Source organism: Mycobacterium sp. IDUB_19 (genome assembly GCF_055419445.1).
In genome coordinates this window covers 98,404-156,074 of sequence record NZ_JBVAXR010000008.1, presented here as the reverse complement: position 1 = coordinate 156,074, position 57,671 = coordinate 98,404, and the positions used below count along the sequence as shown (strand labels likewise).

Below are 57,671 nucleotides of genomic sequence, written 5' to 3'. Positions count from 1 at the left end.
GTTCGTTGAGCTTCAACGCCGTAGCGCTCTTGTCCCGATGCAGGGTATTGACATCGAGCCGGTAGTCCAGCGCGGTCACTCGCGCCCGCGTGATTCGAGTGGTGTGCTTGATGACGTAATCACGACCCGGCTCAAGCGAAGCGCCGTCGGCCATCCAACACACGGTCGCGTCGAATTCCTGCGCGACCCTGGGCTGGTTGTTGGTGCGGGCGATCATGTCACCACGCGAAATATCGATATCGTCGGTCAAGCTCACCGACACGGCCATCGGCGGAAACGCCTCTTGCACAGGGCCATTCGGGCCTTCGATCGTGCTGATCTTGCTGGTCTTGCCGACCGGCAGCACCACCACCTCGTCGCCGGGGCGCATCACTCCACTGGCCACCGTTCCGGCGTAACTGCGGTGGTCTCGGTGCTCGTGGGTCTGCGGCCGGATCACGTACTGGACCGGGAACCGCACGTCGACCAGATTGCGGTCACCGGCGATGTACACCTCTTCGAGGTGTGAGAGCAACGCCGGGCCCTCATACCAGGGCGACCGGTCCGATTTGGTCACCACGTTGTCGCCGTGCAGCGCGGACATCGGGATGGTGGCCACGTCCTGCACGTCCAAACGTGCGGCGAAAGCGTGGAACTCATCCCGAATCGCTTCGAACTTCTCTCTGTCCCAGTCGATCAAGTCCATTTTGTTGACCGCCAGCACGATGTGCTGGATGCCCAACAGCGACGCCAGGAAGGCGTGCCGGCGTGACTGCTCGAGCAGGCCCTGTCGGGCGTCGACGAGCACGATCACCAGTTGGGCGGTCGAAGCGCCGGTAACCATATTGCGGGTGTACTGAATGTGGCCCGGGGTGTCGGCGATGATGAATTTCCGCTTGGGAGTGGCGAAGTAGCGGTAGGCGACATCGATGGTGATGCCTTGTTCACGTTCAGCCCGCAGGCCATCGGTGACCAGCGACAGGTCGGTGTACTCGTGGCCGCGCTCCTTGGACGTCCGCTCCACCGAGGCCCACTGGTCTTCCATCACGGCCTTGGAGTCGTAGAGCAGGCGCCCTATCAGCGTCGACTTGCCGTCGTCGACGGAGCCCGCGGTAGCCAGCCTCAGTAACGTTGCCATCAGAAGTAACCCTGCCGTTTCCGGTCTTCCATTCCAGCCTCTGAGATGCGGTCGTCCGCCCTGGTAGCGCCGCGCTCGGTCAGCCGCGACACCGCGGTCTCGGCAATGACTTCCGACACCGTGGCGGCTTCCGATTCGACACACCCGGTGCAGGTGACATCCCCGACGGTGCGGAACCGCACCATCTTCTCCACCACCGGCTCGTCGGCACGCGGCTGCAAGTGGCGGTCTACCGCCAGCAACATCCCATCGCGCTGAAAAACCTTGCGCCGGTGCGCGAAATAGATCGACGGCAACTTGATCTTCTCCGCCCCGATGTAGGACCAGATGTCGAACTCGGTCCAGTTCGACAGCGGGAAGACCCGGATGTGCTCGCCCTTGTGGTGCCGCCCGTTGTACAGGTTCCACAGCTCGGGCCGCTGGACCTTGGGGTCCCACTGGCCGAATTCGTCACGGAAGCTGAACACCCGCTCCTTGGCGCGCGCCTTCTCTTCGTCGCGCCGGGCCCCGCCGAACGCGGCGTCGAATTTGTTCTCCCGGATCGCGCGCAGCAGCGTCACGGTCTGTATCGGGTTGCGCGACGGGATGGTTTCGACGACCCGGCCGGCGTCGATGTCTTCCTGCACCGACGCCACCACCAAGCGCACCCCGAACTGCTCGACGAGTTCGTCGCGGGTCGAGATCACCTCGTCGAAGTTGTGGCCGGTGTCGACATGCATGACCGGGAACGGCAGCCGCCCGGGGCGGAACGCCTTCAGGGCCAGGTAGAGCATCACAATGGAGTCCTTGCCGCCGGAGAACAGCAGCACCGGCCGCTCAAACTCCGCGGCAACCTCCCGGATGATGTGGATGGCCTCCGCCTCCAACGAGCGCAGATGGCTCAATTCGTACTGGCCGGCGGAGGGGCCCGCCGTCACACCACTGGTCATGGTTTCCCTGTCCAATCCGTATATCCGGATAAACTTGGTAGAACTGACCATGTTTACGGTCATTGCCGTCTATAGAACCAGCCCACCCCAGCGGTGTCAATGGGCGGCGGCAGGTGGCGCGCGAGCCGAGCACCGGGCACATTGCGCCAGGTTGCGGCGACAGCCTGTTGCCCGGGCCGCTCGGTAGGAAAGCATGGACGGATGACCACTTCTTCCGCTCCCGCTCCCGCGAACGGGCGCGACGTGATCGCGCAGTTTCTCCCCCAATCACCGTTCGTAGCCAAGCTGGGAATCGTCGCCGACCAGCTCAACGACGACGAAGTACGGCTGCGGCTGCCGTGGGATCCCTCGAATGTCACCGTCGGCGACATGGTTCATGGCGGCGCCATTGCCACGCTCGCCGATCTCACCGTCATGGCGGCGGCATGGTGCGGCGTGGAAGCACCGCCCGGGCTGCGCGGCGTCACGGTGTCGATGGCGCTGGACTTCATGGCGCCGGCCCGGGCCACCGACGTGATCGGGGTGGGCCGAGTCCTGCGGCGGGGCCGATCGTTGACCAACTGCGAGGCCGAGATCATCGACCCGGACGGCACGCTGATCGCCAAAGCCCTCGCTACTTACAAAGTCGGCTGAACACCGTCGGCGCGTTGGTCCATTCGAGGCTTCCGAAGATGCGGCGGTCTGCCCGCCTCCCAGCGACAGGGAGTGCTAGAGGGTGATCTCTTCGAGCTTGCCGGTCGCGACATCGAAGACGAAGCCGCGCAACGACACATGCTTGGTCACAAACGGGCTGTTCTCGATGCGGCGCAGCGACTGCCGGACGTCCTCGGCGATATCCGGGAAGGCCTCGGCTGCCCACGGCGGCTTCACACCCGTCTCTTCCTGGATGGTGCGCTTGAAGTCGTCGTCGGTGAAGGTGAGCATCCCGCAGTCGGTGTGGTGGATCAGGATGACCTCTTGAGTCCCCAGCAGCCGTTGACTGATGGCCAGTGAACGAATGACGTCATCGGTCGCGACTCCACCCGCATTGCGGATGACGTGGGATTCACCTTCATTGAGACCGAGGACCCGGTAGACGTCGAGCCGGGCGTCCATACACGCGACGACCGCGACGTGTTTGCTCGGCGGCAAGGGCAGTGGGCCGTTGAACGTGCTTGCGTACTCGGCGTTGTTGGCCAGGTAGTCATCGGTAACCGTCACGGTGCCGCAGTGTATCCCCTTCGGCTGGCGCAGCGTCTAGTTTTGCTCGGCCAGTTCTTATGTGCCTGCGCTACAGGTCGTTACCCGCATAGGACTGGTTGAAGCTTTTGTTGGCCAGCGGGAAGTCGGGGACGATGGTGTCGGTCATCGCCACGGGCAGCGCGGGCCAGTTGAACCAGGACGGGTCAACGATTTTGGCGCGGGTGATGTGGTTAGTCGCGTCGATTTCGACACGGTGCACAATCGTGCCGCGCCAACCTTCGACGATGCCGATACCGCTGCTCGACGCACCCGGTCGGTCGACTCTGGCGATGTATTCGATTCCACCGCTGTGCGATTCGACAATATGCCGGGCGAGGATGGCGGACGCGGCGAACTCGTCGCGCCGCACGGTGTAGCGGGCGAGGACGTCTCCATCTGCCGCACCGATTTCGGCGATGGGCAGCTCGGCGGTGGGGTGCTCGACCCGGGCATCGGTGCGCAGGCCGCTGGCGCGGGCGACGTACCCCAGACAGCCCAGCGCGGAGGCGTCTTCGGAGCGGAGGATGGCGGTACCGGCGAATCGGTCGTAGGCAACCGCGTTGGCCAGTGTCAGCGAGGCGACCTCGGCCATGTCGGCGGCGAGCCGTTGAAGTTCTTCGGTGTCCGGAAGAGCTTGCAGCGCAATCCCGCCCGGGCGGATGGCGCCGCGTAGCAGCCGGTGGCCGGTAATGGCGGCATTGAGCCGCAGCAGTCTTTCCCGGATGCGCTGAGCGTGCGTGTTGGCGATGCCGTAGCCGATGTCGTTGGCCAAGGCGCCGAGATCGGCGGCGTGATTGTAGAGCCGCTCGAGTTCGACGATCAGGGCCCGCAGCCGGTGCACCTCATCGGGCAGCTCGATGCCGAGGGCGTCTTCGACGGCGAGGCTGTGGGCCAGGGCGTGCGCGGCCGACGTGTCGCCGCTGATGCGTTCGGCGAGATCGACAGCCCCGAAGGCGGTACGGCCATGGAACAGCTTCTCGATGCCACGGTGCACGAACCACAGCCGGGCCTTCAGCCGCACGACCGTCTCGCCCGCCACCGAGAAGCGGAAGTGGCCGGGTTCGATAAGGCCGGCGTGGACGGGGCCGACCGGGATTTCGTAGATCCCGGGTCCTTCGACGTTAAGGAAGGGGAATGCGCCGGTGTCGGCGAATTCGGGTGCGGGTCCCGCGTTCGTGCGCATGGGATGCCAGTCGGGCCAGTGTGCGTGGCGGACCAGGCGGCGGGGGTTGGGATGGCCGACGGGACGGATCCCGTACAGGTCCGCCATTTCGCGCTCGAATCGGCTAGCCGGAAACGATACATAGGCCAAGGATCGGATATGTGGATCACTGGCGGGTACAACACATTCCAGCTCGACACGGCGATCGGGCCAGCCCGCCAGGAACAGGTAGATCACCCGCAGACTGTCTCCGTCGTCATGCGCGGCAACCAGCGCCAGCCGGAACGAGTCGTCTAGCAGCTGTTCGGCCATTTCGGTGAGTCCGTGCTGGGAGACCCTGTGCCGCAACCAGCTTCGGTTCACCGCGGGACTCCGACGTTGCTGCTCGCGGCGGCGAACAGGTCGGTGAGAGGACCCGCAGTGATGCCCAGGGCTGCCGAGAGGACGATCCCCACGATCAGGGCCGCCGCGGCGGTGACGGGCACGGTAATCGGTGGCGCGCCCGCCGCGGGGGCACCAAGCAGTACCCGCCCCGAATTGCGCGCGAGGGCGGCGAAGGCGATCGCGATCAGCAGCATCGCGGCGCCCAGCACCCACGCCAGCCGCGCGTTGGCCAGCGAGCGCGCGATGGCCAGCTCGCTGGCGAACATCGCGAACGGGGGGAGGCCCAGCAGGACAATCAGGCCGGTGGCAAGTGACACGCTGATCAGCCGCGAGCGGCGCATGACGCCGGTGAGGTCGGCGATGGTGGTGGAGTTGTGCGCGGCCTGGAGCTGGCCGCCCGTCAGGAACAACACGGTCTTGGCGATCCCGTGGGCGAGCACATGCAACAGCAGAGCGGAGATCGCCAATGTGGTGCCGACGGCTTCCGCGATCGCGATCAGGCCCATGTTCTCCATCGACGAGTACGCCAGCATGCGCTTGATATCGCCGGTGACGGTCAGCATCATCGCCGCGACCAGCAGCGTCACCAACCCGACCACGAGCAACCCGCTGCGCAGGAAGGTGGGTCCGGCGGCCGCGTCGATGATGGGCCGCAGCCGGATGAGCACCGAGAATGCCACCGACAGCAGCACCCCGCTCATCAGCGCGGACACCGGCGCGGGGGCTTGGCTGTGGGCGTCGGCCAGCCAGGTATGGAAGGGGAAGAGCCCGGCCTTGGCGCCGTAACCGATGAGCAACAGTCCCCCGGCAAGCCTCGTGACCGCCGGATTCAGGCCGTGGGCATGCGCGGCCAGGACGTCAAGGTTCAGCGCGTGGGCAGCGGGTGCGTCCGTGTAGCGGGCCGCGAAGTACAGCAGCACAGTGCCCAAGAATGCGACAGCGATACCCACCGAGCAGATCACGACATACTTCCAGGTCGCTTCCAGCGCGGTGCGGGTGCGGCGATGTCCCACCAGGAAGGCGGTAATCACGGTGGTCGCCTCGATGGCTACCCATACCACCCCAATATTGTTGGCGCACACCGCGAGAACCATCGCCGCCAAAAACGCCGGCGTCAGCACGCCATAGAGACGGGCACCGCGCTCGTCGATGTGGGCATGCGCGAGCTCGGTATCGATGTAACTGACGCTCGCCCAGGTGGCCAGCGTGCCGACGATTCCGATGACGATAAGCATGGTCACCGCGAGCGCGTCGGCCCGCAGCAACCCGCCCAGCGCGAACTGGGTACCGGACCCGACCCGAAACCCTAACGCCGCAGCGCACACCAGCACGGTGACCGCGGACAGGACGGTCACCGTAGCCGTCACGTGCCGCCACCCGCCCACCAGGGCGGCGATAGACGCGGCGAGCGGCGCAAGGATCGCAGCGAGCAACAATACGGTCATCAGTCGTGTAGTTCCTGCAGCTTGTCCAGGTCGGCGTCGCCGAAGGTGTGTCGCAGCCGGCTGGTCAACACACCGATCACAATCACGGCCAACAGCACATCGAGTGAGGCGCCGAGTTCGACAATCAATGGCACCCCCGCGGTGAGCAGGAACGCGGTCGCGGCAATCCCGTTGTCTAGCATCAGGAATCCGGCGGCTTGCGAGATCGCATGCAACCGTGTGGTCAACACGAAGAGCGCAATCAGCACCACCGCGAACGCGGCAGGCACGGCGTTGGTGCTGGGGCCCGGTGCCAGGTCGACCACGGGTTGGGTGATCGCGAAGGCGGCGATGGTCAGCCCGCCGGTAATCAGCAGCGAGCTGGTGGTGTTCACCAGCGGGGTAGCCTCCCGCCGCGAGGCGACTTCGGCCCTCACCACCCGGGCCAGCAGCCACGGCAACATCGCCACGCGTAGCGCCAGTACCGCGACGGCCACTCCGACCAGGGCAAGATCGCGATCGTGGATGCCGCGCACCATCGGGATCGCTGTCAGTGCCAGACCCTGCCAAGCCAGCAGATGCACGATGGCGGGCAGTTCGCGGCGCCAGACGATCAATACCGCGGTGAGCATCAGCCCGCCTGCGGCGAAGTCGATAAGGATCGAAAAATTAGCGTCGTTCATCGCCGGGCCCTCACGTGCGGACCGTGAAGAAGTTGGCGGCGGTGACCGCGAGCAGGGCCAGCAGAAACGAACCCGCCAACAGTTCGGGCACTCGGAATAGTCGAAGTTTGGCGATGAACACCTCGAATGTCGCAAGCAGCGTCGCGAGGACCGCGACCTTGGCGGCTATTGCAACCACGCCGACCAACACCTCGAGCGCGGTGGGCTGGGCGCCCGCGATCCCCCACGGCAGGAACAGATTCGCCAACAGCGCCAGCAGGACCGTGAGCCGCATCCCCGACGCCCATTCGACCAGCGCCAATCGCGGGCCGCCATACTCGAGGACCATCGCTTCATGCACCATCGTCAATTCCAGGTGGGTGGCTGGGTTGTCCACCGGCAGCCGGCCGGTCTCGGCGACGATCACGATCACCAGCGCGACGAAGGCGAGCACAGCGGTCAAAGACATGACGTGGCCGGGGTGTGCGATCGTATTTGTCACCAGCGCACCAAGATTGGTCGATCCGGCCGGGATGGACAGCGCGAACACCGCCAACAGGATCGTCGGCTCCACGAGGGCGGCAATGGTGATCTCGCGGCTTGCGCCCATGCCACCGAACGAGGTGCCGGTGTCGATGCCGGCAAGAGCGAGCGCCACGGTGCCCAGAAATAGGAGGCCGACGACTGCGAACAAGTCGGCGCTGGTGTCCAGCGGCGACCCCGTGGCGACGATCGGTGCAATCGCGGCGATCAGGAGCGTAGTCCCGGCGACGATCGCGGGCGCGGCCGCGAATACGACCGTCGTTCCAGTCGGCGTGATCTGTTGCTTGCCAAGTTGTTTGAGCAGATCGCGCCATGGTTGCAACACGCCTCCGCCGGCTCGTCCCTCCCAGCGGGCTCGCACTTGCCGCGTCGCGCCGACCACCACCGGCGCGCCCACTGCGACCGCGCCAAGCTGGGCTGCCCCGGCGACGTAGGACATAGCGTTCACCTGGCGACCACCAGCACGATCAGCACGCCCAACGCCCCGTAGGCCAGGTAAAGGTGGACGCTGCCGGTGTGAGCGCGCCGGACCAGCCCGGCCACGGCGACTATCGCAGCGACCACCGGGGCATAGAGGCGCAGTTCGATCGTGTCGGTAATCGCGGTGCGGTAGGTGATCCTTTCGGCCATGAACCGTGATTCCGCCGCGTGGGTGACCTCGATGCCGGTATCGGGGCGCAGCACATCATCGAAGACCCGCTGCAGCGGCTCGGCGAACGATGTGGCCGTGTATTGCATACGCTCGGTGAGCTCGTCGGCGCCGCATGCCCATAGCGGCAATACGACCGGTGCGGGGCGCCGGCGGACACGCGACCTGGCCAGCCCGGTCGCCACCAGCGCCGCGGCCACCACACTGGCGGCGATCACGCCGGGTGCGATCGACCCGGACACCCCGGGGAGTCGCACCACGGCACCGAAATCGGTCAACTCGACCGCGCGTGCGAGTGGCAGCGTTGCAAGCGTCCGGCGCAGTGCCGGGGCGACGAGCATCGGCGCCACCGCCAGCACCAGGCAGCCGCCGGCCGCGATCGCCATGCCGACGCGCATGGTGGCCGGCGCCTCACAAGCGTCGGCGGCCTGCCTGGAACGCGGACGGGCGAGAAAGCCGATGCCGAACGCCTTGACCATCGCCGCCACGCTCAGACCGGTGGCAAGTGCGACCGCGCCGACCGCCAGGGGTGTCGTCAGCGCCACGATGGAATCGTGTCCGGGCGCGGCGTGGATCAGTGACTGCACCAGTAGCCACTCGCTGACAAAACCGGCACCGAGCGGCAGCCCACACGCCCCCAGCGCGGCCACTCCGAAAAACACGGTGGTCATCGGCATCCGGCGAGCCAGTCCGCCGAGCAGGTCAAGGTCGCGCAGCCCAGTCGAAGCCAGCACCGACCCCGCCGCGAGGAAACCCAGGCTCTTGAACGACGCGTGCGCCATCAGATGCAGTACCGCCGCGGCTGCCGCAATCGTCGCCGGACCGTAAGCGCCGGTATCCGCGAAAAGCGTTGCCGCACCGAGCGCCAACGTGACCAGGCCCATGTTCTCTGTCGTCGAATAGGCCAGCAGCCGTTTGATATCGGTGGCCACCGAGGCCTGCAGCACCCCGTATAACGCGGATATTGCGCCGACAGCCAAAAGCGTAAGCGCCCACCAGCGCGGGCCCGGCCCGAGCAACTGCAGATCGAAGCGAACAATGCCGTAAATCCCCAGGTTGACCATCGCCGCGCTCATCAGGGCCGACACCGGGCTGGGCGCCTCGGGGTGGGCACGCGGTAGCCAGGCGTGCAGTGGCACCAGTCCCGCCTTCGACCCGAAGCCGAGCAGCGTCAGCACAAACACGGCAGTGCGGGCCCCGTCAGACACCCCCGCGAGATCGGCGAACCGGTCCGCTCCGCCGGCCGCCGATAACACCATCAGCCCGACCAGGATCGCGACGAACCCGAGCTGGGTCATCACCGCGTACGACAGACCCGCCGAGCGGACCTGCGGGCGGGTGTGCTCGGACAGCACCAACATCAGCGACGCTATCGCCATCAACTCCCAGGCCAGCAGAAACGTCGTCACCGATCCCGCGGCCGGCACCAGCACCATCGCCGCGACAAACACCGGCAACACCGCCAGGGCGACCCAGCTCAGATGCTCACGTCGCGCGTACCCGATCGCATAGCAGCCGACCGGCACCGCTACCGCGCCCGTGAGCGCCATGAAAAATCCGCCCAGTGGATCGACCTCAATCCGTATGCCGGACAACGGAAGAAGCCAGTCGATGGCTACCGGACGCAACGATCCGAACATCCCCTGCAAGCCCAGCCACACCCCGGCGATGCCCACACCCGACGTGATGATCCCACCGACTGTCAGACCGAAAGCCTTTGGTGGCAATATATTTGGCGTCGACGTCGCGATGACCGTCGATGTGGTGGTCATTTCCCCGTCACGGATCGCAGAGCCGCAACGATTTCGGCGGGTGTGGGCGGGCATCCCGCGATCTCGACATCGACGGGCACCAGCTCACCCACCGCGCCGGCGACGGCATAGGCATCCTTGAACACCCCTCTGTTCAAGGCGCAATCTCCGCACGCGATCACCACCCGCGGACGTGGCGTCGCCTCGAGGGTGTTACGCAGCGGGCCGGCCATGTTGCGCGTCACCACCCCGGTTACCAGCAACGCATCGGCATGCCGGGGCGAGGCCACTAGCCGTGCTCCGAACCGTTCCGCGTCGTAAACCGGGCCGAACACGCCCGAAATCTCCACCTCACATCCGTTGCACGAACCCGCGTCGACATGCCGGATCTGCAGCGAACCTCGCACTCCCGCAAGCGGTTCTGTTGCCGGCGGCGGCGGCGCACCCACGGGCTCGACGATCCGGCCGACGCGAAGGATTTTGGCGAGCCAGCCCACGGTACTAATTCGCTGTTCCGTCGGCGCGCAGGTCTTCCAGCACCGCGACCCGGTCAGTGAGCACCCTGGCCAGGACCTTGCGAGCTACCGCGAGCAGCTCGGCGATGTCGGGCGAGGCGATCGAATAGGTCACGACATTGCCATCGCGGTCCGCGACGACAACTCCGGCCCGACGCAACACGGCCAGCTGCTGGGATAAGTTCGACGCCTCGAGCCCGACATCAGACATCAACAACTCTCCGACCGAGCGGTCCCGCTCCACCACCAGCTCGAGAATCCTGATTCGCGCCGGGTGCGCAAGCGTCTTGAACAGGTCGGCTTTGAGCTTGTAAAGGGGCTTCGATTCCACCCTTGCTCCTGAAGACTTCGCTATTCCGACAGTTGAACAATTGAAGAATTCATCATATCGCAGGAATCCCACCGCTGCGCAACGGTGGTCGCACGCGCTGCACTTGAGGGCAGAAGCTCGCCAGGTGCCGCAACTACCGGCAGACCGGTTCGGCGTGGCCGGCACACCGCGATCCAAGCCGGCTCGCGCTCCTCTCGCTAACCTGTCCCCATGCGATGCAGGCGGGCCGGCCGGCCATGATCCGGTACCTTGCCCGGCGGTTCCTCAACTACATCGTCCTGCTGGTGCTGGCGTCTTTCCTGACTTTCCTGCTGACCTCGCAGACGTTTCATCCGCTCGACAGTTTTGTGCAGCGCCACCCGACGCCGCCACCGGAGGTTATTCACGCCAAGGCCGTTCAGCTGGGCTTGGACAAACCGGTGCCCATCCGCTACGCGAGATGGATTTCCGGTGTGGTCCGCGGTGACTTCGGAGTGACGGTGAGCGGTCACCCGGTCTCCCAGGAGCTGTGGCGCCGGGTCGGGGTGAGCCTGCGACTGGTGGTGACCGGTTCGGTGCTCGGCACGCTGATCGGCGTCATCGTTGGCGCCTGGGGCGCGGTCCGCCAGTACAAGCTGAGCGATCGTGTGATCACGGTGCTGTCGCTGATCGTGTTGAGCATCCCGTCTTTCGTGCTGGCGAGTTTGCTCATTCTGGGCGCGCTGCGGGTCAACATGCTCGCCGGAGTGGGGATCTTCCAGTACACCGGTGAGACCTCGCCGCTCCCGCCCAGTGGAACCGTCGACGAGCTCATCGAACGCTTGCAACACATCGTGCTGCCCACTCTGACCCTCGCCCTGGGCGCGATCGCGGGTTTCAGCCGCTACCAACGCAATGCGATGCTCGATGTGCTCGGCGAGGATTTCATCCGGACCGCGCGCGCAAAGGGCCTGACCCGCCGGCGCGCGTTGTTCAAACACGGATTGCGCACCGCGCTGATTCCGATGGCCACGTTGTTCGCCTACGGCGTGAGCGGCCTGGTGGTGGGCGCGGTGTTCGTCGAGAAGATCTTCGGCTGGCACGGCATGGGTGAGTGGGTTGTGTCAGGAATCGCGACCCAGGACGCCAACGTCGTCGCGGCGATCACGCTTCTCTCCGGAGCGGCGGTTCTGCTGGCGGGACTGTTGTCCGACGTCATTTACGCGGCGCTGGATCCGAGGGTGCGGGTTTCATGACGCAAGAGGCTGCGCAAAGCACGCCGGTACGGTCTGGTATCGACCCGGCCGCCACGTTCACATCCCGCCGAAACCTGTTGATTCGCCGCTTCCTTCGCAATAAGCCCGCGACGGCGGCGCTGATTCTGCTGGCACTGGCATTCATCGGCTGCTACGCACTACCGCCGCTACTGCCTTACAGCTATACCGATTTGGACCTGCACGCGCTGCTACAGCCGCCGTCGGGAAAACACTGGTTCGGCACCAACGCCTTGGGCCAGGACCTACTGGCCCGGACCCTGTGCGGAATGCAGAAGTCACTACTGATCGGCTTTTGCGTGGCCTTGATATCGACCACCATCGCCGCCACCGTCGGGTCGATTGCCGGCTATTTCGGTGGCTGGCGCGACCGAACGCTGATGTGGCTGGTGGACCTGCTGCTGGTCGTGCCGAGTTTCCTGCTCATCGCGATCGTCACGCCACGCACCAAACAATCGAACAGCATTCTCTGGCTCATCGTGCTCCTCGCAGCATTCGGCTGGATGGTCAGCTCACGAATGGTGCGCGGGCTGACGATGAGCCTGCGAGAACGCGAATTCGTCCGCGCGGCAAGATATATGGGGGTGTCGAGCCGCCGGGTGATCACGCATCACATCGTGCCGAATGTCGCCTCGATCCTGATCATCGACGCAACACTGAACGTAGGATTCGCGATCCTGGCCGAAACCGGGTTGAGCTTCCTGGGTTTCGGCGTTCAGCCGCCGGACGTTTCGCTGGGCACGCTGATCGCGGAGGGCACTCCTTCGGTGACCACATTCCCCTGGGTCTTCCTGTTCCCGGGCGCGGCTTTGGTATTGATTGTGTTGTGCGCGAATCTCGCCGGTGACGGACTACGCGACGCCGTCGACCCGGGCGCCCGGCTGGCACGCCGGAAAAAGCGGCGACCAGTTTGGCGACCCCGGTGACGGCGCTGCTAGAGGTAACCGACCTCAGCGTTACCTTCGACACCGTGGACGTGCGGGTGCCCGCGGTGCGCGGCGCGACCTACCACATCGATCCGGGCGAAGTGCTCGCCATCGTCGGAGAATCGGGCTGCGGGAAAAGCACCGCCGCCATGGCCGTGGTCGGGCTGCTGCCCGAATACGGTGAGGTGTCGGGTTCGGTGCGGTTACACGGCCAGGAATTACTCGGGCTGTCCGACCAGGCGATGTCACAGATCCGCGGAAAGACGATCGGGACCGTGTTCCAGGACCCGATGTCGGCGCTCACTCCCGTCTACACCGTCGGTGACCAGATAGCCGAAGCCATCAGGGTTCACCACCATGACATCGGCCGGGCAGATGCCCGCAAGCGTGCCGCAGAGTTGCTCGAGCTGGTCGGCATCGCGCAGCCGGACCGCCGGGCAAAGGCGTTCCCCCACGAGCTGTCTGGCGGCGAGCGCCAGCGGGTGGTGATCGCGATCGCGATCGCCAACGATCCGGACCTGCTGATCTGTGACGAGCCCACCACCGCATTGGACGTCACCGTGCAGGCTCAGATTCTCGACGTGCTGCGGACTGCGCGCGACGTGACCGGCGCGGGCCTGTTGATCATCACCCACGACCTGGGCGTGGTCTCGGAATTCGCCGACCGGGCGATGGTCATGTACGCCGGGCGCGAGGTCGAGATCGCGACCGTTGACGATCTGTACCGCGACCGCCGCATGCCCTACACGGCCGGGTTGCTCGGTTCGGTGCCGCGGCTGGACGCGCCGCAGGGCACTCGACTGATTCCGATTCCGGGCGCGCCGCCCAACCTGTCGACGCTGGCACCCGATGCCTGCCCGTTCGCTGCACGCTGTCCACTGGTGATCGACGAATGTCGTTCGGCTGAGCCAGCTCTGATCACCGTCTCCGAAGGCCACCGGGCGGCCTGCATCCGTACCGACGACGTCGCGGGTCGCACGGCCGCTGACATCTTCGACGTGTCCACACAGCCGCCGGCGATCGACAGCGCGGCGGACGAACGCGCAACCGTGCTACGGGTCATGGACATCAGCAAGACCTACCCGCTTACCAAGGGCGTGGTCTTCCGCCGGCGGGTGGGTGAGGTGCGAGCGGTCGACGGCGTCAGCTTCACCCTGGAACAGGGCCGCACGCTGGCGATCGTCGGCGAATCCGGTTCTGGGAAATCGACTACCCTGCAACAGATCCTGGAACTGACCGCACCACAAGCGGGTTCCATCGAGGTTCTCGGCGAAGACGTCGCAACGTTGAGTCCGGAGACCCGGCGCGCACTGCGGCGCGACATCCAGGTGGTATTCCAAGACCCGGTCGCGTCCCTGGACCCTCGGCTACCCGTTTCCGACATCATCGTCGAACCGTTACAGGCGAGCGGCCTTCGCAAGGGTGACACCGACGCGCGAGTCGCGGAGCTGCTCGACATCGTTGGTTTGCGCCGTGCCGACGCAACTCGCTATCCGGCCGAGTTCTCCGGTGGGCAAAAGCAGCGCATCGGCATCGCGCGGGCGCTGGCGTTGCAGCCCAAGATCCTGGCGCTCGACGAGCCGGTGTCGGCACTGGACGTCTCAATCCAGGCCGGGATCATCAACCTGTTGCTCGACCTGCAAGCGCAGTTCGGCTTGTCGTATCTGTTTGTCTCACATGACCTTTCCGTGGTCAAACACCTGGCGCATCAGGTGGTGGTGTTGTACCGGGGCGGCATAGTCGAGCAGGGCGACGGCGAAGAGGTCTTCAAGAACCCACAGCACGAATACACCCGGCGGCTGCTGGACGCCGTTCCGCGAGCGCATCCCGATGTCACGGCCCGTTAGCATCGTCGGGGTGACGCACGCACCGAGAGCCCGCAAGCTCGCAGCCCTGCTGTTGGCGCTCGTGTTGGTGGTCACCGGATGCTCGAGTGGGTATCAGGACCTTCCGGAGGCGCGGGCCGCGCAGGTCGGAGCTAGCAGCGATATGAACCCGCAGGACCCTGCCACGCTGCGGGACGGCGGCAACCTGCGACTCCCGCTGACGGCCTTCCCGGACAACTTCAATGAGTTGAACATCGACGGCAATACCTCGGACACCAACGCGATTGTGGCACCCACGCTGCCAGGGGCATTCATGACTCAGGCCGACGGGACGCTGAATCTCAACACCGACTATTTCACCGGTGCCGAGCTGACCGGTACCAACCCCCAGACCGTCACTTACACAATCAATCCGAAAGCAACCTGGAGCGACGGCAAGCCGATCACGTGGGAAGACCTCAAGTCTGAGGTTGACGCGTGCAGCGGCCGCGACAAGAAGTACTTGATCGCCAGCCGCGCCGGGTTCGAACGCGTGAAATCGGTGACCAGAGGTGTGGACGACCGGCAAGCAGTGGTCACCTTCTCCGATCCGTACGCCGAATGGCGTGGGATGTTCGCCGGCGGGATACAACCTCGGAGCATGACCGCCAACCCGGAGGTCTTCAACAAGGGCCAGCTCGAAGGTCCTGGCCCGTCAGCGGGACCGTTCATCGTGTCCACGATTGACAGGACCGCACAGCGCATCGTGCTGACCCGCAATCCCCAATGGTGGGGTCGCAAGCCTCGGCTGGATTCGATCACCTTCCTGGTGCTCGACAGCTCCGCCGTCATCCCGGCGTTGCAGAACAAGGCAATCGATGCCGCCGGCGTGGGCTCGCTTGACGATATGGTCACCGCACAACGCACGCCAGGCATCGTGATCCGGCGCGCGCCTGCCCCCACCTGGTACCACTTCACCTTCAACGGCGCCGAGGGTTCCATCATGGCCGACGAGCGGCTGCGACTGGCGGTTTGCCAGGGTATCGATCGCCAGACCATTGTCGATGTCGTCCAGCACGGCCTGACCACCCATCCCACGCCACTGAACAACCACATCTACGTGGCCGGGCAGGTTGGCTACCAAAACAACAGCGCACCAGGCGATTACAACCCAGAACAGGCACGCAGAGCCTTGGATGCCATGGGATGGAGGCTCAACGGGTCGGTACGAGAGAAGGACGGCAAGCAGCTCGTGGTGCGCGACGTACTTTTCGACGCGCCGTCCAACCGGCAGATCGCCATGGTTGCGCAGAACAGCTTGGCGCAGATCGGCGTGAAGTTGGTGCTCGACCTTAAACCTGGAAACGGCTTCTTCAGCCAATACATCGCCGTCGGCGATTTCGATATCGCTCAATTCGGTTGGGAAGGAAACGCTTTCCCGTTGTCTGCGCTTTCTCAGATTTACACCTCGGATGGCGACAGCAATTTCGGCAGGATCGGCAATGCCGCGATCGACGCGAAGATCGCCGAGACGCTGTCGGAGCTGGATCAGGACAAGGCGCGTGTTCTCGCCAACCAGGTTGACTGGATGATCTGGCAGGAAGGCTTCAACCTGCCGCTGTTCCAGTCGCCCGGCAACCGGGCGGTACGACATGATTTGGCCAATTACGGTGCAGCCGGACTAGCAGATGTGGACTACACCGCGATCGGGTTCATGCGGACCTGAGCCGCCGCCACAGCGGTGTCACGGTGGGTAGCGCACCCTCCGCGATAGCGGCCATCCCCACCGCCTTCCACAGCAGGCGTATTGCGGGACGGGCGGGCAGCGCGTCCAGCGCCGGTCCCCGACCGGCAAGCCTGTCGGTTTCCCCGCGGCACACCGCCTCTGCGATGGTCAGCGCGGCGGGCTCTCGAAAATCCACCGCGCTGTGCGCGGTCGTCGGCAACGCCAAGAGCAGCGCGTTCGGCACCAGCGACGCCACCCGCTCGGCCACTGCCCGCGGTGTCACCAGATCGCGGCCGCCGGAAATGACGACCGTGGGCCAATTGAATTTGGGCATCTCGGCTACCAAATCGTACGGCTCGGCCTCGAAAGCAGCTGTCTGACTCATGATTTCGCGCATTGCCACAGCGGGATCCAGTGGCAAACCGTCGGGCTCGGCGGCATAGTCAAGTTCGCGGAACGCGATGCGGCTGACCAGATCGATTTCGTGACGGTATGCCACATTGAGGCTGACGACGACAGACATACGGGACAGCGCCCGCCACAACGCCTTTCGGCCGCTGAGCAATAAGTCCAATTCGCGATCCAGCAACGGAGCCCCGCCGTATGCGTAAATGGTCGTCGCGATCTCCCCCGCCGACCCGGACATCAGCCCTCTGTCGATCAGCTTGCGGACTTTGGGGGCCAACGCGGCGGTCTCCGGAGTATCGCCGTCGACCAGCAACCCTCGAACGGTGTCGCGAACGACCGCGATGTCGTGCCGTGACAGCAGCGGAGAATCGAGAATCATCGCCCGCACCCGGCCGGGATGACGGACGCCGAGGCCGGCGGCGATATAGCTGCCGTACGACGTGCCATAGATGACGGCGGAGTCCACATGGGCGTCGTCGAGCACCGCGGCGATGTCGTCGACCACCTGATCGACGGTGATCGCTTCGGGCGGCAGGTCGGCGCCGGAGTCGTCGTGACGCGACATTCCGACCCCACGGTGCTCGATCATGATGACGTCCAGACCGGCGATGGCGGCGCGGCGCCGCAACCCCTTATAGACCTGCAACGACGCCACACCCGGGCCTCCCGGGATGATGACCAGCGGGTGGGCGGACTTGCGGCCGGTGCGCACGTAGTAGAGATCGAACTCGTCGCCGCTGCCTGGGGATATCGGCCTGCGCACCGGCCGGACGCCAGGCTTTCCCGCAATCTTTTCCTGCACCCGGCGCCGTTTCGAGTTCATCGTCATCGGTGCCCATTCTGCCTAGCTCGCTCATGATCAGCAGCGCGGCAGTGCGCCGAAGGTGTTGACACCCGCCGACTCAGTCGCTGATCAGGTCGGCGGCCTTCTCCCCGATCAGCACCGACGGCGCGTGGGTGTGGCCGCGAACCGTGCTGGGCATCACCGAGGCGTCCGCGACCCGAAGCCCGTCGACGCCCCGCACCCGCAGCTGCGGATCCACCACGCTGGACTCGTCGCTGCCCATCCGGCAGGTGCCCAGTGGGTGATACAAGCTCTGCGTACCGGTGGTGAGCGTCAATTCCAGGGTGGCCTCGTCCAGCTCGGTGCAATCGGGGGGTTGCGCGATGGGGCCGAGCAGATCCTTCAATGCGGGCGCCGCAGCGATCCGGGTGCATAGTCGCAGCCCTTCCATCATCGCGGCGCGGTCGACGCCGCCCGGATCGGACAGGTACCGCGGTTCGATCACCGGCTTGTCATGCGGGTCGGCGGACCGCAGCGTGATCTGGCCACGGCTTTCCGGTGCGACCAGGACGGGCCCGAACACCACCCCATGCCCCTCGGGCGGGGCGAGCCCGTCGCCGTAGAAAGGCGCCGGCGCGAAGAGGATTTCGAGATCGGGCAGCTCCAGCTCGGCCCGGCTGCGGACAAACCCGTACGCCTCCGCGATGCTGGACGTCAGCATGCCGCGGCGCCGCAGCAGATATTTCATCCGCTCTATCGCCTTGTGGCCGGCGAACAAGCTGTCGCCGGCGACGTGGAAGCCCAGCCGTGCCGCCAGGTGGTCGATCAGGTTCTGCCCCACCTGTGGTGCGTGGTGGACGAGGTCGATGCCGTGCTCGGCGAGATGATCACGGTCGCCGATGCCGGACAGCATCAACAGCTGGGGGCTGTTGACGGCGCCACCGCAGAGCACCACCTCGCGGCGCGCGTGTGCGACGCAAAGCTGGCCCTCGCGCTCGAATTCCGCACCGACTGCCCGGGTTCCGTCGATCAGGATCCGCGTCACGGTGGCCCCGGCGAGCACGGTGAGGTTTTCGCGGCCCATCGCCGGCTTCAGATAGGCGTCGGCACTGCTGCACCGAACGCCCCGGCGCTGCGTGACGACGCTCTCGCAAAAGCCCTCCGGCCGTGCAGAATTCGGTTGCGCGGCGGGAAAACCGCAATCGCGCGCCGCGGCCAGCCAGGCCGCAGTCAACGGCCGAGGGCTACGCTGCCGGGATATGTGCACCGGGCCGGTCACCCCGCTGTCGTCACCGCTGACGAAGTGCCATGCCTCGGTGACGTTCTCGATGCGACGGAAGTATCCGAGCATCTCGGCGAAACACCATTGCGGCCCGGCTCGCACGGCCCACTCGTCGTAGTCGGCGTCGAATCCACGCACCCACATCCCCGCGTTGATCGACGAGCACCCACCCAGCACCTTGCCTCTGGGCCAATAGATTTCGCGTCCGCCCAGTTCGTCCTGCGGTTCGGTCAGGTAGTCCCAGTCGATCTCGGTGCGGAACAACTTGGCGTAGGCCGCCGGGATGCGGATCAACTTATTCTTGTCGAGCGGGCCCGCCTCGAGCGCGAGTACCGAATTCGACGAGCCGGTGCTGAGCCGACCCGCCACGACCGCGCCGGCCGAGCCGGTGCCGACCACTAGGTAGTCGCACTGGATGTCCATATTGCACCCCGTTTCGGGGTGAGTGTAAGACGTGACGCCCCTCGGGTCCTACACATTGAGATCGATACGGTGCGCACCCTTCACGCCGTCGTAGCGATCGGGACTGCAGGTCAAGACAATCACTTGACCGTGAGCACCGACGGTGTCGAACACCTCGCCCATCTTGGCCAGCCGGTCCGGGTCGGTGAATCCCAGTGCATCGTCGACCACGACCGGAACGGCGTCCTCCTTGGCGACCAAGGCAGCACCGGCCAACCGCGCCAGGATTCCGAGTTGCTCCTTGGCCCCGCCCGACAGCGAGTCGTAGGGCACCGTGACGCCGTCCAGGGTTCGGCTGCGGATACACAGGTCGGTGTCGACGTCGACCTCGAAACTCGGCCCGAACACCGGACGACCCAGTCGCTGCAGCTCCGTACGGTAGGGCTCGACATAGCCGAGCCGGGTGGTGTCGCGATGGCGGGACATCACCGACCGCAGCAGCTCGGCCGCGCGGGCCCGGCTGCCGATCCGGGTGTGCTGGCTGGCGGCATGCTCGCGCTCGGTCTCCGCGGCGTCGAGCTTGCCCTGGCGACCCTCGCTGCCAAAGACCGAGAGTTCGATGGTGAGCTCGCGCAACGTGCGGGCGGCGTCTTCGTAGCGGGCGCCCAGGGTCTCGGCCGCCTGGCTAGCCGCGGCCAATTCGGCGGTTACCGCGTCCGGTGCCGCGGCGGCCAGCTCTTCGCCCAGCTCCACGGCTCGGCGCTCCGCGGTCTCGGCGGCCCGCTGCCCGGCATCCGCCGACGAGGCCAAGTCCTCGTCACTGACCGAGGCCCGCTCCTGGGCCAGCTGATCGGTGGCCCGACCGAGCTCGGCGCGTTGGGTTGTTGCTTCGTTGAGCAAAAGCGTTGCCCGGGTCGAGGTCTCGGCGAGCCTGGAGTCGGCGGCAGCCGATGCCCGGCGGCGGGTCTCGCATTCGGTTTCCGCGGCCAGGCGAGCGGCCTGCGCGGCATCGAAATCGGCACGAGCCGCGGCGATATCGGTGGCGAAGAGATCAGGCTCGTCCGGTTGACCGGCGCGCAACCCTGCGAGCCGTCCCCGGAGCTGGTCGGCGTCTTCGTCACCGCAGAGGCCGGACAACGTCGCGCTCAATTGTTCTCGGCTGCTTTGCAATTCGCGGCGGTGCTGGTCGGCCGATCGGGCTGCGGCAAGATCGGTGACCGCACCGGCGGCCAGTGCGGCAGTCAGCTCTTGTTGTGCCGCATCATATTTCGCCTGTACGTCGAGCGTCGTCGCGCCGGGAGTAATCCGCGCGGTGAGAACACCGGGAACCTCGATCTCGGTGGGTCCGGTGGCAGTCGCCGACCAGCTCTGCCCGGCAGCCAACGACACCCGCTGTTCGCCAACCGACAGCTCGATGTCGGCCACTGCGGTGAACTCGACCGCCGCCGAGATCAACGTCAGCTGATCGCCGGCGCGATCGACCGCGGCTGCGGCGCTTTCGATTCGCCGGAGTAACTCCTCGGTGAGGACGACCCCGGAAAGCTCCGCGGCGACCCGATCACGATCACGCTGGATGGCGTCGATCTTGGCCAGGCGAGCGGTCAGCCGGTCGATCTCCTCGCGGTCGGCGAGCTGGTCGACCGTGCGGCGGGCGGATTCGACACGGCGCTGCAGGTCCATCAGAACCTGGGCGGCCTCCTGCATCGCGGTACCGGTGGCCTCGGCGTCGGCATGCGCAGCCGACTGCGCAGTCGCGGCTTGCTGCGCTTCTGCCTCGACAGCCGCAACAGCTGCGGTGCGAGTGTCGATCTCGGTAACCAGTCGCAACCGGCCGTTATGCGCGGCGGACGCGGCGGTGCTGTTCGCTGCGGCGGCGGCCGCGACCAGCTTGGCTTCGCGCGCTTGGCGAGTGAGTTCGGCGGCCTTGTCCGCAGCGGCATGTGCGACGGCCAATCGCGGACCGGCCGCCAGCCGCAGTTGCGAGAGCTCGGCCACTTGCTCGGTCAACACGGCATGGCGACGCACCCGGTCATCGACCTCGGCGACTGCCGCCGTGCACTCCGCGACCGAGGCGTCGGCGTGCGACAGTCGAGAGATGGCCGCGGCCCATTCCCCGGTGGGGCGTCCGGTGGGGGTGAAGTAGCGCGCGTATTCGGCATCGATTCGCTCGATGAGCAACGGCTCGTTGCCGGACAGCGCAGCCTCGTCACCGGCCGCGACATCGAGTGCACGCGAAAGCGCATCGCAGCCCGACAGATCCACCGCGGCTGTCGATGCCGACTGCAGCACACGCTGGGCATGCCACAGGTCGTTGTCCACAGTTTCGGCGAGCATCGCCCGTACCCGCTCGTGGGCTTCATCGCCGGTCAGCTGCTCACGGCGCGGCGCCAGCACGGTCAACTCCGTCTCGCACTTCTTGTGGAAGCGCTTGCGGTAAATGAATCGGTAAGTGCCGCTGCTGATTTCAGCGGTAACCTCGGACCCGACATCGCTATTGGTGGGCTTGACCTGCTTGACTTCCTTCTTCGTCGAGCGGTCCCTGGATTCCAGTAGCAGGTCGAGCGCCTCGATCATCGACGACTTGCCAATTTCGTTGGCACCGCTCACCACAACCACGCCGTGGTCGGGAAATTCGATCTCGCGGTGCGCGATTCCGCGGTAGTTGGTCAGGACCAGCCGGTGCAGCTTCATGCCGCGCCCCGATCGGTGAGCCGCAGTAGGAGCGCCAGCGCGGCCTGGGCATCGCCGGCGGAGTCGGTGTCGCCCCCGCGCGCCGTGGCGACCAACTCTTCGACGGCCGCGGCGGCGAATCCCCCGATGCCGAGATCGGTGAACTCGCCGTCGGCAGGTATGACCGCGAGATCGGTGTGGCGTTCCCATTGGCCCAGCCACGCGAACAGCCGCGCGTATCGGTCCAGGCAGGCGTCCAGCGCGGCGTGGTCGGTGACCGTCAACGAGCCCGTCAGGGCCAGCCGCACCACGGTGCGGTCCTTCTCGGTCATCAGGTCAAGATTCATGTCGAGATCGGCGATGTCGCGGCTGGTGTCGACCTGACGGTGCAAGGTGACAAATCGCCAGTGACCGACGTGCCGGGGCGTCACCGACACCGCGTTGGTTTCGTCGATGTCGACGACCAGGACATGACCCGGATTCGATTCGACGTCATCGAAATTCGTCACTTCCGGGGATCCGGAGTACCACGCCCGGCCGCTGTCGCCGACCTGGGTGAGCGAATGCTTGTCTCCCAGTGCCGCATAGTGGACCGCGCCACGGGTCAGCGCCGCTTCGAGGCGGGCCAGCCGAATCAGCGACGGCTTCTCGCGGTCGGGGTCGAGCACGTCGACGCCGCCGTGCGCGACGAGCACACGGGTAACCGGGCCGGCGTCGAGACCGTCGAGAACGTCGGCGACCAAGTCGGTGGTCGGGGCCTTGGACCGCCATGGCGCAGCGACGATCTCCAGGCCCGGCCGAACCTGATGAATGCCGGCGCGATCGAGAACCACGACGTTGTCCGGGCATTCGGTGGTGAACAACGTGCTGGTGAACACCGACGACGCGTCGAGCGGATCGTGGTTGCCGGGCAGCAGGTAGACCGGAATACCGATGGCGCGCATGGCTTCCAGGGACTGACCGATCACCGACGGGGCGAGCTGATTGTGTTCGAAGACGTCGCCGGCGACCACGACGAACTCGGCGCCCACCTCGGCCGCCAGGGTGCCCAGACCGGCCACCGCGTCGCGCCGGGCAGCCGAATACCGCGGCTGGGCATCCCCGGCCAGGAAGTGTCGGGTCATGCCCAGCTGCCAGTCGGCGGTGTGCAGGAATCGCATCCCGGCGCCCCCTTCGGAAATGGCGTGGCTATCAAGGCACCGCGAGTCTAGGGCGGTTCACCGACAACTTCGGGGACGCGCACCGGCATGCCCCGGCCTTGTGTGCGGGCCGGCTTGACACAGGTGTCTTTTTGCCCGCCTCTGAGCGACCTTGGCGCAGTGGTGAAACTCCTCAAACATCTTGTGCCACTGTGGTTTCAGTGGTCTCAGGGCGGGGTTTTTTGTCGGTGGGTCGGGCTAGTTTTGTTGGTATGAGTTCGGGTGTGGTCGCGGATCGGGAAGCGGTCGCGACGGCCTTCGATGCGCTGGACGCAGCGGTCGATGCCGTCGTCGCGCTGGATTTTGAGCTGCTGAGCACCCACGAGCGGCTGGTGTTGCTGGAACGCTGCGAGAAAGTGCGACGACGGCTGCCCGCCGCGGAGCATCCCCTGATCAATCAACTCCAACAGCTGGCCACCGCCGAAGAACTCGGCGGCAAACTCTCCCACGCGGTCGCCGAATGGACACTGACCAGCCGCGCCGAAGCAGCCCGCCGCGTCCGCGACGCCGCCGACCTGGGCACCCGGCACGGACTCACCGGCGAACCGCTGGAACCGGTACTGGCCGCGACCGCCGCCGCGCAACGCGACGGGAAACTCGGGACCGAGCATGTCGCGGTGATCCGCCGGTTCTATCACCAGCTGCCCGGCTGGATAGACCAAGCCACCCGCGAGCAGGCCGAAGCCGACCTGGCCCGCCTGGCTACGCAGTACCGACCCGATCAGTTGGCCGGGCTGGCCGATCGGCTCGCCGACTGCCTCAACCCCGACGGCAGCTATAGCGATGACGACCGGGCCCGGCGGCGGGGTGTGGTGTTGGGCCGGCAGCAGGCCGACGGCATGTCGGCGCTGCAGGGCTGGTTGACGCCGGAAGCCCGCGCCACCCTAGAGGCCGTGTTGGCCAAACTCGCGGCCCCCGGCATGTGCAACCCCACCGACCAGACGCCTTGCATAGACGGCACCCCCAGCCAGCAAGCCATCGACCACGACGTCCGCAGCCCGGCCCAGCGCCAGCACGACGGATTGAATGCCGCCCTGCGCGCGGTCCTGGCGTCGGGAAATCTGGGTCAGCACAACGGGTTGCCGGCCTCGATCATCGTCACCACCACCCTGGCCGAACTCGAAGCCGCCGCCGGACACGGCATCACCGGCGCCGGTACCCGGCTACCGATCAGCGACGTCATCCGCCTTTCCCGCCACGCCCACCACTACCTGGCGATCTTCGACAAAGGCCAGCCCGTCGCGCTCTACCACACCAAACGCCTCGCCTCGGCCGGTCAGCGAATCGTGTTGTACGCCAAAGACCTTGGCTGCTCAGCGCCCGGATGTGATGTCGGTGGCTACTACTGCGAAGTCCACCACATCACCGACTACGCCCAATGCCACACCACCGGCATCGACAACCTCACCCTCACCTGCGGGCCCCACCACCGACTGCTGCAACCCCGCGGCTGGACCACCCGAAAACATTCCAACGGCACCACCGAATGGATCCCGCCGCCCCATCTAGAGCGCGGCCAACCCCGGACCAACACCTTCCACCACCCCAACAAACTGCTGTGCGATGAGGACGAGGATGTCGCCTAGCACGCCGAGATCCGGACTGATTAGCGTGAGTCGCGTGAATGGTGAGCGCACCCTGCTGCTGATGCGGCATGCGAAATCTGGATACCCACCCGGCGTCGCGGACCACGACCGGCCCTTGGCGCCACGCGGCATCCGGGAAGCGGGCCTGGGCGGCGACTGGTTGCGCGCCGACCAACCCGGCATCGACGCCGTGCTGTGCTCCACGGCCACGCGCGCCCGCCAGACCCTGGCCAACACCGGCGTCGACGCCCCGGTGCGATACCGCGAGCGCCTCTACGACACCACCCCGGGCACGATGATCGACGAGATCAACGAGGTCGCCGACAGCGTCGACACCTTGCTCGTCGTCGGACACGAGCCGACCATGTCGTCCCTGGCGATCGGCCTGGCCGGCGACGAGGGCACCGACGCGACTGCGGTACAACGCATTTCGGAGAAATTCCCGACCTCGGCGATCGCGGTGCTGCGGGTGACCGGCGACTGGAAGGACCTGCAACTACGACGAGCCGCGTTGGTCGACTTCCACGTTCCGCGCTGAACCCGGCTAGGAGTTCGTCGAGAGCGTCAGCTCCATCAGCTTGAGGGCCTGGCCGCAGGCGTCGATGCCGGGTGCTTGCGGATTGACCCACCAGCCGACCACTCCGGCGGCGTCGCTGGCCACACCACACGCACCGTTCGGGTCGTCCGTGCGCATCACAATCGAACTCACGCCCGCGATCGCCCGGGTTTCCACCTTGTAGTGGAGGAAGTCGGCGACCTTGCGCTCTTCGCTCAGGCTGCCCTGCTCGAACCAGAACCGGGTGATGTCGATCAGGCCGGCCGGGTTGGCCGCCTGCCAGCGGCAGATCGCGCCGACGAACGTGCTCTGGATGTCGAGCGGGTCGGCGCCCACGGTCTTGGCCAGGATGTCAGTGGTCAGGACCTCACATTCCTTGAGCAGGTTCGGGTACTGCTGCTGGGAGTTGTTGTTGCGCGGCACACCGCCGGAGCCCGCCTTGACGGCGTTACCCCCGATCGATCTCGAGCAGCCGGTCAGGATCACTAGCGCGGTGAGCGAGATGACCACCGCAGTCCGGACACGTCTTGTCATCATTTCGAGTTCGCAATCGATTGACGAGTCAGTTCTTTGGCTATGTCACACGGCGGCGGGAATGGCTTCTGGCTGAAACTGATCGACCACTCGATGAAGTCGTCCTGGAACTGGATGCCGACCTCGCACAGCGAGTCACCCAGGTTCGGCTCGTTGCCGACTGCGATGAAGCCGCTATGGCCGTTGATATTGATGTCGTCGACGCTGGCGCGCGACAGCTCCTCGGTCTTGCGTTCACGTCCGATCGGGCTACCGCGGTACCAGGAAAAGGAAAAGTGCGGGCCGAGGATGCCGCCGCCCGCCAGCCACTGGCAGCCCACGGAGTTGCGAGCCGTGTTCATCAGCCCGCTCACCTTGGTCAGCTCGGCGACCGACTGGTCGCTGACGCCTCCGCATTGCGGAAACATCGGTCCGTGGTGGCCCTCCGCGTTCCCCGGCGCCGATGATGTCGTCCCACCCGGCTTGTTGTCGCCGGAGCTGGAGCAGCCAGCAACCGTCGGGATCAAGATCGTGATCGCCGCAAGGGCTAGCGCCGTGAGGTTACGACGCACGGCCACCCTGCTTCCGCTCAGCCTGCACCTGGTCCACACGATGCACTGTAGCGGCAGCCCAGCGGGTCAACCACCGACGCGCCACTTGATCAGGCATTTCACCGGGTTGCCGGATGCGGCACGTGCACACAACCGCCCGGCGGTGCTCAGCGCTGCGCCGCGTGCCGTATGCGACAGTTACCAAATGCTTCTGGCACTGCTGCGCCAGTACATCCGGCCGTACCGCCGGCTGGTGGCGGTGCTGATGGTGCTTCAAACGATCAGCACCCTGGCGACGCTGTACCTACCGACGGTGAACGCCTCGATCATCGATGACGGCGTCACCAAGGGCGACACCGCGACGATCGTCCGGCTCGGGATGGTGATGCTGGCCGTGACCGGCCTGCAGGTGTTGTGCTCGGTCGGGTCCACCTACTTCGGCTCGCGGACGGGAATGGGGTTCGGCCGCGATCTGCGCCTGGCGATGTTCGAACACGTCACCACCTTCTCCGAGCGCGAGACCGCCCGATTCGGCGCGCCGACGCTGCTCACCCGCAGCACCAACGATGTCCGGCAGATCCAGTACCTGGTGCAGATGGCGGGCACGGTGCTGGTCACGGCACCGATCATGTGCATCGGCGGAATCTTGATGGCCATCCACCAAGAGGCCGCGCTGACGTGGTTGCTGCTGGTCAGCGTGCCGATCCTGGCCGTGGCCAACTACTGGATCATGTCGCACATGCTGCCGCTGTTCCGCAGCATGCAAGCCCTGATCGACGGCATCAACCGGGTGATGCGCGACCAACTGTCCGGCGTGCGGGTGGTCCGGGCGTTCACCCGCGAAGGCTTTGAGCGCGACCGGTTTTCTCGCGCCAATGCCGCGCTCTCGAATGCCTCCCTGACGGCCGGTAACTGGCAGGCGCTGATGCTGCCGGTGACCACGCTGACCATCAACGCGTCCAGCGTCGCGCTGATCTGGTTCGGCGGGCTGCGCATCGATCGCGGCCAGATGCAGGTCGGCTCGCTGACCGCCTTCCTGGCGTACTTCACGCAGATCCTGATGGCCGTGCTGGTCGCGACGATGACGCTGGTGGTGTTGCCGCGAGCATCCGTGTGCGCCGAGCGGATCACCGAGGTGCTGTCCACTCGTGCCGCCGTCGACAGCCCGCGACACCCCAAGCTTCCGGCGCACGGGATCACCGGCGTGGTGCGCCTGGCCGGCGCGACGTTCACCTATCCGGGCGCTGATCGCCCTGTGCTGCAAGATATCTCGTTGACCGCGCGGCCCGGCACCACCACCGCGGTCGTCGGCAGCACCGGCTCGGGCAAGTCAACGCTGGTGTCGCTGATCTGCCGGCTCTACGACGTGACCACCGGCGCCGTCTTCCTCGACGACCTCGACGTCCGCGACTACGACACCGAGCGGTTGTGGTCGGCGATCGGCCTGGTTCCGCAACGCGGATACCTCTTCTCCGGCACCGTCGCGCAGAACCTGCGCTTCGGCAAGGCTGACGCGACCGAAGAGGAGATGTGGGAAGCGTTACGGGTCGCCGCCGCCGACGAATTCGTCCGGGCGCACCCCGACGGTCTGCAGATGCGCGTCGCCCAGGCCGGTATGAATTTCTCCGGCGGGCAACGGCAACGGTTGGCCATCGCCCGCGCAGTCATCCGCCGCCCGGCGATCTATTTGTTCGACGACGCGTTCTCAGCGCTCGATGTGCACACCGACGCACGCGTCCGGGCCGTGCTGCACGAGATCTCCGGTGGCGCGACTATTATCGTTGTCACACAACGCATCTCGACTGCTTCTCAGGCCGACCAGATCATCGTCGTGGACGACGGGAAACTGGTGGGCACGGGCACGCATGAATCGCTGCTGGCCGATTGCGCCACCTACGCGGAATTCGCCGACTCACAGGCGGTCGGCGCCTTGCGATCAGGTCAAGCCGGGGGCACGCAGTGACCACCGCGACGAACCGCCCCAGCCGAGGAGCCGCTCCCAACACACGATCCCACGACTTCTGGGGCACGGCGGCACGGCTGGTGAAACGGCTTGCGCCACAACGAACGCTGAGCATGGCGGTGATCGCGCTGGGCCTCACCGGCACCGTGATCGGCGTCGTCGTTCCGCGTATCCTTGGCCACGCCACCGATCTGCTCTTCAACGGTGTGATCGGGCGAGAGCTCCCGGCGGGAATCACCAAGGCACAGGCCATCGCCCAAGCCCGGGCGCGTGGCGACCGGACTTTCGCAGACCTGCTGTCCGGGATGAACGTAGTGCCCGGCCAAGGCGTGGACTTCGGCGCGGTGGCGAGAACCCTGGCCGTTGCCTTGGTCATGTATATCGTTGCGTCACTGCTGATTTGGGCGCAGTCCCGGCTGCTCAACCTCACCCTGCAGCGCACCATGGTCGCGCTACGGTCCGACGTCGAGGACAAAGTCCACCGACTGCCGTTGTCCTACTTCGACGGACGGTTGCGCGGCGAGCTGCTGAGCCGGGTGACCAACGACATCGACAACGTCCAATCCTCGCTGTCGATGACGATCAGCCAGGTGCTGACGTCGATCCTGACCGTCGTCACGGTGCTGGCGATGATGCTGTCGATCTCGCCGCTGCTGACGTTGATCACCGTGCTGACAGTGCCGCTTTCGCTGCTGGCAACCCGAGCGATCGCGCGCCGCTCGCAACGGCTTTTCAAGGCTCAGTGGACCAGTCTCGGACGGCTCAACGCCCACATCGAAGAGACCTACAGCGGGTTCACCGTGGTCAAGACCTTCGGCCACCGGGACGCGGCACGGGAACAATTCCGCAATCTCAACGACGACGTCTACCAGGCAAGCTTCGGTTCTCAGTTCTTCTCCGGCCTGGTGGCACCGGCCACGACGTTCATCGGCAACCTCGGATACGTCGCGGTCGCGGTGCTCGGTGGGCTGCAGGTGGCCACCGGACACATCACGCTCGGCAACATCCAGGCGTTCATCCAATACGTCCGGCAGTTCAACAACCCGCTGAGCCAGGTGGCCGGGATGTACAACACCCTGCAGTCCGGGGTGGCCAGCGCGGAGCGGGTGTTCGAGCTACTCGACGAGCCCGAGGAAGCACCGGACCCCGCACCCACACAGCCCAACGGCCAGGCCCCGCAGCCACGCGGACGCGTCGAGTTCGACCACGTGAGCTTTGCCTACCACCCGGGCACCCCAGTGATCGAAGACCTGTCGATGACGGTCGAGCCGGGCAGCACCGTGGCGATCGTGGGACCGACCGGTGCGGGCAAAACCACGCTGGTGAACCTGCTGATGCGGTTCTACGACGTCGACTCCGGCCGGATCCTGGTCGACGGCGTCGACATCACCACGGTGAGCAGACACGCACTGCGTTCGCGAATCGGCATGGTGCTGCAGGACACCTGGCTCTTCGACGGGACCATCGCGGAGAACATCGCCTACGGACGGCCCGAGGCCAGCGAAAATGAGGTGGTCGAAGCCGCCAAGGCCGCCTACGTCGACCGGTTTGTGCACACCCTGCCGGCCGGTTACCAGACCCGGGTCACCGGCGACGGCGCCAATATCAGCGCCGGCGAAAAGCAGCTCATCACGATCGCACGCGCATTTCTGGCCCGTCCGCAGCTGTTGATCCTGGATGAGGCCACCAGCTCGGTCGACACCCGCACTGAGGTCCTTATTCAGCGGGCCATGCACGAACTTCGCCGGGACCGCACGAGTTTCGTTATCGCGCACCGGCTTTCGACGATCCGAGATGCGGACCGCATCGTGGTGGTCGAGTCCGGCCGCATCGTCGAACAGGGCAACCACGCCGAGCTCATGGCCCGCCGGGGCGCGTACTACGCGATGACCCGGGCCTGACCTCTCGGCCACCTGAGGCGTTACTGAAACGACGCCAAGAAGTTATTGAGGATCCATTTAGGAGCGCGGCTGACGCTAGTCCCATCAGCACCCCAACCGCACACCTGAAAAGGATCACAGCAATGTTCTCTCACCGCATCCGCACCATTGCCGGCACCGCGATCGGCGCCGCCGCCATCGGACTCGTCGCAGTCGGTACCGCCGGCACCGCGGGAGCCAGCTCCGGCGACGACGCGTTCATCTCCCAGATGGACACGCTGGGCATCACCTTCAGCTCCCCCGCCGAGGCGGTCCGGGAAGGCCACCTGGTGTGCCAGGAACTCGCCACCGGCAAAACCGGGACCGATGTCGCCACCGAGGTCCTCAAGCAGACAAACCTGACCAGTCACCAGGCGGCCTACTTCGTCGTCGACGCGACCCACGCCTACTGCCCGCAACTCGCCCCTCAGCTCACCTGATCGCACTCACCCACCGGAGAATGGGGGGATCTCGGTAACCGGGATCCCCCCATTCTCCGTTTTCCGGTTCCAGATTGGGATCTCCTTCGCGCTGGCCACGCATCGCAATCGTCGACACGGCCATGGCCGCAAAGCAATTCACGCGACATCCGGTTCAGACCTTCCGAAGCCGACATCGGCCTCACTAAGCTCGGAGTTCGGCTGTTGATTTGCTGCGCGGCGATTGCTATGCAGTAAGCAGCTGTGGTCAACACAGAAGGAGATGTCGATGAAGCTCTCGCCTCGCGCCGTTACCGCCGCTGCTGCCGCCGCGCTCGCCGTCGTATTCGCCATCGGTGGTTGTTCGAACAACTCGAGTACCGGCAAATCGCCCGGGACCACCGCCACCACCTCCAGCGGCGAAGCGGCAACCCTGCTCAAGCAGGCCGCCGACGCGATGAGCAAGGTCACCGGGATGCACGTGAGCGTGGCTGTGCAGGGCGACGTGCCCAACCTGCGGGTGACCAAGCTGGACGGCGACATCTCCAACACCCCGCAGACGGTTGCCACCGGCACCGCGACGCTGCTCGTCGGCAAATCCCCCCAAGATGCGAAATTCGTCTACGTCGACGGCCATCTGTATTCCGATCTCGGACAACCCGGCACCTACACAGACTTCGGTAACGGTGCCTCGATCTACAACGTGTCGGTGCTGCTCGACCCCAACAAGGGGCTGGCCAACCTGTTGTCGAAGCTGCAGGGCGGCTCGGTGGCAGGCACCGAGCAGGTCAACGGCGTCGCGACCACGAAGATCACCGGAAACTCGTCCGCCGACGACGTCGCCACGCTGGCCGGCTCCAAGCTGACCGCTCAGAGCGTGACTACGGTGCCCACCACGGTCTGGATCGCCTCGGACGGGTCCTCGCACCTCGTCCAGGTTCAGATCCATCCCACGAGTGACACCTCGGTGACGTTGACCATGTCCGACTGGGGCAAGACAGTAACCGCCACCAAGCCCGTCTAGGGATCGGCGAGCCGTGCATCGCAACCCGTGCAAACCGCCGGACCGCCGGCATTCGGAAAGGAATCACCAATGAGGATGATTACTCGTCGCCGGCGGTTCACCGTGGCCGTCGCGGGTATGGCCACCGCAGGCGCGATCAGCATCGCGCTGGCTCCCGCGGCAGGCGCCGCCGATCAATACGGCGCAATTGCCTACTCCGGCAACGGTTCCTGGGGCCGCGCCTGGGACTACCCGACCCGGCCGGCCGCCGAGGCCACCGCAGTCAAAAACTGCGCCTATACGGACTGCAAGGTGCTGACCAGCTTCACCGATTGTGGCGCCGTCGCGACCAACGGCCAGCGCTTCCAGGGAGGTGTCGGCCCCACCCTGGCCACGGCGATGAAGGACGCGCTGACCAAGCTCGGTGGCGGCTCCATCGACACCTGGGCCTGCAACTAGCCGTTGCGAGTCGGGCGGACAAAGCCGGCCCTGGAGCTCCGATGCCGATCGGCTTTTTCACTGAACGCCAACGTATTTCAGCCGTCGGCGAGCGCGCCTCGGCACCGCGGCCGCGGCACGCCAATCTTCAAGGTTTAACCGAATTGCCGGGTTCGTATCACAATGACAAGTATTGGCAGCTATCGGCACGTGACGCCGCGCAGAGAACCCGGAAGGGCTGGTAAGCGACGATGGTAGACAAAAGTCTCGAATTCGGCCTGCTCGGGCCGTTGGAGATGACTGTTGACGGCGCCCTGGTGCCGTTGGGCACGCCGAAACAGCGGGCGGTGCTGGCCATGCTGCTGATGAACCGCAACAGCCCGGTCGGCGTCGAACGGCTTATCACCGCCCTGTGGGAAGACGAGCCGCCGTCGGGGGCGCGGGCCAGCATCCACTCCTACGTGTCCAATCTGCGGAAGCTCCTCAGCGGTGCCGGTATCGACCCACGAGTGGTGTTGGCCGCGGCGCCGCCGGGCTACCGGCTCGCCGTCGCCGAAAACAGTTGCGATCTCGGGCGGTTCATCACCGAGAAGACCGCGGGCGTGCACGCGGCCGCGGCCAGCCGGTTCGAGCAGGCCAGCCAGCACCTATCGGCGGCATTGGCACAGTGGCGGGGACCGGTGCTCGAGGACCTACTGGACTTTCAGTTCGTCGACACCTTCGCCACCTCGCTCGTGGAGGAAAAGATTCTGGTCCACACGGCGAAGGCGGAGGCCGAAATCGCTTGCGGACGTGCCGCCGCCGTGATCAGTGACCTCGAGGCCCTGGCCGCGGAGCACCCCTACCGCGAGCCGCTGTGGGCCCAGCTGATCACGGCCTACTACCTGACCGACCGCCAATCCGACGCGCTGGCCGCTTACCGCAGGGTGAAGACGACACTCGCCGACGAGCTGGGGATCGACCCCGGGCAGACGCTGCGTGACCTCAACGAACGGATACTGCGCCAGGAGCCGCTGGACGCCAAGAAATCCGCCAGGACCACGGCCGTCGGCACCATCACCGAGCTGGACCAGCGCACCAAGGTCCCGGCCGGGAAGCCCGCCGCCTACCTGCACGAAGCGTCGGGTCGCAGCTACCCACTGCGCGCGGCGGAGACCCGGATCGGACGTCTCAGCGACAACGACATCATCCTGGCCAGCGCCAATGTCAGCCGGCATCACGCCGTCATCGTCGACACCGGCACCAGCTACATCATCAACGACCTGCGGTCCTCGAACGGCGTTCATGTGCAACACCAACGGATCCGTTCCGCGGCCACGCTGAAAGACGGCGACCACATCCGAATCTGCGACCACGAATTCACGTTCGAGATCCCTCGGGGCTACAGCGGCGACGGAGCTAACTGAAGTAGTCTAATCGGCTTGTTGCACAACGCATTTCGCGTTGACAGCCAGCATGGCTTGCCCAGTCAGCTTGGGCGACAACAGCATGACCGGCGCGATCTCGCGATTGTCACGCGCCCGGATCGGCAACGGCTTACCGTGATGGTTGCTGGTCGCGGAGGTTATGGGCGCGGATCTGCCCGTAATTGTTGATATCGTCGGCGAGTCTGCGGTTGGTTTGGAGGATCAACGATGAGCGAGGAGCAGAACTCGCGAGTGGGGTCGATGTTCGGCCCCTATCACCTAAAGCGGCTGCTAGGTCGTGGTGGAATGGGCGAGGTCTACGAGGCCGAGCACACCGTCAAAGAGTGGACGGTTGCGGTCAAGGTGATGACCGCGGAGTTCAGCAGGGACCCCGTCTTTCGCGAGCGAATGCGACGCGAGGCACGCACCGCGGGCCGTTTGCAGGAACCGCATGTGGTGCCAATTCACGACTATGGCGAGATCGATGGGCAGATGTTCATGGAGATGCACCTCATCGAGGGCATCGACTTGGACGACACGCTCAAACGGTTTGGCCCACTAACCGCGCCGCGCGCGGTCGCCATCATCACCCAGATCGCCTCGGCTCTCGATGCCGCCCATGCCGCCGGGGTCATGCACCGCGACATCAAGCCGCCCAACATCCTGATCACCCGCGACGATTTCGCCTACCTTGTCGATTTCGGCATCGCCAGCGCCACCACCGACGAGAAACTCACCCAGCTCGGCACCGCAGTCGGCACCTGGAAATACATGGCGCCCGAACGGTTTTCCAACGGCGAGGTGACCTACCGCGCCGACATCTACGCATTGGCCTGCGTGCTGTACGAATGCCTGACGGGAACCCCGCCGTATCGCGCGAGCACTGCCGGCGAGCTGGTCAGAGCTCACACGACCGACGACATCCCCCTGGCCAGCGCGGTGCGCTCGGGCATCCCCAAGGCCTTCGACTCGGTGATCGCGCGCGGCATGGCCAAAAAGCCCGAGGAACGCTACGCCAGTGCCGGCGATCTGGCCCTGGCCGCGCACGAGGCACTCAGCAACCCGGATCAAGATCACGCCGACAACATCCTGCGGCGTAGCCGCGAGGCCACCCTGGCGACCGACATCAACATCGCCCCTCCTCCCACCGCCCCCGCCACCGCACAACCGCAGGTCAATACCCCGCCGCCGCCCTACCCCGGTCCCAGCTCAACGCCGGTGCCACCGCCCACGCAGACCCCTCGACAATGGGCCCCCGAGAGCGGCCCCGTCCCCACCCCGGGCCCACCGGTCGCCGGCCCGCCTTATTACCAGGGCACCAGCGGGAGCTGGGCCGGTACGCCGCCGGGCACGCCGCCGCCTGCGGGCCCGACTGCCTGGCACCTGGGACAGCAACCATCACCCAAGCCCAAACGCAACCCCTGGCCGATCGTCGTCGGGGCCGTCGCCCTGGTGGCGGTCCTGGTACTCGCCGCCATCGGTGTCTACGTCGCCACCCAGGGCGAGGACAACCCGCAGCCACACCCCTCGGCGACCAGCACCCCGACGCCGACCAAAACCACGACCTCGACTCCGACCACCACGACCACCGCGGCCGGCGATCTCGAAGGCCAATTGCTGAGTGTGCTGCCCCCCGGCTACTCGAACGGCGCCTGTACGTCGGCGACTCCGAAACCGGACACCGTGTGGTCGGATGCGCTGGCCATGGTGGACTGCGACCAGAACACCAACGCGGGCGGCCCGTCTCGAGCGCGATACGCGCTTTTCGCGAATCCAAATGTCCTGAAGGTCGCATTCGACGCCGATATCAAGCTTCTGCAGATGGTCACCTGCCCCGGCGGAACCGCGAACCCGGAATCATGGCAGCACCCGAACGCCCCCAAGGTCGACGTGGGAATGATCGCCTGTGGCACCTACGAGAACCACCCGAACATGGTGTGGAGCAACCAGGTGAAGCTGCTGCTATGCGATGTTTTTGGGGACCCGCCGGCCATCGACGATCTGCACACATGGTGGACCAAATACGGTGGCTGAGCCGCGGTAATTCAGCTTGTGTGACGGCAAAGATCAGCCAGCCCAACAACATTGGCTAGCTAATACAGCGGAGGCTATGCGTGGACGACAGGACCGACATGGTCACCACCATCCCCGCGTTGGAATTGCGGGCCGGTGGACGTACCTGGCAGGCCACCGGTAGCCGGTCCTGGAGCATCGGCCGCGCGCACGAAGCCGACGTACAGCTGGAGAACCCGAGAGTGTCGCGCCACCATGCGGTGCTGCAGCCGACGCCAGCGGGTTGGGTTCTGGTCAACCGCAGTAACAACGGGATGTTCGTGAACGGTCGGCGGGTGGAGAGCCTGACGATCCATCAGCCGATCACCGTCGTGCTGGGGTCGGCGTCCTCCGGGCAGGCACTGGAGGTCTACCCCATCGCCCAACAGCCCAGCCGCCCTGGGCCACAACCCGTTGCTCCGCCGAACCGACCGGTCGGTGAGACCACGGTTGCCCGGCCGCCGAGCGCGGTGCACACCATCGATCAGGTGGTCATCGGGATTGGCCGCGGAACCGACAACCACGTCGTGCTCGACGACTTGCTGGTCTCTCGCCACCATGCCATGCTGCGTCGCTCCGGCAATCAGTGGGAGCTGGTAGATAGCAACAGCGCCAACGGGACTTACGTCAACGGCAACCGGATCAACCGCGCGATCATCGGACCGAACGACATCGTCGGCATCGGCCACCAGCTGCTGCACCTGTCCGGCGACCAGCTCGTGGAATACGTCGACACCGGCGACGTGTCCTACGAGGCGTCGAACCTGCGAGTGGTCACCAACAAAGGCAAGGTGCTGCTGACCAACATAAGCTTCGCCCTGCCGCAACGCTGCTTCATGGCAGTCGTAGGACCAAGCGGCGCAGGGAAATCCACGCTATTGGCCGCCTTGACCGGATTCCGTCCGGCAGGTAGCGGCGAGGTCCGATACGACGATCGCGACCTCTACCAGAACTACGCTGAGCTGCGACACCGGATCGGCTTCGTACCGCAGGACGACATCCTGCACACTCCGCTGACAGTGCGTCGAGCACTGAATTATGCTGCACAGCTTCGGTTTCCGCATGACGTCTCCGCCAGAGAACGAAAGCTGCGCATCGACGAGGTTCTGGGCGAGCTCGGACTGGCCGCGCATGCCAATCAACGGATCGACAGCCTGTCCGGAGGGCAGCGCAAACGAACCAGCGTCGCACTGGAACTGCTGACCAAACCGTCGCTGCTGTTCCTCGACGAGCCCACGTCGGGCCTCGACCCGGGCTACGAGAAATCCGTGATGCAGACCCTGCGCGCACTGGCCGACGACGGCCGATCCGTAGTGGTGGTCACGCATAACACCGCGCAGCTGAATCTGTGCGACCGGCTGCTCATCCTGGCGCCCGGTGGTCGGCTGGCCTACTTCGGTCCCCCGCAACAGGCGCTGAACTACTTCGGTTGCAACGACTTCGCCGACCTGTTCAACCTTCTCGAACACGACACCACGACCGACTGGACCGGCCGGTATGTCGCGTCGCCCATTCACGGAGCGCTGACCGGGCCACACGCAGCGCTGCGAGCCGCGGCACCTGCCACCCGCTCCGCGAAGCCGCTCGCTCAGCAGAGCGCGTGGGCCCAATTCACCACGCTGTGCCGGCGGTATCTCGCGGTCATCGGCGCCGATCGCCAATATTCGGTGACGCTGCTGATCCTGCCGCTGCTGTTGAGCCTGTTCGCGCACGCCGTCCCGGGCCAGGCCGGCTTGTCGTTGACCAAAGCCATCGAGACGAAATCCACGCAGCCCTCGCAATTGCTGGTGCTGCTGATCATCGGCGGCGGGCTGATGGGCTGTGCGGCCTCGATCCGGGAGATCGTCAAGGAGCGGGCCATCTATCAACGCGAGCACGGCATCGGGTTATCCCGCGGCGCCTATCTGGCCTCCAAGTTAGTGGTGCTGGCCGCGTTGACCACGTTGCAAGGACTGATACTGGGTTTCCTCGGGGTGGTGGGTCTGCCCCCGCCCGACCAGGCCGTCGTACTGCCCTGGCCCAGAGTCGAAGTGGCGGTAGCTGTCGTCGCCGTCACTGTGGTTTCGATGATGATCGGTCTGCTGATTTCGGCGATGATCGGCAACGCCGACCGGGGCATGCCGCTGCTCGTGCTCGTGGTGATGGCCGAACTGGTGCTGTGCGGCGGGATGTTCGGAGTCAAGGGCCGCATTCCGCTGGAGCAGTTGGCGTGGCTATCGCCGTCCCGATGGGGGTACGCGATGGCCGCCTCAACCATCGATCTCAATGATCTGCGCCGGACCGCCGGCGGCGACGAAGACCCGCTGTGGGACTACGCACCCGGCAGCTGGTGGCTGGCCGCGAGCGCGTGCGCCGTCCAGGCGACCGTGCTGGTGATGCTGCTCGCCCTGCGACTCAGACAGCTTGACCCCCAACGCAAAGCGGGCAAGTGACGCTGTCTACGCGTGTTTCGCGACCAGCGGTAGCGCACTGAGGGCCCAAGAGCCGCAGCTCATCTGAACAGATAGCAGCCGATACCCGACGTAGTACACGCCGTATGACCAGGTTCGCCGGGCGCTGGCGCGCCAGTGCACGGGCAACATCGCCGCGACACCGATCAAGGTAGCCATGATGGCCAGGCGCACCCTGAAGTCGGTCCCGGTGGTGGTGAGCATGACATCCCTTCGCTGTAACCCGCTTCCCTATGGAGAAAGGGTCTGCCCACGTACTGCGGAGATCCTTGATGAATCCTTGGAACGCACCGGGCATTTGGGGCCCGGTATCGACGGGTATGCGGCCGCGACACGCGTGAGCGATGTTTGCCGTTGTCGAGCGGGCGAGCGGGCCGGCGCATACCGTCATGGGTGCTTACCGGGGGGTTGCGGCCGACGGGGCTGCCCGGAAATTGTTGATATGGTCGGCGGGTCTGCGGTTGGTTTGGAGGATCAGCGATGAGCGAGGAGCAGGCCTCACGGGCGGGGTCGACGTTCGGGCCCTACCACTTGAAACGGCTGCTGGGCCGCGGCGGGATGGGCGAAGTCTACGAGGCCGAGCACACCGTCAAAGAGTGGACCGTAGCCGTCAAGCTGATGTCGGATCAGTTCAGCCAGGACCCCGTCTTTCGCGAGCGGATGAAGCGCGAAGCGCGCACCGCGGGCCGTTTGCAGGAGCCGCACGTGGTGCCCATCCACGACTACGGCGAAATCGACGGAAAAATGTTCATGGAGATGCGCCTCGTCGAGGGCACCGACCTGGACAGCTTGCTCAAACGATATGGCCCGCTGACGCCACCGCGCGCGGTCGCCATCATCACCCAGATCGCCTCGGCTCTCGATGCGGCCCATGCCGCCGGGGTCATGCACCGCGACGTCAAACCGCCCAACATCCTGGTCACCCGCGACGATTTCGCTTACCTGGTGGACTTCGGCATCGCCAGCGCCACCACCGACGAGAAGCTCACCCAACTCGGCACCGCGGTCGGCACCTGGAAGTACATGGCCCCGGAGAGGTTCACCAACGACGAGGTGACCTACCGCGCCGACATCTACGCGTTGGCCTGTGTGCTGCACGAATGCCTGACCGGAGCCCCGCCGTATCGCGCGGACAGCGCCGGCGTACTGGTCAAATCCCACATGAGCGACCCGATTCCGCAGCCCAGCACGGTGCGTTCGGGCATTCCCAAGGCCTTCGACTCGGTGATCGCGCGGGGCATGGCCAAAAAGCCCGAGGAACGCTACGCCAGCGCCGGCGATCTGGCGCTGGCTGCCCACGAGGCGCTCAGCAATCCCGATCAGGACCACGCCTCGGACATTCTGCGACGCAGCCAGGAAGCCACCCTGCCCGGCGACCCGAAGCTGGAGCAGCCGCCGACCATCGCGAACACCCCGGTGTCGCCTCCCCCGCAGCGGGTCAGCACACCGCCGCCGGCAGCGCGGACACCGACGCCATATCCCCGCACCGGGCCGAGTTCTCCTCCGGTTCCACCCCCCGCGCAGGCCCCCCGACAATGGGCACCGGAGAGCGGTCCAGTCCCCACCCCGAGCCAGCCCGTCCCCGGCCCGCAGTACTACCCGGGCACCAGCGGCAACTGGGGCGGGCCGCCGCCGCCTGCGCAGCCCGTCGGTCACACTCCGTGGGGCCTGGCACAGCAACCCCCGCCCAAACCCAAACGCAATCCCTGGCCGATCATCGCCGCGGCCGCGGTCGTGCTCGTCGTCGTTATCAGCGCGGTGGCCATTTGGGTGATCATCCCCGACCCCAAGCCGCCGCCCGACCCGGTAGCGGCCACCCGACTCAACTCGCTGCTGCTGAGTCCTTCGGATATCAACTCCATCATGGGCGCGACGAACATCCAGCCCGGCAAACCCATCACGTCGATGGGCACCTCAACGATGACGGTGTCGATACCGGACTGCCAGGGAGCGCTGTATACGACTCAGGATCCGGTGTACGCCGGAAGTGGCTACACCGGCATCAACGGAGTTGTATCCCAGGAGCCGGGAGACAACAACGACCATTGGGTCAACCAAGCGGTGGTCGCATACCCGACCGCGGACAAGGCCAAGGCGTTCCTGCAGACCTCTAGCGACAAATGGAAGAACTGCGTCGGCCAGACCGTGACGGTCAACAATTCGAGCAAAACCTATCGATGGACCTTCGCCCCAATCCAAGGCAGCGCAACGAAGATATCGGTACTGCAAACCCAGGAAGGCGCTGACGGCTGGCAGTGCGAGCACGCGATGAGCGTGGCGAACAACGTGATCGCCGACATCAACGCGTGCGGGTACCACATCAGCGATCAGGCCGGCGAGATCGCGGACAAGATCATCGACAAAGTCAACAACGTCTAGACCGAAATACCACCAATTCCGAAGTGGCACTGCGGCATTGGCCTAGGCCTGTACGTCTGGCCCCTGCGCGCGCAGATCGTCGACCGCCGACATCGCGTTGCGCAGCTTGGACAGCCATTCCTCGGTGTGTTCACCGACGAGCTTGACCGACCACGCCAGCGCATCGGCGCGAGACCTGGCGACTCCGGCGTCGACCAGGGTGTCGAGCACCTGGCGTTCCGGTTGCTTCAAGCGGGTCATCACCGGAACTGCGATGTGCGTGAACAGAATTCGCTCTGTGCCGGTTTTGGAGCCAATCTCGACGCCCCAGGAAACCTTGCGCCCGTAGCGATCCTGAGCTTCGTCGGCGATGCTCATCCGCTCGGAACGGGTCTCCTCACGGAACCGTGACGCCCGGCCCTCGGCGCGCGCCTCGCTCTCTTCGTTTCCGGTGGCGTCCGGCAGCTTGCCGACGACCGTGATCTCTTCGCGGTCGACGACGACCGAGGGGTCGCCGTCGAACCAGGCTTCGGGCAGGCGTCCGGCGAACCATTCCGCCGCCCCGCTGGAGTCGGGCTGCTGGGCTTGCTGCCAGCCCCCGGGGCGGCCGGACCGCCTATGGGTGTGGTGCGATTTCATAATTACATAATTACACCGTTACATGTGCAATGCGAAGTGGGTTCGCCCGCGGCGAACGCCCAGTCGGGCGCGAAAGCCTGCATCCGGACCCGGAAAACCGTTGATATGGCCCGCTTCACGGCGTATTTTTGAGGGCGAAGCAGGCCCGGAAGCGGCCAAGTCAAAGCGCCGGCAGAGGGGAAGGAGCCGGCCGCGTCGGACCGTGTCAGACGCCCCCCAGAGCCGCCCGGGCCTGCCTATACCTATCCCGATTCGGCGCAAGTGTCATTCGCGTCCCAGCTTGCGCGGGTCAGTCGTTGTCGCGCGAGTCGCCGCCGCGGCGAACCCGGAAAAGCTTGACTTCGCTCTTGACGCCCTTGAGGCGACGTGCGCCCGCGAATGACGCGGAAAACTGCCCTGTTTCGCCGACCGCCTCCCACACGGAATCGGCGACCAGGACGGTGCCGGGGCGTGCCACGCCGGTGACCCGGCTCGCCACATTGACCGGGCTGCCGAACCAGTCGCCGGCCCGGCTCACCGCCATCCCGGACGACATCCCCGCGCGCAGCCGGGGAAAGTCGTTGTCGGTATCCACGGCCTCGACCAGCTTCAGCACGACATCGAGCAACGGAGCGGGTTCGGGGCAGACGAACATCACCGCGTCCCCGATCGTCTTGATGAACCGGACCGGCGGAACCGTCACGTCGCGGGCCAGGTTGGCGAGCCTGCTGGCGAGATGGCCCAGCTCTTCGGGCGACACCACTTCGCCCAGCGGCGTGAAGCCGACCAGATCAGCGAAGGCAACGCTGACCCGACGCGCGCCCGGCAGCGGCCTGCCCGCGGCCCGCTCGGCGGCATTGATCGCTTCGGTCTCCATCATGTGGCGCAGCTGCATGAACAGCATCTGCTCGATCATCGGGCCGAGCTGCGGTCCAATCTGACTCACCAACGTCTTCGAGGCCTTGGCGACCTCCAGCTCGGTAGACCCCGGGCGCATGATCGCCGCAAGCGCGGCATAGCGCATGACCTCGGCGGCGTGCGACAGCCCCTCGGCGAGCACCCGCACGACGAGCACAACCTGGTCGGGGTTCAGCCCCATCTCCACGAAGCGCTGGGCGTACGCGGCCGCTTCACCGTCGGCGCGCATGTGGATCGCCGCATCGGGATCGTCCACCCGGGCCAGCCCGATCGCCCGCTGCACGCGTTGCAGCAGCATCAGGTCGATGTGGTGCTCCTCGCTGATCTCGCGCGCCGACACGTAGGTGCCGTCGTCGCCGATCAGGTGCCGGCTGGCCAGCAGCAGCGGCGGGTTGGTGGCCCGGATCTCGTCGGCGGTGACGCCCTGTTCCAGCAGCCAGCCCACGAGCTCGGCACGTTCCGTGCGCGCGGCGCCCTCGAGTCCGTCGAGCAGATCGTCGATGTTGCGGTCTACCCAGTCGTCCACGTGGTCAACGTACAACGCCGACGGGCCATGATGTGAAGCGATGACCCCGCCGCTTCTGCATGGCTTCCCGCCCGTCGTCGACGACCGCGCCCGGATATTGATCCTGGGCTCGTTTCCGAGCGCCCAGTCGCTGGTGGCCGGCCAGTATTACGCCAATCCACGAAATGCGTTCTGGCCCATCACCAGTGAGCTGTTCGGATTCGACGCGAACGCGCCCTACGAGTCGCGCCTGGCCGCGTTGCGCGCGGAGGGAGTAGCGCTCTGGGACGTGCTGCACAGCTGCCGGCGAGCCGGTAGCGCGGACTCCGCGATCGATCCGAAAAGCTTGGTGGTCAACGACTTTGCCGAGTTGTCCGCCGACTACCCCGGCATCACGCGGGTCTTCTTCAACGGCGCCAAAGCGGCCGACCTGTATCGCAGGCTGGCACAGCCGGACGAACGACTCCATTTCCAGCGACTGCCGTCAACCAGCCCTGCTCATGCCACGCGGCCAGGCGTCAAACTGGCGGCGTGGCGGGCGATATGCCAGTCGACACAGTTATGACACCGGCGGCCGGCGCTGGGCCCACGGGCGTGCCGTCTCGATCTGTGCGGACAACGACAACAGCGTCGCCTCGTCGAACGGCCGGCCGACGAGCTGCACGGAGATTGGCAGACCGTCGCCGTCGAAATCCCACGGCACCACCGCGGCCGGCTGGCCGGTCAGGTTCCAGACCGGGAAGTACGGAACCTGCTGGGCGACCAGCAGCAACGTCGACACCCAGCCGCGGTGTCGATAAGCGCCGATGCGGGACGGACCCGCCGCGGTGCCCGGTGTGATCACAACGTCGACATCGTCGAAGATCGACTGGATCCTGGCGCTCACCCGCTCCTCGGCGGCGCGCACGGCTTCCATTCTTCGGTCCGAGAAAAACGATCCCGCGCGCGCCATCTTGCGAGTGCGTGCTTCCAGTCTTTCCGGGTGAGCCAGCGCGTCGGCGTCGTCGCTGATGCCCCGCAGATAGCGAGGCAGGAAGTTCGCATAGATCTGAGACAGCGGATAGGCGGGGTCGGCGGTGATGACCTCGTGGCCCAGATCGCGAAGCAACGCACCGGCCTGGTCGAGGGCCGCCAACTCCTCGCGCCCAACTCGAACGGGAAGCGTTGGAACCTTGGTGCTCAAGGCAATTCGCAGTTTGCCGGGATCGCGGGTAGCGGCGGCGGCGAATTCGCCTGCGGGTCCGGGCACGGTCGAGGTGGCATCCAGAAACAGCGCCGCGTCCAGGACCGAACGCGCGATCGGGCCGTTGACACTCAATCCTTGCCAGGCATTGTCATGCGGCTCGACGGACACCCGATCACGCTGCGGTTTCAAGCCGAACACACCGCACCAGGACGACGGGATGCGAATCGACCCGCCACCGTCGGATCCCAATGCCAGCGGTGCCAGGCCGGCGGCGACCGCCGCGCCGCTACCGCCGCTGCTACCGCCCGGGCTGCGACCGAGGTTCCACGGGTTGCGCGTCGCGCCGAACGTCAGCGACTCGGTGAAGGGGAAGATCATCAACTCGGGCACATTCGTCTTACCGATGATGACCGCGCCGGCCGCGCGCAACCGTCGGACCGCTTCCGCATCGGAGGCCACCGGCGGACCGTGGCCGCCGCTGCCGCACGCCGTCACCTCACCGGCCACGTCGACGTCATCCTTGATCGCAACCGGCACGCCCAGAAGCGGCAGCCGCTCGCCGGCGTCGAGGAGTTCCTGTGCGGCATGAGCGTCCGCACGCGCGCTGTCGGACAACACCACGCGGTAGCAGCGCAGCTGACTGTCCAGGCGGGCAATCCGCTCCAGATAGACCTCGAGCAGGTCCGGCGCGCTGACTTCGCCGTCGGCAAGCATTCGTGCGAGTGCGGCCGCGCCGGTAAAGGCAAGTTCGCGAGCGTCCACTGCGGCAGCGTAGCCCGTGCGGCCTCGGCCGGTCGATCATGTGCGTGCGGAACAAAAGGGTGTCTCGGGCGCAGCATGGCCGAGTTGAGGCAACCAGTACCGTGGCGGCATGTCCTGCGTGTTCTGTGCGATCGTCGCCGGAGAAGCTCCGGCCATCCGGATCTACGAAGACGACGACTACCTGGCGATCCTCGACATCCGGCCGTTCACCCGCGGCCACACCCTGGTGATCCCCAAACAGCACAGCGTCGATCTGACCGACACCTCACCGCAGACGCTGGCCGAGATGATCACCCTCGGCCAGCGGATCGCACGCGCCGCCCGGGCCACGGAATTGGCCGACGCGACAAACGTCGGGATCAACGACGGCGGCGCGGCCTTCCAGACGGTGTTCCACATCCACCTGCACGTGCTACCCCGCCGCAATGGCGACAAGCTTTCGGTGGCCAAGGGGATGTTGCTGCGCCGCGACCCCGACCGCGAAGCCACCGGGCAGCTCCTGCGCGACGCGCTGGCACGCATCGACGCCAGTCAGTAGAAATGGATTCATGACCAACCTCACCCCCTTGGAGCGGCTGTTTCTGGCCCCTCTGCTGCGCGTTCACGACACGCTTTACCGGAAAACCGACGGCCGGATCGGGCACCACGTGCCCGGGATGCCGAACAGCCTGCTGCTGCACACGATCGGCGCCAAGACCGGCCAGCAACGGTCCTCCACTTTGACCTACGCCAAGGACGGCGACTCGTACCTGGTCGTTGCGTCCTACGGCGGTAGCGACAGTGCCCCCGGCTGGTATCACAACCTGCGCAAACGCCCGGAGTGCGAAATCAACGTCGGCTCCAAGCGATTCCCGGTCACCGCGCGCAGCATCACTCCGGAGAACGCCGAGTATGCGCGGCTGTGGGAGATCGTCAACAAGAACAACGCCAACCGGTACGACGGCTACCAGACCCGGACTTCGCGGCCCATCCCGATCGTCGCCCTAACGCCTGCCTGATCGCACCAACCTGCACAAAAACCACCAGCCGGCACGAATAGGACGTTTATTCTGCCCTAGCAGTGGTGAAGCCTGCATGCGTTCACCGCGGGGGACAAAGATCGGCTGGAGCTGCAATGAAGCGCTGGATGGGGAATCCGTGGCAGCGATTCGGGCTGTCCGCGCGCGTCGGTCGGCTGGTCGTAGCGGGGTACTGCGTCGCCGGGGTGATGATCATCATCGCGTCCGTCCGGGACTGGGAAGGCGCCTACGCGACGCGGCCGGTCGACGAAATTGCCTTGGCGGCGAGCCTGCTTTTCGGTGCGGCATGTGGCCTCCGCGCGGCGCACTTCGCGGACGGGCGTCGCAGATTCGGCTGGCTGGCGATCGTGACGGCCCAGTTGGGGTGGGCTGTCGGCGAAATCATCTGGGCGTTCTACGACGTGCGCCCGCAGCTCGATCACGCCGCGCACCCGGCCGCGGCCGAGATCGTGCTGCTGTTGTGGCCATTCGGCGCCATGACGTCGCTGGTGCTGTTGTCCAACCTATCTCGGCACAGTTCGCGGCGGCTGGTGCTCGACGGTCTGATCCTGGTCACCTCGCTGCTCGTCGTCTCGTGGGTATTCGTCCTGGAAAAGCAGCTGCGCGACACCACTGGCTCGCGGACCGCGACGGTCGCGCAGGTAGTCAACGATGGCATCCTGCTGACGACGGCGATCCTGATGCTGTCGCGGGGCCGCCCCGGTGAGAGGCCGAGCCGCAGCCTGGTAGCCGCCGGCATCGCGACGATCAGCGTTGCCGACATCACGATGGTGTTCGATACCGGGATCGGCAGTTATCACGTCAGTGATCTGGGCGACCTGGGCCGAGTGGCCGGATTGTGCATGATCGCACTGGCCGCGTTGGCCAGCGTCGATGAATCCTCCACCGCCACGGCGACGCGCAGCGAGGTGTGGTCCCGCGCCCTGCTGTGGTTGCCGTACCTACCGCTGTCGCTGGCCACAGTCGTCGGATTTGGCGCCGTCGTCCGTGCGCAGCACGGCGTATTGACCGCCCTGCTGGGAATCCTCGTGGGCGCGGTGCTCGTCCGGCAATTCATCGCGCTTACCGAAAACCAGGACCTGTTGTCCGCGGTCGCGCGGGAAGCGTTCCGGGACAGCTTGACCGGCCTGGCGAATCGGGCTCATTTCCTGCATCGGTTGGAAGACGCCATCGCCGCTCGACAAGACGGCAGCGCCCCGATAGCGGTGTTATGCCTCGATCTCGACAACTTCAAAGCGGTCAACGACGGCTTGGGACACCCGGCCGGCGACGAACTTCTGATCCGGGTCGCCGGGCGGCTCACCGCTGCCCTGCACGAAAAGGGCTTCATTGCCCGCCTTGGCGGTGACGAATTCGCGGCGCTGCTCGAGGGATCCGTCGAAGAGTCCCAGGCTGCCGCGCATGATGTTCTCGAGGCGTTCAGCGCCCCGATCGTGATCGACGGCGTGCCCGTCGCGGTTCGGCCGAGCATCGGCTACACCGTGGCCACTGCGGCGTCGACCTGCACCGTCGACCAGCTCCTCCGGCATGCCGACCTGGCCATGTATACCGCCAAACGCGAAGGCGGCCAATGCGTCCGCGCCTTTGTGCCGGATATTCCGTTCTCCTATACGTTCCCGCGGTCGACCGAATCGGCGATATCGGCCTTGCCGGCCAAACTGGCTGAATGGATGCCCATTTCGGCAACCGCCTCGGGCTACCCCGCCGCAGCGGGCTCGTCCGGGTCGGCACGTACCGCACGCACAGAGCCAAAACCCGCCGCGCCGAAACCCGGCCAGCCGGAGGAACCGGCCGACGGCACCAGGTGGCCGATACCCATTCGAATAGCCATGGCGCTGTTGGCAATTGGCGTGATCGCTTTCACTGTGACGAGTATTGTCGGCGGCAATGCCGGCGACAATGCATCCTTCGCCAAGTCCTTGTACACGGGGTTGAACCTGTTGGCGGCCGGGCTGATTGCCGTGCGCGCTTACCACTTCAAGGCCGACCGGGTGGCCTGGCTGCTGATCGCGGCCGGCATGGCATGCTCGGCGATCGGTGACGTCGTCTACGCGTTGCGGGTGCCCGACGGGCAGTCCCCGTCGGCGGCCGACCTGGAGTACCTGGCGTTCTACCCGCTCGTCTACGTCGGGCTGCTGCTGCTGATGCGGTCACGCCTGGCCTCGGTCCCGATTCCGATCCGGCTCGATCCCCTGGTATGCGGCTTGGCCATGGCCGCGCTGGGCGTCGCGCTGCGGACCGGGCCCTTCCACGCCGCCGCGGCTCGCGCCCCGGATACCGTTCTGGTCGGCCTGATCTATCCATGGGGCGATCTGGTCCTGCTGGCTCTAGCCGCCGGAATGTTGCCAATAATCGGCTGGCGCAGCGAATTCCGCTGGGTTCTACTCGTTGCGAGCTTGGTGGGGTTTGCCCTCGCAGACACGGTCTATCTGTTCGAGACCACCGCGGGTTCATACCGAGTGGGCAGCACGCTGGATGCCCTCTGGCCCGCGTCGTCGCTACTGCTGGCGTTGGCCAGCTGGGCGCCCAAGTCGTCAAAGGGGCCCGAGCGCAAGCGTGGCTACACCTCCTACGCCCTGCCGGTGGCCTGCACCGTCCTAGCGCTGGGAGTCGCGGCCTTCAACGAAAATTCGCGACTCGCAACGGCTTTAGCGGCGTTGAGTCTGGTAGCGGTCGCCGTACGCTTCTCGCTCACCTTGCGCGATGTCAGCATGATGGCCGAAAACTACAAGCACGCCACGACCGACGAGTTGACGACGCTGCCCAACCGGCGTTCGCTGGCAACGGCCTTGACCTCGTTGCCCAACTCCGCGCCGACGGAGCTCGAGTCGGCGCTCAGGACGTCGTCACGCAAGGCGTTGCTGTTGGTGAAGCTCTATGAGATCGGCGAGATCAACGACTCGCTCGGCCGCCATTTCGGTGACGAGCTGTTGCGCCACATCGCGGATCGACTTGCGAACTGCGTGCGCCGCGAGGATCTGCTCGCGCGGGTGAGCGATGACGAGTTCGCGATCCTGCTGACAGAGGGATCCGACCTGATCGGCGCACGCGCCCAAGCGGGTCGAATGCTCGAATCGCTCAGCGAACCATTAGCTTTGGATCCGGTCACCGTGCGAGTCGATGCACGCATCGCTATTGCGCTGTGTCCCGACCATTGTGAGCATCCACAAGAGCTGCTGAGTCGCGCCGAGGCGGCGATGCCGCACGCGAAAACCGCCATGGGCAAAATCGCGGTTTACGACTCGGCATTCGAGGTGTATCGCGAAACCGACCCCAACCTCATCGAGGAATTGCGCATCGCGCTGTTCGAAGGTGAGGAACCGACTTTGTATTACCAGCCCAAGATCAACACCAAAGACGGCAGCGTACACAGTGTCGAGGCACTGCTGCGCTGGAACCATCCCACGCGTGGAGTGCTGCTGCCCGAGGCATTCCTGCCCGCCGCCGAACGCGCCGGGCTGATGCGCAAGATCGCCGACCGCACACTCAAAGTCGCTCTCACCCAGATCCAGTATTGGCGCGAAACGGGCATCACCTCGTCCGTCGCGGTGAACCTGGCGACGACGAACCTGCTTGACCTCGAGCTTGTCGGCACGATCGAGAGGCTGCTGTGGGCCCGTGGTTTACCGCCGGACGCGCTCATCGTCGAGATCACCGAAAGCGCCCTCGTCGACTCGGTGCGGTCCCGCAATACCGTGGCCGAACTGCAGCGCCTAGGCGTTCGCATCTCGCTGGACGACTACGGCACCGGCTGGTCGTCGCTGGCCCGCTTGCAGGATGTCTCGGTCGACGAGTTGAAGCTCGACAGAATCTTCGTGGCGCGACTGTCCCAGGACGCCCGATCGGTCGCCATTGTGCGGTCCACGGTGGCGCTGGCCGACAGCCTCGGCGCGGACCTGGTGGCCGAGGGTGTCGAGGACGAGGTCACGTTGAGCGCGCTGCAGCGATTCGGCTGCACCATCACCCAGGGATTCGTGCACACCCCACCGTTGCCTCCGGCTGAGCTCGAGAGTTGGATCGGCAGCCATGTGCCCCATCCCAATTCGAGCAAGTCCGAGCAAGCGGACGTCACCGACGCCAGCGCTAGAACAATTCCTTAGCCAGCAGTTCCAGCGTCGCCACCCGCCCCGGTGCGGTGGCCGGGTCGACGCCGCGACGGGCCGACGCGACCGGGTTCACCATCACCTCGTCGACGCCGAACTGCCCGGCAAGTGCCCGCAGCTGTTCGGCGGCTTGGACTGGAGTGCCGAGCACCGCGCGCTGCAACCCGCTGTCCACGATGTGCTGTTGGGGCGCCGTCAGTTCCGCGACTTGGGCATCCTCCACCAGAGGGACCGGCCCCAGCGGCTGGCCGGTGCGCAGCCGGGCCATCATCTGCAGGTTGGGCAGCATCAATGCCGTTGCCTCGTCCTGCGTTTCGGCCACCACGGCATTAACGGTCAGGAATGTCACGGGCTCGGCAGTCAGCTTGCTGGGCACGAATCGCGAGCGGTAGACCTCGAGTGCCTCTTCAGTTCCCTTGCCGGAGAAGTGATGTGCGAACACGTAGGGCAGGCCCTTGGCGGCGGCCAGGTGCGCCGAGTACATCGACGAGCCCAGCAGCCAGAGCCGCGGTTCGCTGGTTGCGGCCGGGGTGGCCTTGAGCCGGTAATCACCCGAACGCAGCGGAACCACCACGCCGCGTGAACTCATCAGCGCCGCAACGTCGTCGAGGTATTCGGGGAAGTTTTCAATGTCGCGATCGTCTCGGGCGCCGCGCAACGCATACGACGTCACCGGGTCGGATCCGGGCGCCCGGCCGATGCCCAGGTCGATTCGGCCGGGGGCGGCGGCTTCCAACAGCGCGAACTGTTCGGCGACCGCCAGCGGCGCGTGGTTGGGCAGCATCACACCGCCGGACCCGAGTCGCAGTCGCGACGTCTGCGCCGCCAGGTACGCGAGCAGCACCGGTGGGCTGGTCGCGCCCACGGATTCCATGTTGTGGTGTTCGGCGACCCAGTAGCGCGTATAGCCGAGCCGGTCGGCGGTCTGCGCCAGCGCCACGGTGGCCGCCAGCGCATCGCCGGTCGACTGGTCGGTGCGTACCGGGACGAGATCAAGGACGGAAAGACGCACGATGGCCTCAACGCATTCGGCGCAGTGTTCGTTCCCGATCAGTAGTTGCTCGGTGTGATCGATCCCACGATCGCGTCGAATTGCTCCTGCGATATCGCCGCACCGCCGGGAATGTTGTCGGTGGCCAGAAATTGGGTGCGCTCGGTGTATCCGTGAAAACGCTTGAAATAGTTGGTAAAGCCGAGCCCGTGGTCGACCCAGTCGCCTTGGGTGGCTCGTTTGAGCTCACCGGCCAGGATGTAGGCGCCCAGCAGCGCGACACTGGTCCCCTGGCCCGACAGCGGCGAACAGCAGTACGCGGCATCGCCGACCAGCGCCACCCGGCCGATCGACCAGTGATCCATCACGATCTGCGCCATCTCGTCGAAGTAGAAATCCGGTGCGCTGCGCATTAACTGCAGCAGTTGCGGTCGCACCCAGCCGTCGCCGGTCATGCGCCGCTCCACCTCGGCGAATTGGGCTTCGACATCGCGGTAGTCAAGGCGCAGTTCGGTATCCATGAAGCCCACCATGGCGCGCGCCTCGGTGTTGTTGCGGGCGCTGTAGACCCCGGCCATCGTGGCGTCCCCGTAGTGCCACATCTGCCAGAAGTCCAAGTCCAGAAAGTTGGGCACGGTGAAGATGGCGGCGTGGGTGCCCAGCCTTCTGATGAATCGGTCCTCGGGACCGAAAACCAGACGGCGCACATTGGAGTGCAGGCCGTCGGCGCCGATCACCAGGTCGAAACTGCGGGCGGGCGAACGTTCGAACGCCACATCGACGCTCGCGCCGAGGTTCTCCAGCGCGACGATGCTGTCGTCGAATAGGTATTCGGTCGCCGGCTGGGTTGCCTGGTAAAGCAACTCGACCAAATCGTCGCGCAGCAGCTCGATATCGGGATTGTCGATAGGACCACCCGTGGGCGTCGATTCGGTATCCCGGGACAGCTCGTTGCCGTCACGGTCGACGACGGACGACCCGCGGATGCCCGTCTTGCGATCCGCGGCGGCGGTGAGCAGACCCATGCGGTCCAGCACCGTCAGCGCCGGGCCCCGCACATCGACCGCCTGCCCGCCGGGACGCAGCCCCGGGTGCCGCTCTACGACAGTGACCGAATGGCCATGCTGCCCAAGCCAATACGCCAATGTTGTACCGGCGACGCTGGCCCCGGAAATCAATACCTTAAATTCGGAGGTCACTTAATCCCTGCCAGCCTCTTGGCTTCAATGAAGATGTCGTCGAGCATTGCCGGAGTCAGCCTACCGGTGAACATGTTCTGCTGGCTTGGGTGGTAGCAACCCAGCAAACGCACGCCCGACGGCAGGTCGGCAACGACGCCATGGCCGAAGCGCGGCTTGGGTATCCCCCGTATCGCGGTGGCGCCCGGCAGCCGCAGCGCGATCTGCCAGCCGAACCCGCCCAGGGCCACGATGGTGCGGACGTGATCGGACACCAACCGCCATTCGGCTTCCAGCCAGGGCCAACAGGTGTCACGCTCGGCCGGGGTCGGGGCGTTGGCCGGAGGCGCGCACCGTACCGGTGCGGAGATCCGAATCTGCTTGGTCTGCAACCCGTCTGCGGCGTCCACGCTGATCGGCTGGTTTACCAGTCCGGCTCGGTAGAGGGCGGCGTAGAGCTGGTCCCCGGACCGGTCGCCGGTGAACATTCGACCGGTCCGGTTGGCGCCGTGTGCGGCGGGCGCCAAACCGACGATGAAGATTCGCGGCCGCTGAGATCCCCAGCCCGGCACCGGCCGGCCCCAATAGGGCTGATCGGCAAACGCTCGCCGTTTGGCCACAGCAACATCCTCACGCCAGGTGACCAGCCGCGGGCAGGCGCGACAGACGCTGACCAAGGCGTCGAGTTCCGGAATCGAGCCGGCCCCGCCGGCCATCGCCCGAACCTGCCCGGCGTCAGCTGCCTCGGGCGTCTGGGCCACGGCAGGATCGCCGGGCCATCCGGTGCCGGGCGCAACCGGCGAATCGAATGCCAATCCGGTATTGGGATGAACAAGCACATGAACATCCTGCATTCAGCCAATGCTGACCACGAAATTCGGTGGCTCCCCCGATCGCTTTGGGGTTAAATTCTCACCGCGATAGCCATGAGAAATTCCAGCCGCGGCCCGGCGCTCCTGATTCTGTTCGCCACGCTGATGGCGACCGCGGGTACCGGCATTTCGTTGGTCGCCTTCCCATGGCTGGCGTTGCAGCACCACAACAGCGCGCGCGACGCATCGCTCGTGGCCGCTGCCATGACATTGCCGCTGGTGCTCTCCACGTTGGTCGCCGGTACCGCGGTCGATTTTTTCGGGCGCCGCCGTATTTCGCTGGTCTCCGATTTGCTGTCCGGCACGGCGGTGGCGACCGTCCCGGTGATCGCCTGGTTGTTCGGCGCGCACGCGATCAACGTCGCCGAGCTGGCCTTGCTGGCTTTCTTTTCGGCCGCTTTCGACCCGGCCGGGACAACTGCGCGCCAGTCGATGCTGCCCGAGGCCGCCGCCCGCGCCGCCTGGTCGCTGGACCGCACCAACAGCGTCTACGAAGCGATTCTCAACCTGGCCTACATCGTGGGCCCGGGCATCGGCGGTTTGATGATCGCCACGGTCGGCGGCGTCAACACGATGTGGATCACGGCATGCTGTTTCGGGTTGTCGTTCCTCGCGATTGGGGCGCTGCGTCTGGAGGGCACCGGCAAGCCCCACGACGCGACCCGGCCCGACGGGTTGATGTCCGGGGTCGTCGAGGGCATGCGGTTTGTGTGGAACCTGCGGGTGCTCCGGACGCTCGGCTTGATCGACTTGTTCGTCACCGCGCTGTACCTGCCGATGGAGAGCGTGCTGTTTCCCAAATACTTCAGCGACCGTCAACAACCCGCGCAGTTGGGCTGGGCGTTGATGGCGCTCGGGGTGGGCGGCGTGGTGGGCGCGCTCGGCTACGCCCTGCTCTCGAAACACCTGCGGCGGCGCACCGCTGTACTGACCGCGACCCTCACCTTTGGTGCAGCGTCGGTCGGCATCGCATTCCTGCCGCCGTTGCCGTTGATCCTGGTGCTGTGTGCGGTGACCGGTTTGGTCTACGGGCCGATCCAGCCGATCTACAACTACGTGATGCAGACCCGGGCTCCGCACCACCTGCGCGGTCGAGTGGTCGGGGTGATGACGGGGCTGACCTTCGCCGCGGGCCCGTTGGGCTTGCTGGTGGCCGGTCCGCTGGCCGACACCGCCGGGCTACGAGTGACGTTCCTGACGTTGGCGGTGCCCATCATCGTGATCGGACTGATCGCGTGCGCGCTGCCGTCGCTGCGTGAACTCGACCGCGCACCCGAGTTTGCCGTCGACGCCGGGCCGTAAAATCGGCCCGTGAGCGCCACAGTCAATGAAGACACCCTGGCCAGCCTGATCGCCGACCTACCCGACGGGATGGTGGTCACCGACCCGGCCATCACCGACGGGTACCGCCATGACCGCGCCTTCGACCCGTCGGCCGGCACACCGCTGGCCGTGGTCCGGCCGCGCTGCACCGAAGACGTGCAGAAGGTGCTGCGCTGGGCCACCGCCCATCAAGTGCCCGTCGTACCCCGCGGAGCCGGCAGCGGCTTGTCGGGCGGGGCGACCGCGCTGGCGAACGGGATCGTGTTGTCGACGGAAAAGATGCGCGACATTGCGGTCGACCCGGTGACCCGCACCGCGGTATGCCAGCCCGGCCTGTTCAACGCCGAGGTGAAAAAGGCCGTCGCCGGATACGGCCTCTGGTACCCGCCGGACCCGTCGTCGTACGAGATCTGCAGCATCGGCGGCAATATCGCCACCAATGCCGGGGGCCTGTGCTGCGTGAAGTACGGCGTCACCACCGATTACGTGCTGGGCATGCAGGTGGTGCTGGCCGACGGCACCGCGGTACGGCTCGGCGGCCCACGTTTGAAGGACGTGGCGGGGCTTTCGCTGACCAAGCTGTTCGTCGGCAGTGAAGGCACGCTGGGTGTCGTCACGGAAGTGACGCTGCGGCTGCTGCCCGCCCAAAACACCTCCAGCGTCGTGGTGGCCACGTTCGCCTCGGTCTCCTCGGCGGTCGACGCGGTGCTCGGGGTCGCGGCGCGGCTGCGGCCCGCGATGCTGGAGTTCATGGATTCGGCGGCGATCAACGCCGTCGAGGACACCTTGCACATGGACCTGGATCGCGGGGCGGCGGCGATGCTGGTGGCCGGCTCTGACGAGCGCGGCCGCGCCAGCGGTGAGGACGCCGAACTGATGGCGGCGATATTTGCCGAGAACAATGCAACGGACGTTTTCACCACCGACGATCCGGACGAGGGCGAGGCGTTCGTCGCCGCGCGCCGGTTCTGCATCCCCGCGGTGGAGGCCAAGGGATCGCTGCTGCTCGAAGACGTCGGGGTGCCGCTTCCGGCGCTGGGCGAGCTGGTGACCGGGATTGCCCGTATCGCCGAGCAGCGCGACCTGATGATCTCGGTGATCGCGCACGCCGGCGACGGCAACACTCATCCGCTGATCGTGTACGACGCCGCCGATGCCGCGATGACGGAGCGGGCTCACCTGGCGTTCGGCGAAATCATGGATCTGGCCATCGGATTGGGCGGCACGATCACCGGTGAGCACGGCGTCGGCCGGCTGAAGCGGCCTTGGCTGGACGGCTATCTCGGACCCGAGGTGATGGCGCTCAATCAGCGCATCAAGCAGGCACTCGACCCGTTGGGCATCCTGAATCCGGGTGCGGCGATTTGAGCTTGGCCCCGGTTTTTGGCGTCGAGTGTGCGTCCTTGGCGTTGAGGGTGCGCTGAGGGCGGGGGTTTGTGCGCCGTTGGCGCGTGTGGGTTCTCACCGCGCGTGGCAGATACCGACTCCCCTACCTGCAGGTTTACAGAATTCTCATCAAAATGGCGGAGCGGTTTTTCTCATCTTCGTGGCGGATCCTAGAGCCTTACGGTTGTCCGCGATTTCGGAGACGATCGAGGTCGGCTTGACGGGCGTTTTCATGATGCGTTGTGAAACGTCACGTGACACACAGCGCCGCCGGCGAACTTAGTCGGTCGCGATGCCGTGGCGAACAAGCGTTACGCGTTTCCCTGGACGCGCGGATACCGGCGTCGACCGGGGCCGCCACCATCGTGGCCAAGAGTGACGTCGCCGACCAGATCAGTTCGAAGGTCGCCCAGCAGTCCGGGTAAAACCCGACTCGGTGTCCTGCCCCGACGTCCTTAAGGCCACTGTCGGGGCGACGCTCGGCTGCACCATGACAACCAACGGGCAGAACGACGGCGTCAACGTCACCGTCAGCAGCGTTAGCGGCGGCACAGTGAACTTCGACATCATCGAGACCGTCAGCAAGGACGACAACGCCGGCCAGATCAGCAAACAGCTCAACCAGCAATTCGGGCACGCACCCGAATCGTCACGTGCCCGGACAACCTGAAGGGCACCGTTGGTGCCGCGCTGCGCTGCACGTTCACCGACTGCAATTGGACGCGAACCGATGGGTACTCAGCACATCCGTGACATCGGGTTTTCCGTTGCCTCTCGCCGGTGACCGGCGCAGAATGGACGCAGCTCGCAGACGTCTCACCATGCCTGTCGCTGACGGATTCAGGAGAGTCGAGACCGATGTCCCATCACTTCGACACCCCGACGGGTCGCGAAGACCCTCGTCTGAATCTCTGCGATTTCTATCTTTTCGCCGGCGACCCCGGAAAGACGACCGTGATGGCGATGACGGTCAACCCGGCGGCCACCACGGAGACGTCTGCCCCTTTTCGCGATGAGGCTCTCTACGTGTTTCGCTTCGACACAGACAGTGACGCCCATGAGGAGGTGTCCTTCAAACTCAAGTTTGCTGAGGTGGTGCACAGCGCGGCCCCCGCGGGCGGACACGCACAGACCTTCGAGCTGCGCCTCGCCACCGGCGCCGACGCAGCTCAGGGTGGATCTGGTGAGTTGATCGCGTCGGGAAAGACCGGCGTCACAGTCGCCGGTGAGAACGGGGTGCGCGTCTTCGCCGGAGTGGTGCACGATGTGTTCGGCGCTAATGCGGGCCTCAATGACTTCAGGGATGCCTCCGCGGCCGGCGTCTACAAACCCGAGGCTTTCGCCAACCACGTCAACGTCTTCCGGGATCGGACCGTCGCCGGCATCGTCGTCGAGGCGCCCAACGAGTTGATCAGCAGCACGACCAGGGTGCAGGCGTGGGCCACGGTGTCGCTGTGCGGCCACGCGCCTGAGCAGCAAGTGGCCCGCTGGGGCCTGCCGATGTTCACCCACCTCCACCTCAACGACGACGAGTTGAGCGAGGCGTTCAACTCGACCGCCCCGTCCGGGGACAATTCGCGGTTCGTCGCGCGCACCATCGACACCGTCACCAAATACGTCACACTCGCCGGCACTTCCGCTGATCCGGCCGCCTACGCGCGCCGCGTGGCCGACCTGTTCGGATCGATGACCCTCCCCTACGAGCTGGGCACACCCGCATCCTTCGACTACACCGGAATGAACGGGCGCGGGCTGATGGACAACGTGCTGGACAACGTGCTGTCGGTGTTGACCAACTCCCCGCTGGGCGCCGGTGTCGCGCCCGACCCAGCGCGGATCACGGCCGAATTTCCTTACCTCAGCTGTCCGTGACAGCGCTGAGCTGCTCCCAGGGGACCTCGTCCAGGAAGGTTTGCAGCGCCCAACACTGCTTACTCCGCACGGTCAAACCGCCGCTTAAGCGTGACACTCGGAGTTACCCCTTCGTCCGGAAACTCGGAAACCGCCTACCGTGATGCGTAGATCAGCTAATCAGATTCTCATCTTTGTGGCGGATCCGCTACTCGTCCGCCATTACTGTGAGAATTCCGCCATCTTGGATGAGAACCGACAGCGCCCTGGCCGCACACCCGGCGCTCAGAGCGGTTGACATATTGCGGCTGCTGTCGTACGAATAAGACATGACTGCGGTTATGTCTCACAACACACCGGTCGTGTTCGAGCTCGCCAACGCCGGCACCTGGCCGAATCCGTGGCCGATGTACCGCGCGCTGCGCGACCACGACCCGGTGCACCACGTCGTGCCGCGCAAACACCCCGAGCAGGACTACTACGTGCTGTCCCGGCACGCCGATGTGTGGTCGGCGGCCCGCGACCACGAGACGTTCTCCTCGGCACAGGGACTGACGGTCAACTACGGAGACCTGGAAATGATTGGGCTGCAAGATAATCCGCCGTTCGTCATGCAGGATCCG

At 65.8% G+C, this 57,671-nt stretch carries 47 protein-coding genes and 2 pseudogenes (1 of these 49 running past the window's edge); 26 read left to right on the top strand and 23 right to left on the bottom strand.

The window, feature by feature from the left end; genetic code table 11:
• Nucleotides 1–1,117, bottom strand: the 5' portion of a protein-coding gene (gene cysC / locus ACZY0B_RS09635) for an adenylyl-sulfate kinase (RefSeq protein ID WP_463763860.1). It extends 728 nt beyond the left edge of the window; 1,117 of the gene's 1,845 nt are visible here — the first part of the coding sequence; its start codon is at nucleotides 1,115–1,117; its stop codon lies beyond the left edge, outside the window.
• Entirely contained in the window at nucleotides 1,117–2,097 is a 981-nt protein-coding gene (cysD, locus tag ACZY0B_RS09630) for a sulfate adenylyltransferase subunit CysD (RefSeq protein ID WP_463763859.1), read from the bottom strand. Before cysD ends, cysC begins: the two co-directional genes overlap by 1 nt.
• A 192-nt stretch (nucleotides 2,098–2,289) precedes the next feature.
• Here cysD and ACZY0B_RS09625 point away from each other — a divergent pair, with 192 nt between their 5' ends.
• On the top strand, nucleotides 2,290–2,679 hold the full coding sequence (locus ACZY0B_RS09625; RefSeq protein WP_463763889.1) for a PaaI family thioesterase: 390 nt from the start codon (nucleotides 2,290–2,292) through the stop codon (nucleotides 2,677–2,679).
• 75 nt (nucleotides 2,680–2,754) lie between these two features.
• Here ACZY0B_RS09625 and ACZY0B_RS09620 read toward each other — a convergent pair whose 3' ends face one another.
• The 8 genes from ACZY0B_RS09620 to ACZY0B_RS09585 all read right to left on the bottom strand — a co-directional run bounded on the left by ACZY0B_RS09620 (nucleotide 2,755) and on the right by ACZY0B_RS09585 (nucleotide 10,688).
• On the bottom strand, nucleotides 2,755–3,246 hold the full coding sequence (locus ACZY0B_RS09620; protein WP_463763858.1) for a beta-class carbonic anhydrase: 492 nt from the start codon (nucleotides 3,244–3,246) through the stop codon (nucleotides 2,755–2,757).
• A gap of 70 nt (nucleotides 3,247–3,316) precedes the next feature.
• Complete coding sequence (locus ACZY0B_RS09615; protein WP_463763857.1) at nucleotides 3,317–4,741, bottom strand: hydrogenase large subunit; 1,425 nt, start codon at nucleotides 4,739–4,741, stop codon at nucleotides 3,317–3,319.
• A 47-nt stretch (nucleotides 4,742–4,788) separates the two neighbouring features.
• On the bottom strand, nucleotides 4,789–6,258 hold the full coding sequence (locus ACZY0B_RS09610; protein WP_463763856.1) for a proton-conducting transporter transmembrane domain-containing protein: 1,470 nt from the start codon (nucleotides 6,256–6,258) through the stop codon (nucleotides 4,789–4,791).
• Nucleotides 6,258–6,920, bottom strand: a complete 663-nt coding sequence (locus tag ACZY0B_RS09605) for a hypothetical protein (protein ID WP_463763855.1) — start codon at nucleotides 6,918–6,920, stop codon at nucleotides 6,258–6,260. Before ACZY0B_RS09605 ends, ACZY0B_RS09610 begins: the two co-directional genes overlap by 1 nt.
• Nucleotides 6,921–6,930: 10 nt before the next feature.
• Nucleotides 6,931–7,881 (bottom strand): respiratory chain complex I subunit 1 family protein, encoded by a 951-nt coding sequence (locus ACZY0B_RS09600; protein WP_463763854.1) that lies wholly within the window; start codon nucleotides 7,879–7,881, stop codon nucleotides 6,931–6,933.
• 5 nt (nucleotides 7,882–7,886) lie between these two features.
• The gene (locus tag ACZY0B_RS09595) at nucleotides 7,887–9,863 is read right to left on the bottom strand and encodes a proton-conducting transporter transmembrane domain-containing protein (RefSeq protein WP_463763853.1); all 1,977 of its coding nucleotides are present in this window, start codon (nucleotides 9,861–9,863) and stop codon (nucleotides 7,887–7,889) included.
• Nucleotides 9,860–10,339 carry an NADH-quinone oxidoreductase subunit B family protein gene (locus tag ACZY0B_RS09590; RefSeq protein WP_463763852.1) on the bottom strand — a complete coding sequence of 160 codons (480 nt, stop codon included), beginning with the start codon at nucleotides 10,337–10,339 and terminating at the stop codon, nucleotides 9,860–9,862. Before ACZY0B_RS09590 ends, ACZY0B_RS09595 begins: the two co-directional genes overlap by 4 nt.
• A gap of 4 nt (nucleotides 10,340–10,343) precedes the next feature.
• Nucleotides 10,344–10,688, bottom strand: a complete 345-nt coding sequence (locus tag ACZY0B_RS09585) for a lsr2/espR transcriptional regulator (protein ID WP_463763851.1) — start codon at nucleotides 10,686–10,688, stop codon at nucleotides 10,344–10,346.
• A 236-nt stretch (nucleotides 10,689–10,924) separates the two neighbouring features.
• Between ACZY0B_RS09585 and ACZY0B_RS09580 the strand changes: the two genes are divergently transcribed.
• The 4 genes from ACZY0B_RS09580 to ACZY0B_RS09565 are packed head-to-tail and all read left to right on the top strand — an operon-like array spanning nucleotide 10,925 to nucleotide 16,377.
• Nucleotides 10,925–11,902, top strand: a complete 978-nt coding sequence (locus ACZY0B_RS09580) for an ABC transporter permease (protein ID WP_463763888.1) — start codon at nucleotides 10,925–10,927, stop codon at nucleotides 11,900–11,902.
• On the top strand, nucleotides 11,899–12,846 hold the full coding sequence (locus ACZY0B_RS09575) for an ABC transporter permease (RefSeq protein WP_463763850.1): 948 nt from the start codon (nucleotides 11,899–11,901) through the stop codon (nucleotides 12,844–12,846). Before ACZY0B_RS09580 ends, ACZY0B_RS09575 begins: the two co-directional genes overlap by 4 nt.
• Nucleotides 12,843–14,693 (top strand): dipeptide ABC transporter ATP-binding protein, encoded by a 1,851-nt coding sequence (locus ACZY0B_RS09570; protein WP_463763849.1) that lies wholly within the window; start codon nucleotides 12,843–12,845, stop codon nucleotides 14,691–14,693. Before ACZY0B_RS09575 ends, ACZY0B_RS09570 begins: the two co-directional genes overlap by 4 nt.
• Nucleotides 14,694–14,703: 10 nt before the next feature.
• Nucleotides 14,704–16,377: an ABC transporter family substrate-binding protein gene (locus ACZY0B_RS09565; RefSeq protein WP_463763848.1), complete on the top strand. Its 1,674-nt coding sequence runs from the start codon at nucleotides 14,704–14,706 to the stop codon at nucleotides 16,375–16,377.
• Here ACZY0B_RS09565 and ACZY0B_RS09560 read toward each other — a convergent pair.
• The 4 genes from ACZY0B_RS09560 to ACZY0B_RS09545 all read right to left on the bottom strand — a co-directional run bounded on the left by ACZY0B_RS09560 (nucleotide 16,364) and on the right by ACZY0B_RS09545 (nucleotide 23,083).
• Nucleotides 16,364–17,614 carry an alpha/beta hydrolase gene (locus ACZY0B_RS09560; protein ID WP_463763847.1) on the bottom strand — a complete coding sequence of 417 codons (1,251 nt, stop codon included), beginning with the start codon at nucleotides 17,612–17,614 and terminating at the stop codon, nucleotides 16,364–16,366. The two genes, ACZY0B_RS09565 and ACZY0B_RS09560, sit on opposite strands and share 14 nt — an antisense overlap.
• A 73-nt stretch (nucleotides 17,615–17,687) precedes the next feature.
• A complete protein-coding gene (locus ACZY0B_RS09555) occupies nucleotides 17,688–19,274 on the bottom strand; it encodes a GMC family oxidoreductase (protein WP_463763846.1) in 1,587 nt (528 codons plus the stop codon).
• A gap of 48 nt (nucleotides 19,275–19,322) precedes the next feature.
• Nucleotides 19,323–21,944 (bottom strand): AAA family ATPase, encoded by a 2,622-nt coding sequence (locus ACZY0B_RS09550; protein ID WP_463763845.1) that lies wholly within the window; start codon nucleotides 21,942–21,944, stop codon nucleotides 19,323–19,325.
• Nucleotides 21,941–23,083: a metallophosphoesterase family protein gene (locus ACZY0B_RS09545; protein WP_463763844.1), complete on the bottom strand. Its 1,143-nt coding sequence runs from the start codon at nucleotides 23,081–23,083 to the stop codon at nucleotides 21,941–21,943. The genes ACZY0B_RS09550 and ACZY0B_RS09545 overlap by 4 nt, the downstream gene beginning before the upstream one ends.
• A gap of 251 nt (nucleotides 23,084–23,334) precedes the next feature.
• On the opposite strand from ACZY0B_RS09545, the gene ACZY0B_RS09540 reads away from it, so the two are divergent.
• Entirely contained in the window at nucleotides 23,335–24,708 is a 1,374-nt protein-coding gene (locus tag ACZY0B_RS09540; RefSeq protein ID WP_463763843.1) for an HNH endonuclease signature motif containing protein, read from the top strand.
• 61 nt (nucleotides 24,709–24,769) lie between these two features.
• Nucleotides 24,770–25,246, top strand: a complete 477-nt coding sequence (locus ACZY0B_RS09535) for a SixA phosphatase family protein (RefSeq protein WP_463763887.1) — start codon at nucleotides 24,770–24,772, stop codon at nucleotides 25,244–25,246.
• Between the two features lie 6 nt (nucleotides 25,247–25,252).
• Here ACZY0B_RS09535 and ACZY0B_RS09530 read toward each other — a convergent pair whose 3' ends face one another.
• Nucleotides 25,253–25,798, bottom strand: a complete 546-nt coding sequence (locus ACZY0B_RS09530) for a DUF3558 domain-containing protein (RefSeq protein ID WP_463763842.1) — start codon at nucleotides 25,796–25,798, stop codon at nucleotides 25,253–25,255.
• Entirely contained in the window at nucleotides 25,798–26,349 is a 552-nt protein-coding gene (locus ACZY0B_RS09525) for a DUF3558 domain-containing protein (RefSeq protein WP_463763841.1), read from the bottom strand. Before ACZY0B_RS09525 ends, ACZY0B_RS09530 begins: the two co-directional genes overlap by 1 nt.
• Nucleotides 26,350–26,533: 184 nt before the next feature.
• Here ACZY0B_RS09525 and ACZY0B_RS09520 point away from each other — a divergent pair, with 184 nt between their 5' ends.
• From ACZY0B_RS09520 to ACZY0B_RS09485, 8 genes are all read left to right on the top strand, one after another.
• Nucleotides 26,534–28,291, top strand: coding sequence for an ABC transporter ATP-binding protein (locus ACZY0B_RS09520; protein ID WP_463763840.1), 1,758 nt, complete (start codon nucleotides 26,534–26,536; stop codon nucleotides 28,289–28,291).
• Entirely contained in the window at nucleotides 28,288–30,192 is a 1,905-nt protein-coding gene (locus ACZY0B_RS09515) for an ABC transporter ATP-binding protein (protein WP_463763839.1), read from the top strand. The genes ACZY0B_RS09520 and ACZY0B_RS09515 overlap by 4 nt, the downstream gene beginning before the upstream one ends.
• Before the next feature lie 122 nt (nucleotides 30,193–30,314).
• Entirely contained in the window at nucleotides 30,315–30,650 is a 336-nt protein-coding gene (locus tag ACZY0B_RS09510; RefSeq protein WP_463763838.1) for a DUF732 domain-containing protein, read from the top strand.
• Between the two features lie 268 nt (nucleotides 30,651–30,918).
• Complete coding sequence (locus tag ACZY0B_RS09505) at nucleotides 30,919–31,653, top strand: LppX_LprAFG lipoprotein (protein WP_463763837.1); 735 nt, start codon at nucleotides 30,919–30,921, stop codon at nucleotides 31,651–31,653.
• A gap of 69 nt (nucleotides 31,654–31,722) precedes the next feature.
• Entirely contained in the window at nucleotides 31,723–32,091 is a 369-nt protein-coding gene (locus ACZY0B_RS09500) for a DUF4189 domain-containing protein (protein WP_463763836.1), read from the top strand.
• A 230-nt stretch (nucleotides 32,092–32,321) separates the two neighbouring features.
• Entirely contained in the window at nucleotides 32,322–33,476 is a 1,155-nt protein-coding gene (locus ACZY0B_RS09495) for a BTAD domain-containing putative transcriptional regulator (protein WP_463763835.1), read from the top strand.
• Nucleotides 33,477–33,704: 228 nt separating this feature from the next.
• Nucleotides 33,705–35,510, top strand: coding sequence for a serine/threonine-protein kinase (locus ACZY0B_RS09490; protein WP_463763834.1), 1,806 nt, complete (start codon nucleotides 33,705–33,707; stop codon nucleotides 35,508–35,510).
• Between the two features lie 80 nt (nucleotides 35,511–35,590).
• Nucleotides 35,591–37,960: an FHA domain-containing protein gene (locus ACZY0B_RS09485; protein ID WP_463763833.1), complete on the top strand. Its 2,370-nt coding sequence runs from the start codon at nucleotides 35,591–35,593 to the stop codon at nucleotides 37,958–37,960.
• Nucleotides 37,961–37,966: 6 nt separating this feature from the next.
• Here the strand turns inward: ACZY0B_RS09485 and ACZY0B_RS09480 are convergent, their stop codons facing one another.
• Nucleotides 37,967–38,182 (bottom strand): hypothetical protein, encoded by a 216-nt coding sequence (locus ACZY0B_RS09480; protein ID WP_463763832.1) that lies wholly within the window; start codon nucleotides 38,180–38,182, stop codon nucleotides 37,967–37,969.
• 276 nt (nucleotides 38,183–38,458) lie between these two features.
• On the opposite strand from ACZY0B_RS09480, the gene ACZY0B_RS09475 reads away from it, so the two are divergent.
• Entirely contained in the window at nucleotides 38,459–40,357 is a 1,899-nt protein-coding gene (locus tag ACZY0B_RS09475; RefSeq protein WP_463763831.1) for a serine/threonine-protein kinase PknH/PknJ, read from the top strand.
• 42 nt (nucleotides 40,358–40,399) lie between these two features.
• On the opposite strand, the gene ACZY0B_RS09470 is transcribed toward ACZY0B_RS09475, so the two are convergent.
• Nucleotides 40,400–40,975 (bottom strand): hypothetical protein, encoded by a 576-nt coding sequence (locus ACZY0B_RS09470; protein ID WP_463763830.1) that lies wholly within the window; start codon nucleotides 40,973–40,975, stop codon nucleotides 40,400–40,402.
• 289 nt (nucleotides 40,976–41,264) lie between these two features.
• Entirely contained in the window at nucleotides 41,265–42,440 is a 1,176-nt protein-coding gene (locus ACZY0B_RS09465; protein ID WP_463763886.1) for an adenylate cyclase regulatory domain-containing protein, read from the bottom strand.
• On the opposite strand from ACZY0B_RS09465, the gene ACZY0B_RS09460 reads away from it, so the two are divergent.
• Nucleotides 42,439–42,942, top strand: a complete 504-nt coding sequence (locus tag ACZY0B_RS09460; protein WP_463763829.1) for a DNA-deoxyinosine glycosylase — start codon at nucleotides 42,439–42,441, stop codon at nucleotides 42,940–42,942. The two genes, ACZY0B_RS09465 and ACZY0B_RS09460, sit on opposite strands and share 2 nt — an antisense overlap.
• Here ACZY0B_RS09460 and ACZY0B_RS09455 read toward each other — a convergent pair.
• Nucleotides 42,937–44,325 carry an amidase gene (locus ACZY0B_RS09455; protein WP_463763828.1) on the bottom strand — a complete coding sequence of 463 codons (1,389 nt, stop codon included), beginning with the start codon at nucleotides 44,323–44,325 and terminating at the stop codon, nucleotides 42,937–42,939. The two genes, ACZY0B_RS09460 and ACZY0B_RS09455, sit on opposite strands and share 6 nt — an antisense overlap.
• Nucleotides 44,326–44,434: 109 nt before the next feature.
• Here ACZY0B_RS09455 and ACZY0B_RS09450 point away from each other — a divergent pair, with 109 nt between their 5' ends.
• The 3 genes from ACZY0B_RS09450 to ACZY0B_RS09440 all read left to right on the top strand — a co-directional run bounded on the left by ACZY0B_RS09450 (nucleotide 44,435) and on the right by ACZY0B_RS09440 (nucleotide 49,444).
• Nucleotides 44,435–44,863, top strand: coding sequence for an HIT family protein (locus ACZY0B_RS09450; RefSeq protein WP_463763827.1), 429 nt, complete (start codon nucleotides 44,435–44,437; stop codon nucleotides 44,861–44,863).
• Between the two features lie 10 nt (nucleotides 44,864–44,873).
• Complete coding sequence (locus tag ACZY0B_RS09445) at nucleotides 44,874–45,323, top strand: nitroreductase family deazaflavin-dependent oxidoreductase (RefSeq protein WP_463763826.1); 450 nt, start codon at nucleotides 44,874–44,876, stop codon at nucleotides 45,321–45,323.
• Nucleotides 45,324–45,439: 116 nt separating this feature from the next.
• Nucleotides 45,440–49,444 carry a diguanylate cyclase domain-containing protein gene (locus ACZY0B_RS09440; RefSeq protein WP_463763825.1) on the top strand — a complete coding sequence of 1,335 codons (4,005 nt, stop codon included), beginning with the start codon at nucleotides 45,440–45,442 and terminating at the stop codon, nucleotides 49,442–49,444.
• Here the strand turns inward: ACZY0B_RS09440 and ACZY0B_RS09435 are convergent.
• From ACZY0B_RS09435 to ACZY0B_RS09425, 3 genes are read right to left on the bottom strand one after another with little or no spacing between them, the layout of a single operon-like run.
• On the bottom strand, nucleotides 49,428–50,459 hold the full coding sequence (locus ACZY0B_RS09435) for an LLM class flavin-dependent oxidoreductase (protein WP_463763824.1): 1,032 nt from the start codon (nucleotides 50,457–50,459) through the stop codon (nucleotides 49,428–49,430). The two genes, ACZY0B_RS09440 and ACZY0B_RS09435, sit on opposite strands and share 17 nt — an antisense overlap.
• Nucleotides 50,460–50,497: 38 nt before the next feature.
• Complete coding sequence (locus ACZY0B_RS09430) at nucleotides 50,498–51,637, bottom strand: FAD-binding protein (RefSeq protein ID WP_463763823.1); 1,140 nt, start codon at nucleotides 51,635–51,637, stop codon at nucleotides 50,498–50,500.
• On the bottom strand, nucleotides 51,634–52,470 hold the full coding sequence (locus tag ACZY0B_RS09425; protein WP_463763822.1) for a uracil-DNA glycosylase: 837 nt from the start codon (nucleotides 52,468–52,470) through the stop codon (nucleotides 51,634–51,636). Before ACZY0B_RS09425 ends, ACZY0B_RS09430 begins: the two co-directional genes overlap by 4 nt.
• A 72-nt stretch (nucleotides 52,471–52,542) precedes the next feature.
• Between ACZY0B_RS09425 and tap the strand changes: the two genes are divergently transcribed.
• The 6 genes and pseudogenes from tap to ACZY0B_RS09395 all read left to right on the top strand — a co-directional run.
• Nucleotides 52,543–53,790, top strand: a complete 1,248-nt coding sequence (gene tap / locus ACZY0B_RS09420; protein WP_463763821.1) for a multidrug efflux MFS transporter Tap — start codon at nucleotides 52,543–52,545, stop codon at nucleotides 53,788–53,790.
• Between the two features lie 69 nt (nucleotides 53,791–53,859).
• Nucleotides 53,860–55,179 (top strand): FAD-binding oxidoreductase, encoded by a 1,320-nt coding sequence (locus ACZY0B_RS09415; RefSeq protein WP_463763885.1) that lies wholly within the window; start codon nucleotides 53,860–53,862, stop codon nucleotides 55,177–55,179.
• 454 nt (nucleotides 55,180–55,633) lie between these two features.
• Nucleotides 55,634–55,684 (top strand): annotated as a pseudogene (locus ACZY0B_RS09410) (hypothetical protein); the annotation flags it as partial.
• Between the two features lie 3 nt (nucleotides 55,685–55,687).
• Nucleotides 55,688–55,867, top strand: a complete 180-nt coding sequence (locus ACZY0B_RS09405; RefSeq protein WP_463763892.1) for a hypothetical protein — start codon at nucleotides 55,688–55,690, stop codon at nucleotides 55,865–55,867.
• 188 nt (nucleotides 55,868–56,055) lie between these two features.
• A complete protein-coding gene (locus tag ACZY0B_RS09400) occupies nucleotides 56,056–57,069 on the top strand; it encodes a DUF4331 family protein (RefSeq protein WP_463763820.1) in 1,014 nt (337 codons plus the stop codon).
• Between the two features lie 308 nt (nucleotides 57,070–57,377).
• Nucleotides 57,378–57,671: pseudogene (locus tag ACZY0B_RS09395) on the top strand (cytochrome P450); the annotation flags it as partial.

Coding starts and splice junctions, on each gene's coding strand:
- cysD (WP_463763859.1), bottom strand. CDS start 2,097: ATGGTCAGTTCTACCAAGTTTATCCGGATATACGGATTGGACAGGGAA.
- ACZY0B_RS09615 (WP_463763857.1), bottom strand. CDS start 4,741: ATGGCCGAACAGCTGCTAGACGACTCGTTCCGGCTGGCGCTGGTTGCC.
- ACZY0B_RS09610 (WP_463763856.1), bottom strand. CDS start 6,258: ATGACCGTATTGTTGCTCGCTGCGATCCTTGCGCCGCTCGCCGCGTCT.
- ACZY0B_RS09605 (WP_463763855.1), bottom strand. CDS start 6,920: ATGAACGACGCTAATTTTTCGATCCTTATCGACTTCGCCGCAGGCGGG.
- ACZY0B_RS09600 (WP_463763854.1), bottom strand. CDS start 7,881: ATGTCCTACGTCGCCGGGGCAGCCCAGCTTGGCGCGGTCGCAGTGGGC.
- ACZY0B_RS09595 (WP_463763853.1), bottom strand. CDS start 9,863: ATGACCACCACATCGACGGTCATCGCGACGTCGACGCCAAATATATTG.
- ACZY0B_RS09580 (WP_463763888.1), top strand. CDS start 10,925: ATGATCCGGTACCTTGCCCGGCGGTTCCTCAACTACATCGTCCTGCTG.
- ACZY0B_RS09575 (WP_463763850.1), top strand. CDS start 11,899: ATGACGCAAGAGGCTGCGCAAAGCACGCCGGTACGGTCTGGTATCGAC.
- ACZY0B_RS09560 (WP_463763847.1), bottom strand. CDS start 17,614: ATGACGATGAACTCGAAACGGCGCCGGGTGCAGGAAAAGATTGCGGGA.
- ACZY0B_RS09555 (WP_463763846.1), bottom strand. CDS start 19,274: ATGGACATCCAGTGCGACTACCTAGTGGTCGGCACCGGCTCGGCCGGC.
- ACZY0B_RS09550 (WP_463763845.1), bottom strand. CDS start 21,944: ATGAAGCTGCACCGGCTGGTCCTGACCAACTACCGCGGAATCGCGCAC.
- ACZY0B_RS09545 (WP_463763844.1), bottom strand. CDS start 23,083: ATGCGATTCCTGCACACCGCCGACTGGCAGCTGGGCATGACCCGACAC.
- ACZY0B_RS09540 (WP_463763843.1), top strand. CDS start 23,335: ATGAGTTCGGGTGTGGTCGCGGATCGGGAAGCGGTCGCGACGGCCTTC.
- ACZY0B_RS09535 (WP_463763887.1), top strand. CDS start 24,770: ATGCGGCATGCGAAATCTGGATACCCACCCGGCGTCGCGGACCACGAC.
- ACZY0B_RS09530 (WP_463763842.1), bottom strand. CDS start 25,798: ATGACAAGACGTGTCCGGACTGCGGTGGTCATCTCGCTCACCGCGCTA.
- ACZY0B_RS09520 (WP_463763840.1), top strand. CDS start 26,534: ATGCTTCTGGCACTGCTGCGCCAGTACATCCGGCCGTACCGCCGGCTG.
- ACZY0B_RS09510 (WP_463763838.1), top strand. CDS start 30,315: ATGTTCTCTCACCGCATCCGCACCATTGCCGGCACCGCGATCGGCGCC.
- ACZY0B_RS09505 (WP_463763837.1), top strand. CDS start 30,919: ATGAAGCTCTCGCCTCGCGCCGTTACCGCCGCTGCTGCCGCCGCGCTC.
- ACZY0B_RS09500 (WP_463763836.1), top strand. CDS start 31,723: ATGAGGATGATTACTCGTCGCCGGCGGTTCACCGTGGCCGTCGCGGGT.
- ACZY0B_RS09495 (WP_463763835.1), top strand. CDS start 32,322: ATGGTAGACAAAAGTCTCGAATTCGGCCTGCTCGGGCCGTTGGAGATG.
- ACZY0B_RS09490 (WP_463763834.1), top strand. CDS start 33,705: ATGAGCGAGGAGCAGAACTCGCGAGTGGGGTCGATGTTCGGCCCCTAT.
- ACZY0B_RS09480 (WP_463763832.1), bottom strand. CDS start 38,182: ATGCTCACCACCACCGGGACCGACTTCAGGGTGCGCCTGGCCATCATG.
- ACZY0B_RS09475 (WP_463763831.1), top strand. CDS start 38,459: ATGAGCGAGGAGCAGGCCTCACGGGCGGGGTCGACGTTCGGGCCCTAC.
- ACZY0B_RS09470 (WP_463763830.1), bottom strand. CDS start 40,975: ATGAAATCGCACCACACCCATAGGCGGTCCGGCCGCCCCGGGGGCTGG.
- ACZY0B_RS09460 (WP_463763829.1), top strand. CDS start 42,439: ATGACCCCGCCGCTTCTGCATGGCTTCCCGCCCGTCGTCGACGACCGC.
- ACZY0B_RS09450 (WP_463763827.1), top strand. CDS start 44,435: ATGTCCTGCGTGTTCTGTGCGATCGTCGCCGGAGAAGCTCCGGCCATC.
- ACZY0B_RS09445 (WP_463763826.1), top strand. CDS start 44,874: ATGACCAACCTCACCCCCTTGGAGCGGCTGTTTCTGGCCCCTCTGCTG.
- ACZY0B_RS09440 (WP_463763825.1), top strand. CDS start 45,440: ATGAAGCGCTGGATGGGGAATCCGTGGCAGCGATTCGGGCTGTCCGCG.
- ACZY0B_RS09425 (WP_463763822.1), bottom strand. CDS start 52,470: ATGCAGGATGTTCATGTGCTTGTTCATCCCAATACCGGATTGGCATTC.
- tap (WP_463763821.1), top strand. CDS start 52,543: ATGAGAAATTCCAGCCGCGGCCCGGCGCTCCTGATTCTGTTCGCCACG.
- ACZY0B_RS09415 (WP_463763885.1), top strand. CDS start 53,860: ATGGTGGTCACCGACCCGGCCATCACCGACGGGTACCGCCATGACCGC.
- ACZY0B_RS09405 (WP_463763892.1), top strand. CDS start 55,688: ATGACAACCAACGGGCAGAACGACGGCGTCAACGTCACCGTCAGCAGC.
- ACZY0B_RS09400 (WP_463763820.1), top strand. CDS start 56,056: ATGTCCCATCACTTCGACACCCCGACGGGTCGCGAAGACCCTCGTCTG.